Here is a 57,671-nt window from a genome sequence, read left to right as displayed (position 1 = left end):
ATCTAGATATTATAAATTCAGTATATAAAAATGAAGCCTTGATAAACATTCTTGAAACTGATATAACTAAATATCTAGTAAAGCTCTCTAACTCTGATATTGGAGATGAACAAAGATCAGTTTTGGCCTCCTATTTCCATGTAGTAAATGACATAGAACGTATAGGTGATCATGCTGAAAACATTGCTGATTGGGCTATGGAAAAGAATGCAAAAAATATTAATTTTTCAAGTGCTGCTATAGACGAACTTAATTTAATGTCCAAGTTATGTATAAGCTCATTAGACTATAGTATAGATTGTTTTTCTCACTATACTATAGAAAAAGCTATGTCTGTTAGATCTATAGAAAGTGAAATAGACTCCTTAGAAAAGAGCTTAAAGTCTTCTCATATTAGAAGATTAAATACTGGCGTATGCAGTGCTACAGTGGGTGCTATGTTCTTAGATATTATTAGTAATCTTGAAAGAGTTGGCGATCATGCTGTTAACATCGCTGAAATACTTTCTGAACTATAATATCTCCCTAAAATAAATTTATAAACATTTTTAAAGCTACAATTCAAATATTCGAATTGTAGCTTTATCCCTTTTTTTCACAAAATAGCAAGAAAATCTCCACGAAAGTCATGTAAATTTTCTTGCTAGATTTTCTCTTAAATATTGAATAATATAACTAAACTATTATAGTATTTGAACATCCATTAGCTTTAACTATAGCCTCTAATTCTTTCATATAATCATTAGTAGGTACTGTAGTTTCAAGTAATTCTTTTCTTACGCCCATAGGTCTATATTTGATCAGCTTATATTGGATATTAGGATTAATTTCAGCTAATAGCTTACTTCCCATATCTACAGTATACTTATTATCAAAAACTCCCGGTACTACTACAGTTCTAATTTCATATATCTTATCAAGCTTCCCAAGTTCTTTTATATTTTCTATCACTGTATCATTCATCATCCCTGTAAGCATTTTATTCTCTTCTGGCTTAAATGCTTTTAAATCTATCATAGTTTTATCTGTTACTTCTAATAGCTCTTTATCTTTATATATTGGTATAGAACCATTAGTATCTATAAAAGTTGTTAATCCGAGCTTTTTTACTTCTGTGAATAGCTCCTTTAAGAAATCTCTTTGAAGTGTACACTCTCCTCCTGAAACTGTTATTCCTGAAATAAAATACTTAACTTTTTCAATTTTTTCAAGTAGCTCTAAAGCAGTTATTTCTGTTATTTTAGGACTGCTATTCTTCTTACAGATAGCAACACAGCAATCACAGTTAACACATTTATCAATATTATATTCAACTTTGCCATTCACCATAGTTAAAGCTCCATATTCACAAACTGATACGCACTCTCCACAATTAACACACCTATTTATAGTTTCCGGGTTATGACAATAAAGACAATTATAATTACATCCTTGAAGAAATATAGCCATTCTATTGCCTTCCCCATCCACATTACTAAAAGGTATTATTTTATTAACATAGCCTATAGTTTCTTGTTTCTTACTCATACTTCCCCCTCCAATTCTCTCATAGCATTTTAATTAGGCATCTGAAAATAAATAATAAGTCAAAGATGGGAAGTATATTTTGAGTTAGACAAGGAAACAGGTTCNNGATAGTAGCACTATCTAAGGGTTCTGTTGACGCAGTATAACTCAAAATAGACGAACATTCTGACTTATTTATTTTTTGAAGATGCCTTATCTGATAACATAGCAGCCGTTCCAATACTATAAGCTTTTGCTAAAATTGTATTAGAACGGCCTCTATTATAAATTCTATTTATCCGATGACTACCAGCTCTAAACTCCATCTTCTTCAAAGTGGGAGTAAAGAGCAGCTACGTCCCTGGATAACGATTTCTAAGCTTCGAAGAAGCTAAGAACTCTGTTAATCCGATGACTACCAGCTCTAAACTCCATCTTCTTCAAAGTGGGAGTAAAGAACAGCTACGTCCCTGGATAACGATTTCTAAGCTTCAGAGGGAGTTAAAACTCCCTCTAAATCAAAGAACTCTATTTATCAGAATCTCTTAATTTTCTCTCAAGAATCTTAGAGTTTTTAACAGCTCCATATCCAAGAGCTACTGTATCTTGAAGTACTTGCTCTCCTCTATCTAAAGCTTCTATGTCAGAACGCTTAACAAGATATCCTGTAATTCTTATAACATCACAATCATCACAGTATAGTGAGAAATATCTCATATTTAATGCAAATGCACCTTTGATTATATCTAAAATTGACTTAAGATTCTTCTTAGCCATCTCATCAAACTTAAATATATCACCAATTCCAGATGGGAAGTATTTATGGAATACTGCACTTTGAATTAGGTGATCTGGTAATGCTGGTTCTTCTCCTATTGGAATTCTGCAACCTGGACTTGTTCCAAAGTCACTTTCGATTCCAACTTGAGCATGAAGTAAATAATGATTATCTGTAGATTCGCAATATTTATTTTCATGAGCATTAACCATATCATACATTTTATTTATAATAGTCTCACCTAGTTTATTAGCTCTTTCGCTATATCCAAATCTATCCTTTTGCTCTGTAGCTCCTAAAATAGTATTTACGCATTCAGCAAGACCAACTAGTCCAAACATTGCTGTAAATCTATCACTTGATATTAAACCTTCTCGTACAAGGAAGCTTGATTCAAAGAAGTTACTTTCTTCTACTATAAATTTAACTCTCTTATCCATATAATCAAGCGTTGCCTCTACAGCATCTGGTAATACAGTATTTAAGAAGTGCTCTTCATTATATGCTAGAGCCGCAAGTTTTGAAAGTACCATTCTAACTAACGTATAACTTCCTCCACCAATGTGAAGTCCATTATAACAACTAGCTATTCCATATCTTTCTCCTAGCTCACTACTAAACATTTCATGGTTGGCAAAGCTTGGTTTAGCACATGTAAGAGCTGTCTTTATTGCTTCAACTGCAAATTCATCACTAGTTTCTTTTGAATATTTTAAAGTTATATTAGGAGTAGCATTTTGAAGGTCTCTTTCTACTTCTAAAATTATTCTTCCGGCTTTAGTATCCTTTGGTCCAATATTAGCATGACAGAATGAATCAGTTATAGTTCTGTCTATATGCTTTAAGAAAAATTTAATTGCTTTATATGCTTCTTTCTCATCTTCTATATACGGATCTAAAAGAGTATCAATATTTCCTATATATACTGGGAAAGATGTAATTGATGGTACATGCTTATACAGAATAAGTAAATTATTTACTGCATCCCATATATCATTTGCAGGAGTTAGGTTTAAAAACTCGCTTCCATTTTTCATAAATGCTTCATAGTCAGGTACAATGTATCTAGGTCTATATGGGGCATCACCTTCTTTAAGGTCACATATAACACCTGCATTTTCATACATTTTTGTTCTGTCAGATTTATTTAATACATCTAAACTATTCTCTGACTCCCTAGCTAAATTTAAAACTTTCATTTCATAAGTTAAAGTCTTGTCTTTAATAATATTCATTATACTATCTTTCATTTTATCACTCCTATGACATATTGAAATTAAGTAAATATTATTATGTTATTCCTGCTTAACTACATCATATTAACTAAATACAATATAATTAAGCCGTACTTTATTACAATAATGCAATGTTTATAATAAATTTATCTTAATTATAGTATATATCAATTTAAGAGTTTTTTCTACTACCTAATGAAGAATAATTATTAATTATGTAAACCTTTTGAATAATATTTTAACTTCATGAAAATTCTACCCTTATATATCCTTTTTAAAATAAATTTAAACTTAAATTTAAAAAGTAAATTACACAAATAAGAATTTCTGCTTATACTAATAATGTAGATATCTTTTTAAGTTGAGGTGAAACCTAAAATGAAAATCGGAATTATTTCTGATACTCACATGAATAAGCATTACTCAAAGTTAAAACATATATTGGATGAGAAATTAAAAGATGTAGATTTAATAATTCATGCAGGAGATTATACCTCCCCTGAAGTAATTTCTCTAATTAAAGAAAAATCAGAATTTGTAGGTGTTTATGGAAATAATGATAAATCTAATTTAAGAAGTTTAGTTCCTGAAAAGCATATATTAACTTTGGAAGGTTATAAAATTGGTATTTGCCATGGGGATGGAAATAAAAAAGAAACTATAGATAATGTAATTGAGACTTTTAAAAAAGATAAACTTGATATAATAATATACGGTCACAGCCATAAACCTTGTATTTTTACTAAAGGAAAGACTATGTATTTAAATCCTGGTTCTTCTACAAATAAGCGAAAAGAACCTTGGTTTTCTTATATTATTTTAGAACTTAATAAAGGTTTACCTATATCAGCCTCAGTAAACTTTTTTAAATAGATATAATATTTATTATTCATTTTAAATAAAGAAGCCTTCGCAAAATAAGCTAATCTAAATAAATATTAAAGTATATCTTCAATATTTATTTAGATTAGTAATACATTTTGCGAAAGCTCCTTCAAACTTTCCATAATATTCATTTTATATAATAGGCTTAATCAATTTAAACATATCCATAAATTCCTCTTACGGATACTTCCCCTGAGAATACCCTACTAACAGTACCATCTTTATATCTTACTATTAATTCTCCTTCATCATCGATATCTAGCACAGTACATATAACTTCATTACTTCCACTTAATACCCTTACTTCTTTATTTATAAGTAATGAGCCTTCTCTACAAATTTCTATAACTTTACTTATATCTCCTGTGTTTTTAAAATCTTCGTAGAAATCTTCTAAGTTATTTAATATATTGGCTATAAGTTCTTTTCTATCTACTTTATTTCCTAATTCAATTTTAAGAGATGTAGCTTTTTCTTTTATTTCTTCTGGAAAAGACTCCATATTAACATTAATACCAATTCCCATAATCACATAATTTACTCTTTCTATTTCTGCATTCATTTCAGTTAATATACCACATATCTTTTTACCATTAATAACAATGTCATTAGGCCATTTTATCCCTGTAGAAATACCCATATCCTTCAATGCTGTATAAACTGCTGCTGCACCAATCAGAGTAGTTCTAGGCGCTACTATAGGCTGTATGCTAGGTGTTAGCACTACAGACATCCATATTCCTGTTCCCTTAGGCGAAACCCAGCTTCTCCCAAGCCTCCCCTTCCCAGTAGTTTGTTCCTCTGCCACTATTACCATTCCTTCAATGGGATTATTACTACACTCTCTTCTACACTGAATGTTAGTAGAATCTACTTCATCATAATGAATAAAGTTTCTTCCCATATACTTAGTTGTAAGAAGAGGTGAAACTTCTTCACCAGTTATAATATCTGGAGTACTCACTAGCTTATATCCTCTATTAGAAATTGATTCTATAACATATCCAGCTTCCTTTAAGCTTTTAATATGCTTCCAAATTCCAGCTCTAGTAATTCCTAATTCTTCACTAATTCTTTCTCCGGAAATATATTCATCTTTACTGCTTCTAAGTATATTCAATATTTTCTTCTTCATTAAATACTTACCTTCCTAAGCTCTTTATTATTTCTCAGGCAAATTATATATCTCTGCCATTCTCTTTCTCTTATCAATATAATTTTGGCACCTTTCTAAGAAAATTTCAATATTCTTCTCTTCTTTTCTTACTTCTTCTTCACTCTTTGGTCCCCTACCTAACCTATCACATATTCCAAGAAGTCCTATATCTTCAATACAACCACTTTTGGCAACTCTATTAAAATCTGCAAATTCATTATTTTTTACAATGAACAGAATCTGCATATGCAATCTTACTAAGTTTAGTACATAATTATAAAACTCTTTATCCTCATTCAATTCTAAATGTGTTAAAAATTCCTCTGCCATTTTAGCTCCGACCTTATCATGGTCATAGGACGTAATCCAACCTCTTCTTATCTTTGTAGTAGTTAATTTACCTATGTCATGTAAAAATGCAGCCCACATAAACCCTTTTGGATTTCTACTTTTATCTCTCCTTTTAGCTGCTTCATCTATAACCATCATGGTATGTATCCAAACATTTCCTTCAGGATGATGTTTTGGATTTTGATCTACTTCCTTTAATTTCAAAATCATATTATATGGATATATATCTGGATAAGCTTTATTTTCTACTAAATTATTGAAATATATTGATGGTTTCTCATCCTCTAAAAGATGCTTTGTGAATTCTTCAAAATAATTCATTGAAATTTCTCCTTCCTTTGAAAACATATATGATTAATATTATTTACATATATAATACTAATTATATATAGTACAGAATCTTTTCTTCTGATTAGGTTTATAATCTATTTTACATAAGATATTATAATTTTATATTAATTTAAAATCTATTTAAATTAAAGACTTTAGATAAAATACCCTATAGTATAGACATTTATCTCGTCTATCTATAGGGTATTAATTACTTAAGGATACATTAATTTAATATTAAATTATTAAATAGATACCTTATCTTAATTTCCATTTCCAGCAGGCTTATCACTTGCATTCCCTGCTGGTGGAGTTGCCTCTTCTTTTGGTTTCTCAGTAGGCTTTTCAGCTACTTTTTAGTACCCCTTTTTATTATTTGGGGTTGTGACACATATTTATCATTATTCATGAGCTCTGTTGAAACTACATTTCCATTTTCATAGGTAGTTCTATATGCCTTAGCTTTATATCCTGGCGATCCTGGTTGAGTAACTTTTTCTGTTCCTACAGGTAGGGTTGGATCATCTTCATATTTTACAGTTACAGGAATTGTCTCATAGATTTCTGAACTAAAGCTATAAGTCTTTCCGCCCTTAGCTACAGAGTTTGAATATATATTAAATGTTACATTTCCACCACTAGTATATCCTTCTATATATATAGGATATTGATAAGGGTTTGTAAACACATAATCTATCCAACCATAAGCAATAGTTGCATCAAGTCCCGCAGGTACATACGGTACTGTCATATTATGATTTAATCTTTGATCTGGAAGTATTCCTGAGTCTAATACAGCATTATGAAGAGTTGAAGATACTTGGCAAATACCTCCACCATATCCAACTACAACTTTATCTCCTTCATAGACTCCACCTGGTTGATACCCTTTATCTGGAGTAGTGTCACCAACAATAGTATTAAAACTAAAGCTCTCTCCTGGCATTAATACTATACCATTTACAGTTTTAGCTCCTAATGATATATTAGTACTTTTGTTCCAGTTTGAAGTTCCAAAGGTAGTAGTTTTAGTGCCAATTACTGTATCAATAGTTGATAGCTTTTCCTTAGTTCTTGTAGGTACATCATCTTTTATAGTTGCAACTACTTCTATGTTTCCCTCTTTACTTTCTGTTACTTTAGCATTAATATCATCAATTAATGCTTGTACATCTAATCTCTTACCAATTACTTCTTCAGTAACATTAAAATCTAAGCCTGATTTTGTTATAGTAGCCTCCTGTTTATCAACATTAATTTCACTTTCCATAGTATTAGCAACAGTATTTATAATTTCATTATTATATGTAAATGTTATTGGAAAGTCTTTTGCTTCAGGACTTGTTATGGCTTTCAATTTGTCTATATATCCAAGATCCCTATTATACTTAAAGGCTTCGTTTACGGTTTCCGCTATATTAAACTCTACATGCAAGTCGGTATAGTTAATAGCGTATTCCTTATCTCCAGCTTTAATTTTAATGTTTCTGCTACCAATCTCATCATTATATTTACTATTTAGTTCTTGTATTACTTGGTCCTTTGTTTTACCACCTATATCTATGCCCTCAATAGATGCACCAGGCATAATTAAATTTTCATATTTAGATACAGTAGTATATATATATGTTGTTGTACCTATAAATACTAAAAGAACTATAGTTATTACGGAAGAAATTGCTATGATCTTAGATTTTTTGTTAGATTTTTTCACATCTGGGTTTGGTGAAAGCTCTGTGTTATTCTCACCATTCTCTAGATTCATATCCATAGTAACATTCCTTTCATTTTACAATTAAAATATTGAATTAACATATAAAGTATACCATATATTAATCATATTTTCATTACGATTTTATTACAGAATTGTTCTCTATTATAAATTTTTAACAAAGTGTTTTTACGTATGCAATCTATTTATTATATTTCTATCCATTTTCTCTTTTACAGACCTCTCACTAACCCTTAACTTTCCATTTTCCTTAGTAAGAGTTACATTCCTAACCTCCTTGTCCTTAACCTTTGCATTAATATCATTATTAATAAGTTCTTCTGTTTTCTCATTTAATAGATTTGCAACTTCACTTCTAGTTTTTCCTACAATCTCAATGTCTTCTATAAAAACTTGAGGATAAATTTTATCTTCATGACTACTAACAGTACGTTTCATATACCCGTAGTAAAATAAAAGATACACTACGATAAAATCAACTATTAATGCAATAATAATTAAAATAATATTTTCATTATTTCTTCTTCTCTCTCTTCTTTCCATATAAAATTCTCCTCTCATCATATTTAAATTAGCTTGTGTAGTATTTCATGAAATATTCTAGATAAAATAGAAAATCAGCTCATTGCATAATTACAATGAGCTGATTTTTTATTTATATTTTAAAAGTTATAGCCAATTGATAATTTAAAATCCCCATATAGATTTTAAATAAATTAATAAAATTATAAATTTAATATTTTGTAATCCTTAAAGGGCTATTTTTTATCACACGTAAGAGTTAGGGGACTCTTTTTATATGATAAAATTTGAATAATCATTTAGCCTAATTAAAGAAATATAAAATATTTTCTTTTCTCGCTTTGCTCGTAGGGACACTCCTTCTCACATGCGTGGTATAGAAGGAAACTCCTTTTCACTTTGTTCAAATGAGTAAGTTCCCACTACTAAACCATAGATTTAGATGGTCACTTAAGTTCCACTAACCAAATCATAGATTCTCTTTCTCGCTTTGCTCGTAAGGACACTCCTTCTCACATGCGTTCGAATGAGTAAGTTCGAGTAACAAAATCAAAGATTTTGACTCTCACTTATCTTTCTATTACTATTGCAATTCCTTGTCCGCCACCTATGCATAGTGTAGCAAGACCTTTTTTATCATCTCTTTTAATCATTTCATAGATAAGAGTAGTTAATATTCTAGCTCCTGATGCTCCAACTGGGTGTCCAATAGCTATTGCTCCACCATTAACATTTACTTTGTTCATGTCAAATTTTAAATCTTTAGCTACTGCTAATGATTGTGCAGCAAAAGCTTCGTTTGCTTCTATTAAGTCTAAATCTTCAACTGTTAATCCAGCTTTAGATAAAGCTTTTCTTGTAGATTCAAATGGTCCATATCCCATTATTTGTGGATCAAGACCTGCTGATGCATAAGATTTTATAGTTGCAAGGTATTTAACTCCTAATTGCTCTGCTTTTTCTTTAGACATAACTATAAACATAGCTGCTCCATCATTTATTCCTGAAGCGTTACCAGCAGTAACTGTTCCACCTTTTTTGAAAGCTGGCTTAAGTTTTCCTAACTTTTCTATTGTTGAACCAAATTTAGGGAATTCATCTGTATCAAATACAATTGGATCTCCTTTTCTTTGTGGTATTTCTACTGGTACTATTTCATCTTTAAATCTTCCTTCTTTTACAGCTTTTTCAGCTTTTAATTGGCTACTTAAAGCAAATTCGTCTTGCATTTCTCTTGTAAGACCCCATTTTTCAGCTATGTTTTCTGCTGTAACTCCCATGTGATAATCATTGAATGCATCCCAAAGACCATCTTTAATCATAGTATCAACCATAGTTCCATCGCCCATTCTTTGTCCCCATCTAGATGTTGGTAATACATATGGTGCATTACTCATAGATTCTGTTCCACCACAAAGGATTATGTCTGCATCTCCTGATTTTATTGCTTGTGCTGCTAATGTTACAGCTTTTATACCTGAACCACAAACTTTATTAATACTAATTGCTGTAGATTCTTCTTTTAATCCAGCTTTTAAAGCTACTTGTCTTCCAACATTTTGTCCAAGTCCTGCACTTAGAACATTTCCTATGATAGCTTCATCTATAATAGCTGGATCTATTCCTGCTCTTTTTATTGCTTCTTTTGCAGCTACAGCACCAATTTCTGCTGCTGATAATTTTGATAATGAACCTCCAAATGATCCTACTGCTGTTCTAGCAGCACTTACAATAACAACTTCTTTCATCTTTAAACTCCATCCTTTTCTTTATAAATAGTTTATTGTATCATTGGACTATTTTCTTAACTTATTATATTGAAAATATAAAGTAAGCTAAGTTTTAGTCGCTAGATTATATTTTTCTAACTTAAAATAAGCTGAACCATTAAAATTAAGTTAGAAGTTATCTTATCCCTTGTTTTATATTTTAACATAGGGTTGCTTAAGCTATGGTTATTACTCTTATTTATAAAGCAATTTCCATGCCAACTTCTACAACCCCCTAAATATCTAATTTCTTATAAATATTAAGAAATAAAACTGTAAACTCCAGTTTACAGTTTTTCCTTAAACAAATCTTTGTTAATATTATAACTTTAATGTTAAATAAATCACCTAAAGTAAAATCAATAATTAGCACATTTTTATTTCTACCCATTAATACATTTTATCTAATTAAAGGCTTAAATATCCAAAATATTACATCTATGTAAACTAAGTTTACATGTGTACTTTAGTTTACACCATCCTAAATTTCTACACCAAACCTTTTCATTTTCTTATATAACCCTTGGCGACTAATCCCTAAAACTTTAGAAGTTTCATTTTTATTACCATTAAACTTCTCTAAAGTTTCTATAATTACTTGCTTTTCTATTTCATCTACAATATCTTTAAGTTGTTTATTTTCATAGTCTATCTTTTTTTTATTGCAATCTAATATTTTTGCTGGTAAGTGCTCAGGTAAAATTTTAAGCTCAGTATTAAGTAGATTTATTGCTCTTTCAATAACATTTTCTAGCTCCCTAACATTTCCTGGCCAATTGTAGCATTTAAGACAATCTAGAGCCGCATCTGTTATTCCTTCACTATATATTCCATACTTATTGCATAGTTTAACTCTTAAGGACTCTGCCAGTGGTCCTACATCTTCTATTCTCTCTTTTAGTGCCGGAAGTTTAACATGCATAACATTTAATCTATAGTATAAGTCCTGCCTAAATTTTCCTTCCTGAGTTAGTTGTAATAAATTTTTATTTGTAGATGCTATAATTCTTACATCTATTTTCCTTATATCGTTACTACCTACTCTAACAATTTCTCTATCTTGAAGAACTCTTAGTAGCTTTACCTGCATAAAAAGTGGCATATCCCCTATTTCATCTAAAAGAATAGTCCCTCCATCTGCAAGCTCAAATTTACCTTTCATACCAGTTTTTTTAGCGCCAGTAAATGCTCCTTCTTCATATCCAAACATTTCTGATTCAAATAACTCTGTTGGTATGGCTCCACAGTTTATTTTTACAAAAGGCTTCATTGCTCTTTTACTGCCATTATGTATAGACTGTGCTACCAATTCTTTTCCTGTACCACTCTCACCAGTAATTAATACAGACGAATCACCTCTCGCAATTCTCTCAGCAAACTTTATAGCATGTAAGAAACTTGGACTATTTCCTATAATTTTATCAAAGGTATATGTTGCTTTATTTCCCACAGTAAGCTCATTCTTATAAAATTGAATTTCTTTTTCTAGATTAGATATCTTACTACTTAAAATCCTAAAATTATCTATATCTTTAAACATAACTCTACCGATAGCACCTATAATTTTTCCATTGATTATTATAGGCACTCTCATGGATATCATTTTATGTTCCTTAACCTCTTGTATATCTCCAACCTCTTTAAATCCATTTTTAGCTATTAAATGTAATTTTGTATTAGGTATAACCTCAGTTACATGTTTTCCCTCTGGTTCTTTACACCCCAAAAACTCCTTATATCCATCTGTCATCATTGTGATAATCCCATCTTCATCAACCACTACAATGTATTCATTTAAACTATTTAATGCAAAATTGAGTATTTCCTCATCAATCTTCATATACTTCCCTCCTAAACAAAATACATCACTTTAAGTTTCCAATTACTAAATATAATTATACCATCTACATATATATTTTTAGTGGTTTAGTCTATTTTAATTAAAGCTATTCTTCAATTAATTTCATGATCAAATTTAATGTAAACTTATATTAAAACCATTGGTTATCTAAACCAAAAATCTTTTTTAAATGTTCTACTGCAAAGTTACTTGTAATTCCAACAAATATACCAGTTCCTATACCCGCTACGCTCATCACAGGTAAATATAACATAACACTCATAGTTTCTACTATTAATGAAGCTGCAAATAGTTGTCCTATATTATGAAATACTGCACCTACACAGCTTACCCCTATAATACTTACCTTATCTTTTCCTAACGATTTTGTAATCACCATAAATATATAACTTAAAACACCACCAGATAAACTATATAATAAACGAGATACACTGCCTCCAAACATTACAGAAAGTAAAATTCTTAAAAATAACACTAAAAAAGCTTCCTTATAGCTTAAGGTATACAGTGCTATTACCGTAATAATATTGGCAAGCCCCAACTTTGTGCCCGGAGTTATAAATGGTACTGGTATCATTCCTTCAAATATATGTAGAACTAATGACATAGCTATCAATAAGGATATATATATCATTTTTCTAATACTTCTACTAACTTCCTTATTATTCATTATCTTCACCTCAACGAGAAATCACATCTTCCTCTTCACTATTCTTTTGTTCTCCTACAATCTCAATAACTAATCTGTTAGGCAGGCATACTATTCTTTCTCCTACTTCTCCTATAAATCCTTCCCTTATACATATTTCATCTTTACAATTAGCCTCTACAATTCCTATTTTACCATCATGAATAACAACCTTATTAATCCCATAGGATGATTCAATCATAAATTCTTCATCTAGTCCATCTGTTAACTCAACCCTCTTTTGTTCTTTACCATCTACAGAAATAACAGCATAATTATCTCCATTATAACCACTCTGATAATTTTTTAGCATTATATATGGTATAAATGATATTGCTAGTAATATTATAATTATTACTATATCCATCTTTTTAATCAATTTCATCTCTATTCTGCTCCCATATCTTTTAATAATCCTTCAAATACATTAATTTTAACCTTTTATTTTTACTATACCAATATGTTAACCTAAATTACTTGTGGATTAAAGGGTTTCAAAAAAATAATTCAAATATTTATTAGTATAAAGGAATGTACTATTTTCATTGTAACTTTATACAAAATTCTGCTACACTCATACTAAAGTTTATAAATAAATTTTTAACAAACCATATAGAAATATATTTACTATTTTTTTATTATAGTTTATAATTAAATTATAAAAATCACCTATGGTTTTTGTAAAAACAAGAATTTTTTTAGGGGGACATATATAATGAATAAAAAAGTTATAGCTTTATTATCTTCAGTAATTTTAACTGCTGGAATGTTAGTTGGTTGTGGATCAAAAGGAATGAAAGATGGTACTTATAAATCTGAGTTCGATTCTTTTGATAATCATGGTTGGAAAGGACAAGTTGAAATTACAGTAGCTAATGGCAAAATCACTGATACTAAATTTGACTATGTAAATGAAGCTGGAGACCTAAAAAGCAAAGATGCTAATTACCAAGCGACCATGACAAACGCATCTGGAATTGGTCCTGTTGAATTCTCAACTCAATATGCAAAAGCTCTTGTAGAAAAACAAGATTCTGAAGCAGTTGATACAATAACTGGAGCAACTACTTCTGGAGATGACTTCAAAACTTTATCTAAAGCAGCTATTCAATATGCAAATAGTGGCAAAACTGAAACTGCAGTAGTTAAAGCAGCTAAATAATATCCCCACAAATATGATATGAATTATAAGACTTTAGGATATCCTAAAGTCTTATATTTATTTAATCCTTTTTATCTGATAGCTACTAATTTAACGAACTCTGTTTATTTTTTATTTAAAAGTTCCTTGTGATGAATTATAATGTTATTATATAATTAATTCTATAATTTAACTTAATAATCTATAAATTTTTATTTAATTAAGTATTAAAGTTTCATATTACTATACATATATAAGGAGGCCTCTATGAAATTCTTAAAAAAACTTTCCTGTCTTTTAATATTATTTTTAATGACTATTATAGTTGCAGGATGTGCGAATCAAAAATTACCTAATAATCCAACTAGTAAAACAGAACTTGTTATTGGTACTGTTTGTACTATAACTCTTTATGATAAAAATGATGTAGCTATAATAGATGAAGCCTTTGCTCGTTTAAGAGAATTAGAAAACATATTAAGTATAAATAAATCTAATACAGAATTAGATAAAGTAAATGAAATGGCTGGTATAGAGCCTGTAGAAGTTAGCGATGACACCTTTAATGTGGTAAAAAAGGGACTTGAATATTCTAAGTTATCTGGTGGTGCCCTTGATATTACCATCGGACCACTAGTAAAATTATGGGGAATAGGTACAGATAGTGCTAGACTTCCATCAGAAGATGAAATTAATGAAAAAAAAGCTTTAGTTGAATATAATAAAGTTGAAATAGATGAAACTAAAAAAAGTATATTTCTAAAGGATCCTGATATGATTATAGACTTGGGTGCTATAGCAAAAGGATATGCAGCTGATGAAGTAGTTAAAATTCTAAAGGATGCTGGAGTATCTAGTGCAGTTATAGATTTAGGCGGAAATATATACGTAATTGGTGATAAAATAGATGGTTCTCCTTGGAAAGTTGGAGTTCAAAACCCTGAAAAATCTGACAGTAATACCATTGGATTTGTAAGTGTTAGTAATAAATCTATTGTAACCTCTGGGATATATGAAAGATATTTTGAGCATGAAGGTAAAGACTATCACCACATTCTAAATCCCGAAACAGGATATCCTTATGATAATAATATTTTAGGTGTATCTATATTATCTCATACTTCTATTGACGGAGATTCTCTTTCAACTACTTTATTTGCCCTTGGTGTAGATGAAGGATTAAAGCTTATTAATTCCTTAGATGGCGTAGATGCAATTTTTATAACTAAAGACCATGAGTTATATCTAACCGATGGTTTTAAGGAAGTATTTACTCTTACAAATAATAATTATAAAATAAAGAAATAATAAAGAAGCTGTGGATCTTACCACAGCTTCTTTATTATTTGGATTAACTAATTTTTTTATTTTGCAACTTTATAAAATGTTGAGTTTATTTTAAAATAATGCTTTTGTTTTAAATTAATTTGTAGCATTTACTCTTATTATATATTACATTATTATCAAGTTGTTTAGTATATTTTAATATCTCTGCATCTACAAATTTCATAAGAACTTCTAACTCTTCATTTTTCTTTATAAATCCTTCATGAACCTTTGTCATATCCATCTCAGCTTGTTCCACTACACTTTTGTCTAATGCAATATCTTCTAGGGTACCTTCAAATATATCCTTTACTTCTTTCTTTAATTTATCAGAAAGACCTTTTAAGTGCTCTATTATATTGTTACTCAATACAGTAGCTATATTATCTTTATTTTCTATAACTTGATTTTTAATTTTAATTCTAGTATTCTCTGCCTTTTCTTCTGGTTTCATAAACATTACCTTAATTCCATCAGCTACTGTATTTAAGAATTTTTCACTTGGAATTACTGTAACTTCATAATTAATACTATTTAAGAACTCATCATGTAATACTAAAAATTCCTTCAATAACTCTTCAAGTGGTATTATATCTAAAGTTTTAACCTTACTTCTAAAATCTCCATAAGCAGATATTACAGTATCTCTATTTTCATTTATCTTTTCTATAGTATCTTGATGATATCCATAAAGCTTTGAATACTTAGTTATATAAACTTTAAATTGCTCCAGCATTAGATCATAGATGTTTTTATTACACCAATTTACGATCGCCTTACTAAATATCTTTTCAGCCTTTTCCTTTAACGCTGATGTTTCCTCTAAATCATCTATTGCACCTAAATTCTTTTCTATAAGATCAGGAATAATTATTGATATCTTTTCTTCAGCATATTTCCCTAAGAACTCCATATCACCATCTATTTTATTAATAAACTCCTTATAGTTTGACTTAACTTCACCGTCTAAATTTATATACTCTGCCACACATTCTTTAAGAGTGTGCCTTCTTTCCTTATAAACTCCATTTTTAAACTTTATGTCTTCTCGAAGTCTATCTAAGGTTTCATTTATATTATTCTTGAAATCATTAAATTTCATATTTATTATGTCTTTAGGAGTTTGTCCTATAAATGCTTCTAATAATTTTTTAGAATTTGAAAAATCTTTTAAGTTTACTGTTTTAATCTCTTTTCTATAATCTAGCATATTCTCTAATAAAGCTTTATTATAAATTATTGTTTCATCTTTATAATCTCTGCTCTCTGTATTTATAAAAATAACTAATCTAGTATTATTACTCACCTCTAATATATGTTTAATATAAGTTACATCAATATCTCTTAAATCTTTATGACCATCTATTACAATGATGTTCTTATCTGCAATTTTACCATGAATAGCTTTATCATAAGTAATAATGCATTTATTATAATCTCCTAACAAGTTACTTTTTGTAATCACTTTACAGCTATAATTATCTTTAATATATGATTTTAAATCTATTTCTTCACTATCTATAAATACAATATCCTTATCTTGCAGAAAAATCTTCTCTCCAATAATATTATTAAAAATTTCTTCTACGTGCCTATCTTGTATTGCATTAATACCTATTATTGTTTTCTTGCTAGTAGTTCTAATAAAATCACCAATGTCAAACTTAGATTCTATTCCATAGCTTGTACATATATCTTTTACATTATTATATAAGAACACCCAAGGATATTCTCCTAAATTATAAATTTCCTTTTTAGTTTCTTCTATAGATATTTCCTCACATTTTTTTATATAATTGTGTAATTCTTTATTTGTATTAAACATTTCAATTATAGATGACAATTTAGTTGCAGCTTCCATTGCTTTTTCATAATCGTCATTTTGAACTGTAGCATTCATTAAATAGAATGTAAAGTCAAATTCATACTCTCTTAAAAATACTTCTTTATATTTTCTTATTCTTATATCTTCATAAATTTCATTCAATACACCTATGGCTTCAGCACAATTTATAAAATCTCCATGCATATAATCAATGGTGTTAAAACAGTTTCTTAGGTAGTTTAAAACTTTAGTAAGTTGTTCTTTCTCTTGTCTAATTCCTTTATATAAACTTAAAATTAAAGTGCTCCACTCTCCAATTTTAAGGTCTTCCATCAACATATTACAGAATTTTATCACCTTATCTGTACACTCTAAATCTAAGTATTCCGCATCTGTACATATGGCATTCATTGCATTTATCCAATGAGTAATACTACTCTTGCAATATTCTTCTGTTGAAATACCTATAGCACTAGAGTAAGCTTTCTCTCTAGTTAAATACTCTACAGCATCTATATTAATTCCCTTATAAGAAGATAATAGTTTTATTACATTTCTAGCTGCCTCATTAGCTTTATCTCTAAGATTTAATTCCTTACTTGCTCTGTATACGCAATAGTTTTTTTGTATGTATAGTAATTCTTCTTCTCCAATTATGCTCTCATATAAATATAGTGCTTCTTCAACTTCAACCATATCTCCAAGATTTTTTCTCGCCCACATTAATAGTTCAAAAAATACTACTCCCCTTTTACATTGAATTTCGTCGGTCTGAAACCTATTTCCGCCTTTCAGAAATTCCTCCATAACTTCTATCACCTTAGAAAAGTATTCTTTTGATAACTGTAATTCTTCTTTTTCAAAATATATTTCACCTAGGGAATAATATGACAATATAAGATTTCTAAAATCTTCATACACCATATTTCCAATCACTTTATAGTCTAACTTTTCTATCATCTTTCTAAAGAATTCAATAACGTTTACTTCATTTATATCTATGTTAAATATATTTTTAAGACACCAGTTATAATAATGCTTTATTGTTAAACATGGCTCACATGTGATATCACTGTTTGTAATATCTAGATAAAAATTTAATTTATCTAAGTTTTTTTCACATTGTTGAAGAAATTTCATTTGTTTCTTTAAAGACATCTCGTTTACTCCCCTTACTCTATTTACTCATATCTTTTGATTTGTCCATGAATTTAACCATATCTTCTATCACTACACTCTTATATTCTATTCATTTTTATTAATAGCTATAGGATTAGGAATACTAACAACTAATATTTTACATATTCTATTAGTATAATTAGCATAGTTATGATTAACTGAAGATTTAAAATGTGCTGAATCTCCTGGATAAAGATATTGCTTTTCATCATTTATAAATAATGTAATAACTCCTTCTAGCACATAGATAAACTCCTCACCTTCATGACGATAAGTACTTAAATTCTCGTCAGTATCACTAGGCAATATTTCAATTAATCTAGGCAATAGAGCTTTCTCTTCAGGATTATTTGATAATATATAATTTATATGCATAGCATTATCTATTTTATATATATCTCTTTCGTAGCTTTTTTGTATGAACCTTTCCCTTCTCTTACTAGTTGATAGTAAAAAATAGGATAATTCAACGTCTAAAGCTTCTGCTATATTTAGTAAAGAATCTGTAGCTATACTGGTAAGGCCTCTTTCTAATTGAGATAAGAATCCAGTAGATAAAGATGTTTTTTCGCTTAGTTCTTTTAATGTCATCTTTTTGTTGGTTCTAAGTTCTTTAATTTTACTTCCTATGATTTTATTCAACAATTTCACCTCTTTGTTAAATTCAGATTTTTATATTAATATTATTACTCAATACCCAAGTATTGTCTAGTTAACTTTTAAATTTGGTAAATAAATTTTATAGTTATAAATAAATATCTAAAAAATTTTTATTAGAATAAAGGATATATTAAAATATCTTTTAATATATCCTTTATTCAACTTTTTATATCTGTTATAACTTTTATTTATTATACTATTCTTACTTACTACTAATTACATTCCTTTTACTATTATCGTAACTATATACTTTATTCTTTTTAATTAGTTATCCTTTTTAACATTTTTTTCATATCTAGCGAAAAGTGCTAAAGCAACTATTGAGAAGAATATTGGTCCTGCTATACTCCATATAGTTTTAGCTACATCTCCACCTATGGCTGGTTCAATGATAGAGAAAAGATTAGCAAATCCAACTACAGCTGTTACTACAATCGTTAAGAATATAGTTACACCTTTGCTCTTGAAAACCACGAAAGGCTTTTCAATTTCGTCTCTTTTTTTGAAGGATATAAATGCTCCAGCTAAGAACATGTATGGAATTGTCATAGCTACATTAGTCATAGCTACAAGAATATTAAAGAATTCTGACATGGCATTTCCACCAAAGGCTACTAACAATATTATGGTTATTACTACAACTGCTTGAATAACCATTGCATTTATAGGCATACCTTTTTTCATTTTTGCAATTGAATCTGGGAATAATCCCTTAGGTGCTCCTGATATTAACTGTTTAAGTGGAGCATAAGTCATAGTAAAAAATGCACCCATAAGTGCAAGCAGCATAGATAATCCTACGAATCTCGCTACCCAATTCCCCATTTGTGTTGCCACAGCTTCAGTTGCTCCAAAAGCTGCTCCTAATTGATATCCTAAGTTATTCATTATAAGATATCCTACATTTCCCATATGAACTATATCCCCATATTTACCATTTGCTCCAAGTATAGCATCCCAATTTGTGAATATTCCAGTACAGAATAATCCTACTGCATATCCAACAGCTATAATTATAGCCGATACAGTAAGCCCTTTAGGGAAGTTTTTCTCTGGTTCATCAGTTTGGTCAACTAATCCTCCAACTACTTCTATACCCCCAAAGGCAAATATAGCAAACACAAGGAATGACATTATTGATATTGGAGTTTGATAAGCTGGGTTAGGTGATGAGAAAAAAGATGATGCATCAACTATTGGTTGAGCTAATTTTCCCCCGTTTCCTATTAATATAGCTATAGCACCCACTATCAACACAATGTTAAGTGCTGCTACTGCTGTACCACCTATAGAAGTAATCTTTTTAATTTTTTCTATACCTTTAGTTGATATAAAGGTAACAAATACAATCCAAAGAGCACCAAGTACTCCAAGAGTTTGAGGACCGCTTAATCCAAATATAGACCACGTACTAGTTGTGTCTGTTCCCATAATTGCATTAGATAGTGGTACCCATATTCCTGAAGATATATTTACCATCCATATTACTGCTGAAGCATACCACATGAACGTTCCTACAAAGGCATATTTAGCATTGACAGATTTCTCCATCCAAGAGTAAATTCCTCCTTTTTCATCCTTGAATGCTGACCCATATTCTGCCATCATAAATGCAAAGGGAATAAAGAACAGTATTCCAGCTCCGATAAAGAATGATATAGAACCATATCCCATTAAATAGAAGGATCTAGGCATGTTATTAAAACCATATACAGATGTAAAAATCATTAATATTAGTGCGGTAATAGATAACTTTTCTGCACTACTTTTGTTTGATGACATTATTTTTCCTCCCTTGTAATGCTATTAATTTAAAAATTAATTTTATCTAGTACTTATTTAAATAAGTACTCTTAATTTATTCTTTGCTATAAGAAAATAAATATGTAATAAAAATGGAGCTTTCGCAAAATATATCACTAATCTTATATAGAATGCTGAGCTTGCACTTTTATATTATTGTTAGCGAATGCCATTTGGATAAGTTCGAATAACTAAATCTTGGATTTAGTTATTCGAACTTAGTTCTTCTGATTAATTAGAAGAACCTCCTTAGATTTGCTTAGTATTTATGAATGATAAAATCGTAAAGCAACACAAATTGTTTGGGTGTATACAAATTGTTGTGTTGTAGATTTTTCCTTGAATAAATACTTTAGTAAATCAATATTCCGAAACGGCTGAGCGTTAATAATATCTGGGAATGCTCAACATTTCTTTTAGATTAGTTTATTTTGCCAAAGCCCCATATTTTAGATTGCCCTAGTTGCATTCTTTAACCATGAAATCTCATCTTCTGATAAGTAAGGACTTAATCTCTCAAATACCTTTTTATGATAGTCATTTACCCAACATTTTTCATCCTCGTTAAGTAGTGATACTTCAATAGCATCTAATTCATAAGGACATAAGGTTAAATCCTTAAAGCACATAAACTTACCAAAGTCATTTTCTTCTCTTACTTGAACAGCTATTAAATTTTCAATTCTTACACCATGATTACCAGCCTTATAAACTCCTGGTTCATTAGATACTATCATGCCTTCTTCTAAAGCTACTGGATTTAACTCTCTTCTTATTCCTTGTGGGCCTTCATGTACATTAAGTAAATATCCAACACCATGTCCTGTTCCATGCTTAAAGTCTAATCCTTTGCTCCAAAGAGCTCTTCTTGCTAAAATATCAAGGCTACATCCTGGAGTTCCTTCTAAAAATACTGCTGTAGAAAGATTTAAATGACCTTTTAATACTAAAGTATAATCCTCTTTCTCCTCCTCTGTAAGTTCTCCAAGAGCTATAGTTCTTGTAATATCAGTAGTTCCATCTAAGTACTGAGCTCCAGAATCTACTAAGAATAATCCTTTTGATTGTAGCTTTGAATTAGATTCTTCAGATGCTTTATAGTGAATTATTGCTCCATGAGGTCCATATCCTGCAATAGTATCAAAGCTTACATCTATAAAATCTTTACCTTCTGCTCTGAATTTTTCTAGTTTTTCAGCTGCTGATATTTCTGTTATCTCTTGATTATTTACATTTTCTTTTATCCATTTAATGAACTTTACCATAGCTATTCCATCTTTAATATGAGCATTTTCTATATTTCTAAGTTCTACAGGATTTTTTCTAGCCTTTAGATCTGTAGTTATATTTCTCTTTTCTATTATATTAACTTCTTTATTGATGGCTTCCTTAAGCCATACATTAGTCTTACTTGGGTCAAATGTAATAGTGCCTTTAACTAACTTAAGATCTGATACAATGTCATTATAATCTTTTATAGTTATAGACTTACTACTTAGCATATTCATAATTTTATCATTTAATTTTTCTTTATCTATGTATAGATTATATTGACCATCACTAATTAAGAAATAACTTAAAAATACTGGATTACATTCTACATCTCCACCTCTTAGATTTAACAGCCATGCTATGTCATCTAAGGATGCTAATAGTAAATTATTTGCATGAATCTTATTCATTCCTTCTTTTACTAAAGCTAGCTTTTCTTCTACAGTTTTTCCAGCATAAGAATCTTCATGAATAAACACTTTTTTATTCGGCATAGCTGGTCTATCTCTCCAAAGCTTATTGAAAATGTCTTCTTCCGGGTTTATCTTAATTCCATTTTCTCTAAATGCTCTCTCTAAATCATGAAATTCAGAAACAGTGAACACCTTTCCATTAAAACTTACAGTACCGCCTGATTGAACATTATCACAAATCCATTGCGTATACGTTTTAACTCCAGGTTCCCCCATACGCTCTAAAATATATTCTGTACCCTGTATCTGCTGTTCCCCCTGAAGAAAATATCTTCCATCTACCCATAGATGTGCTTCTTTATCGGTTATAACAACTGTTCCAGCTGATCCAGTAAATCCTGAAATCCATTGTCTTACTCTAAAATAATCACTTACATATTCACTTCCATGATTATCTGAGCTCGGAATAATAAATGCATCTATGCTTCTTTCTTTCATTAAACTTCTTAAACTTGAAACTCTTGATTTAATATCCACTTTAATCTCTCCTTATAAAACAAATTTTATCAGTATTTATTATGAACTCTATTTCTTAGTATAATACGCAATTCCCACTGTTTTAGGTCCTACGTGGCATCCTATTACAGGTCCAATACATTGTATTCCCACGGTTAATCCTAAAGCTTCTTTAATTTTATTGGCTAAAGCCTTTCCTTCTTCTTCACAATTTATATGATGGACTATTAGTTCTCCAAGTCCTTCATTTTTTATATCTTCTTGTAGTTTTTCTATCATTTTGCAAATTGCCTTTTGTTTAGTTCTAACTTTATCAAAAACTGAAGTCTTTCCATTTTCTACAGTAAGTATCGGTCTAATTTGAAGAAGTGCTCCAAATAAAGCAGCTGCTCCACCTATACGGCCGCCTTTTTTTAAATACTCTAAGGTATCTGGTACAAATAAAAATCTACTTTTACCTTTTATAGCCTCTATGCCATCTATAACTTCATCCATAGACTTACCTTCTTCAATTAGCTTTGCTGCCTCAAGAACTGCATATCCCATCTGCATACAGTTAGATTCTGAATCTATAACTTCCATTCTACAATTAGGATATTTATCCATTATCATTGTTTTTATTAGCTGATTACACGTAGAATATGTACCACTCATTTCTGATGAGATAAAAATTCCTAATGCATCATCTCCGTTTCCTATAACCTGATCAAAACTATTAAATAAATCATCTATACTAGGTTGAGATGAAGTAGGTATACTATCTAAATTTTCCAGAGCTTCATAAAACTCATTATTTTGAATTTCCACTTCTTTGTTAGCTACATTATTTATAACTACACCTAAAGAAACTAAAGTAATATCATGTTTTTCTATAAGCTCTTTTGGTATATAACTAGTACTGTCTGTTATTATCTTTATACTCATAAACCATGCCTCCAAATAGCAATAATTCTATATTTATTATCTAATATAATCATAATTAATATTTATATGTTCACAATATGTTCACAATATATTCACATATTGTGAACTAAATTTGTATCTCAAATTTAAAACTTAAGATACAAATTATAGTATAACAATACAAAATATTATATAACTACATAAACAATATTATGATTATATCAATACTAGATTTAAAAATATATAGCTAAATAATATTTTTCTTAAAAAATAGTACTACTAATTAATATAAATAAAGCAAGCTCTACAATTTCATTATTAGCACCTAAAGTATCTCCAGAATGCCCTCCTATTTTACTATTGCAAAAGGAATTAAATAATAGAGTAACTATAAGTCCACCAAGTAAAAGTATCAGTATATATTTCACATTAAATAATAAGCTTCCAATAAGTAAGGTCAGCGTCATAGCTCCTGTAAAATATATTCCATTGGTATTTCCAATGTATAAGTTACCAGTGCCGTCCTTTTTGGCTGTTTTTCCTATTAAAGCTATAAACACAGTAAATAACCTACTGATCATAGGTACTACTATTATCATATATTCCATAGATTTCATACCTATATAGTATATTCCTAAAGCTTTTACTGCTATATCTATAATCATAGCTAACACTCCAAAGGAACCTACTCTACTATCCTTCATTATCTCGATTATTCGCTCTCTACTTCTAAATGAAAAGAAACCATCACAGGTATCTCCTAATCCATCCATATGAAGTCCACCTGTAATTATTATTCCTACTATAACCGTAATTATGGCAACCACAGGTAATGGTAGCCATAAAGATGTAATATAAAAAACAAAATATTCAATGGCTCCAAGGATAGCTCCCACTACTGGGAAATATAAAGTAGCCTTTCTAAAGTTCTCTTTTTCACAAGCTAATGATATATTTACTGGTATTCTAGTTATAAATTGAAACAGCAAGAGAAAGTTATTAAAGAAAATCTTTTCTTCTCCTATAGCACCAAATATCATAATAGCTAGTATAGCTAAAATTATTAAACCTCTAATCATAACAATACACCTAACCTATCCCTTTATTCTCAAGCCTTGTCCACAACACACCAAATACACTTCATCACAGATATTTGCTATATGTTGGTTTATAAAGCCTTGAATATCTCTAAAAACTCTAGATAGTTTATTTTCTGGTACTAACCCCCATCCAATTTCGTTAGTAATTAACACCACATCTTTATCTAGCTCTTTACATTTTTCTAGAAACAATGTAAATTGATTTTTTATACTACTGCATATTTCATCTACTTTTCTATCATCTATATTGTCATAATCTGTTGTAATGTCAAACATTAGATTAGTAGTCATTATAGTAACACAGTCAAGAAAAATATATTTTTCATCAAAATTATCTATTTTTTTATGTAATTCACTATAGCTTTCCAAAGTTCTCCACTTTTTATTTCTACTTTCTTTATGCTTTTCTATTCTATGCTTCATTTCATCATCTGTAACTATAGCTGTTGCTATATACAATACATCATCTGTATCTTTAAGTAGATTTTCTCCATATTTACTCTTTCCACTTCTGCATCCACCTGTAACTAAAGTTAATTTACTCATTTTTTTCTCCCTTTCTTTCCAATCTATAAATTAATATATTTCTTAACTACTATACCTATTAAAATTCCATAGGAATTATACTATCAATATAAAAATACCCATATTCTAATTTAATTATGGACAAATCAGCATTTCTAGAATTAAATCTCCAGTAATTATCTAAACTACCTTCTAATATATAAGTATATATAGTTCTTATAATTCCACCATGGGTACATATTAGTACATTTTCAACAGATTCTTTCTTTAAATCATCCATAAAATCCTTCACTCTATTATAAACTTGGACAAAGCTTTCTCCATTTTCTGGGCAATAATTCTTCCAGTTTTTCGTCCATCCATCATATTCTGACTTAAATGACCTTTGCAGCTGATTATAGTTTCTTCCTTCAAATATTCCAAAGTTTCTTTCATTTAATCTAGAATCTACTACGAAATCTTCCCCTTGATATATTTTTTTAAGTGTTTCCTTTGCTCTTTTCTTTTCACTACAAAAGACTTTATCGAAGTTTATATGCTGCAATTTTTCCCCTAATAATTCGGCTTGCTCCATCCCCTTTAATGTAAGTTGACAATCTATATCTCCATAGTAAGTCTTTTTTATATTCTCTTCTGTCTCACCATGTCTAACTATATATAGCTTCATATATTACACTTCCTTTTTAATAAGTTCTACAAATAATAAACTCTATACATTCTTTTTATATTACTATTTGTTTCTTATATCTACATAGTCTTTTTTATCTATACCAGCTTCATCAAAGGAATCCATCTTACTTATAGTGAAAACTGCACTTTCTATTATTCCAAAAGCGATTGGACATCCACTACCTTCACCTAGTCTCATACCTAAATTAAACATTGGTTCAAGTCCTAAAGCTTTCATCGCATATTGCGCTCCTGGTTCTGCTGAAAGATGAGAGGCAAACATATAATCAGAAGCCTTTGAGTTTAATTCCTTCGCGCAAATAGCTGCAGCTGATGATATAAGCCCATCTATTACCACTGGTACTTTATATATAGCTCCACCCAAAAACACTCCACAAAGTCCAGCTATATCAAAGCCACCAATCTTACTTAACACATCTATTACATCATTTTTGTTAGGCTTATTGATTTCAAGAGATTTTTTTACCATAGCCTTTTTGTGAGATAGTCCATCATCAGTTAGTCCTGATCCTTTACCGACTATTAAATCACTATCGATACCTGAAAATAAACTTATTATGGCAGCTGAAGTAGCCGTATTTCCTACTCCCATTTCACCTGTCCCTATTAAATCATAGCCCTGCTTCTTTAAATCCTTCACAACTTCAATGCCTGTCTTTATGGCTTTAATAGCTTCCTCTCTAGTCATTGCTGGACCTTTGCTCATATTACTTGTCCCATATCTTATCTTTCTATTGATTATTCTAGGATCATTAAAGTCCTTATCTACTCCTATATCTACTATTGTAGTATCACTATTATAGTACTTACTTAATATACATACACCAGTAGTGCCCTTCGCAAAGTTTTCTGTAACCGTAGCTGTTACTTCTCTTGGACATGATGAAACTCCCGATTCTTGAATTCCATTATCAGCACACATTATAACTATATTTTTCTTATTTATTTCTTTTACGTGTTCACCTTTAATCCCACTAAGTTTCACAACAATATCCTCTAAAACTCCTAGACTTCCTATAGGCTTGCTTAAATGATCAATATAATTTTTAGAATCATTCATAGCTTTCTTATCTAAATTTTCAATACGACTTAATAACTCTTTTAATTCTTCCACTCTCATCACTCCATATAAAATTATTCTTTAAAAAGCTTTATTAATAATCAAAACACCCTTATCCTCTAAGATAAGGGTGTTAATACACATAACTAAATTTATTAAACTAAAAAATAGTTTGATATACTCTTCCCTCCGAAGATCTCAACTAACAAAGCCTTAGGCAGGTCTCCTGACTCACGGCTTATCCTCCTCATTTCCTTCCCAGTAAAATACCAGTGGTATCATGATTTGTATCCGTACACAGTAGCGGGGGCTGTAGTGGATTTTAACCACTTTCCCTATTAAACTTAAAGTACCCTAAACTATTATTCAACTAAGTTAAATTATATACTACTAACATAACTTATTCAATATTTATTTAGATTAGCTCATTTTGCGAAAGCCCATTTATTTTTGATTAAATCCTTTATTACAAATCCTAATCCTTTATCTTCTCTAACAATTCTAATATTTCTATATACATCCATACCAATGTGACTAAAATAGAAAAGGCTCCGTACCATTCCATATATTTAGGTGCCCCATATCTTGATACATTATATACAAAGTCATAATCTAGTAAAAGGCTTGAAGCTGCTACAAATACAACAATTAATGATGTTAGAATGCCTAAAGGGCCATTAGAATGAATAAATGGAATTCCTATACCAAATAAAGACAAAACAAAGGTTAAAATATAGGATAATCCAATTCCTATTATTGATATAGTTATGATTCTTCTAAATCTTCCGCTTACTCCATCAATACTTTTATAAATCATCATAACTGCTAATGCTGTTGCTATGGTAAGCATAATTGCAGATAAAACTATTCCCGGATACCACCTCTCCGCAAAATAAGAAATACTTCCTAGCGCTAGTCCTTCAAAAATAGCATATATAAAAGAAGTTATTCTAGATATTTGTGGTGAAAGGCAAGTTAATATAGCTACTATGAGAGCTCCTATAATTCCTATAATTATTAGTTTATTAGCTGTATATCCTTTACCTGTGACAAGCAAATTCCATGTATACCCAGCGGATATAGCTAATACTAATAACAATAATATGGTCTTTATAGAGGTTCCAGCTACAGTCATAACTTGTGAAGCTCTACTACTCTTAGTCCGCTTAAACCCTTTTTCTAAAAAAATATTTCCATCTCCCATAAAAATCCCTCTTTCTTTTATTAATATTATAAATTCTTTCCTCAATGTCACATTATATACCATATAATGTAAAAATTTAAACATTAATATTAACCAAATATACATAACATTTTTAATTCTTTCATTCCTCTTGAAAAACTTTTAAAATAGCGGATAATTATAGTTGATAAGTAATATCATTTGAATGACATTTAATAAAAAACTATGTATAATAAGTCCTATTTTAAATAACTTTACCTGTTGTGATAGTTATGATTATACTATGGATAACCCCTGTTTTATTAAGAGCTTGAAAGGTAAAGCTCATGAAATATACATAGATAATCAACATTTTAAAATGTCAAAATTATAAAATTTTAAGTAGTTAAATAGTTCTCTTTATAACTTTTTAAAATGTTAAAATGCTCCTTATATAGTTAAATATATATTTATTTAGGAGCCTTTATATATCTATAATTAGGTGAATGGATATTGTTATGAGAACTTTATATTTCAAATAATGCAATATGCTAGCCTATAAAAAATTATCTTAAGATTGGAGACATACTATGAGTAATAGAATTAAAGGAATATTATTGATTATTTTATCTGCCTTTGGCTTTGCAATGATGTCTGCCTTTGTAAAATTATCTGGGGATTTACCATCTATGCAAAAGTCCTTTTTTAGAAACATAGTTTCTTTTATTATAGCTTTTGGAATGATTCTGTATCATAAGGAAAGCTTCTTTGGTAAAAAAGAAAATCAGAAACTACTTCTTATGAGATCTGCTTTAGGTACATTAGGTGTAGTATTAAACTTTTATGCTATTGACCATCTAATTCTTTCTGACGCCAATATGCTTAATAAGCTAAGTCCATTCTTTGTAATACTTTTCTGTGCAATTTTTTTAAAAGAAAAATTACAACTAAGGCATATTGCTATCATTGCTGTTGGTTTTCTAGGATCACTTCTTATTATAAGACCAGCCTTTAATGTAGATGTAATTCCTTATATTATTGGACTTTTATCTGCAATATTTGCGGGAGCTGCCTATACCTGTGTTCGTGCTATTGGAAGCCGTGAAAAGCACTATACTGTAGTATTCTATTTTTCTTGCTTTTCAGTGATTACCATCCTCCCATTTATGATAGCATCCTATACACCTATGACTTGGCTTCAATTTATCTACTTAATGCTAGCTGGTATGTTTGCAACTATAGGACAATTTGGAATCACTCTTGCCTATAAGTATGCACCTGCAAAAGAAATATCAATCTTTGATTATTCTAACATAATATTTTCAGCTATAATTAGTATGGTGATATTTGATCAATTACCTGATGCACTAAGTATTTTAGGTTATATAGTTATTTTCTCAGCTTCTCTTTATATGTTTATGTATAATAAGAAATTAGATAAAATTAAATAATCTTTTGTAGAAAAGACCTCAAACTGACTTCAAAGCTAGTTAAAGGTCTTTCTTATTTATACTTTATATACTCTCATCATAATATTTCATACTATTTTTTACACTGTGATTTATTATCTGTTCATCATTTTCTTATCCTATCTAATATTTTTATTATTTCTATTTATATATTCATCTTCCTTATTTAAATTTACTTTACTGTTCTAAAATCCTCTGTTTTATATTTAATTTAATAATTTAACGGAAATCTTTAGTAAATCTTAAGATTTATTTAAGATAATTCTTATATTTATCATATAATATATAACTATAATAAAAAATAATTATTGAAATCCTACAATACTTCTTAAGGAATACTTTAAAGTTTAAAGGTTCTTTAAATTTGGAATTAGTTTATTACCGTACTTAAAAATTGTCTTTGCTAAGTACAACTTATTCTCCTAATAAAAGCAATAAGTGATTCATTATAGATTGTAGGATTAGTTGGGGGGTTTAAAATATGAAAATATTAATTCTTACAGGAAAGTTTGGTATGGGACATTATTCAGTATCTAAATCTTTATGTGAACAAATACAATCTAAATATCCTAATGTAGAAGTTGTTATAAAGGATGTTTTTGACTATGCATTACCAAATTACTCTAATGCAATATATAAAGCTTTCAATGTAATGGTAAATAAGGGTAGTGTATTTTATAATCAAGTTTATAAAATCACTGAAAACAGAAAGCATAACATGAGACCTGCATTTTTAAGTTATTTTCTTCCAAGACTTGGTGAACTTATTAAAGATACAGAACCTAATATTATTATTTCTACTCTACCATTCTGCTCTCAGTTAATTTCAAGATATAAGATGAAGTATGATCCTTCTCTACCTCTTATAACTTGTATAACTGATATTAGTAGTCATTCAGAGTGGATTAATGATAATACTAATTTCTATTTAGTCGGAAGTAATTCTCTTAAAAAAGATTTAATTCTAAAAGGTGTCCCTGAGAGAAAGATATTCATTAATGGAATACCTGTGAAGGAAGAATTTAAAAAATCCATCACTAGTAATCCTTCTAATGAAAAACATCTTCTCATAATGGGTGGAGGTTTAGGCTTATTACCTAAATCAAAGGATTTTTACAGACAGCTTAATGCCTTAATAAATGTTAAAATTACAGTTATTACAGGAAATAATACTGAGATTTATAATATGCTTCATGGTAAATATGAAAACATTGATGTGCTTGGATATACTGATGAGGTTTATAAATATATGCAACAGGCAGATTTAATACTTTCTAAACCAGGTGGAATAACTTTATTTGAAAGTATCTTCTCTGAAACACCTTTAATTGCATTTAAGCCTTTTCTTCAACAAGAAATCAATAATACTAACTTTATATTAAATAATCGTATTGGGAAGGTTCTTGATACAAGCCCAGATAAGTGTTTTGATAAAATAAAGAAAATTATTTATGATGATGCTACTTTAAATAACCTTTGCAATAATATAAAAAATTTGAAAAAACAATTTGATTGTACAGTAATTGAAAAAGTATTACTTACTTTAGAACCTAATATGGACGGAGTGTGTGCTTAATGTACTTTATTATTTTAACAACTATCATTGCAATTATTTTTTTAATTCATTCAGTTATACCAACTATATATAATAAATATATAAATTCAAATATTGTTAAGCATACTAATAAAGATAATGAAATCATGCTAACCTTTGATGATGGTCCTGACGAAAGATATACCAACAAGCTTCTTGATGTACTTAAAGAAAATGATGTTAAGGCTACCTTCTTCGTAGTTGCAGAAAATGCTAAGAAGAATCCTCATATAATACATCGTATTCATGATGAAGGTCACACCATAGCACTACATTCTTTAAGTCATCGAAATGCTTTATTTTATAGCTATAGATATACTAAAAACGACTTTGAAAAAAGCATAGAGATAATGAAAAATTTTAATTATCATATTAACTACTATAGACCTCCTTGGGGTCATAGTAATATCTTTACAAACTTTTTTGTAAAAAAATATAACTTAAAGATGATTTTATGGGATGTTATGGCTGAGGATTGGAGTAAGCATGCAACAGTAACCTCTATCTCTTCAAAGCTCTTACTTCGTACTGATGAGAATTCTATAATATGCCTCCATGATGCAGGTGAAAATTCTGGTGGTGCTTTAGATGCTCCCCTTAAAACTATTGAGGCATTAAGTATGGTCTTAGGTAAGTTGAAGCAAGACGGTTTTAAATTTATAACACCAGAAAGGTTAGGGTAATAATTATGGAGAAATCTATAAAAGAAAAAAAGTTTAATAAGTATTATGGAAGTTTAATTTTTATGATTTTGCTTATTGCTATTACCTTCTATTTACTTTTTAAAGATGTTCCAATATCATCACTAATTTCAGTAATAAAAACCGTTAATCCTATTTACTTATGTATAGCATTTTCTATGATGCTTCTATTTATAATTTTTGAATCTTATATTATTTATATTATACTTAAAAGCTTAAAGAAAAAAGTTTCTTTTAAAAAATGTATTGGTTATTCCTTTATTGGTTTTTACTTTAGCGCCATAACACCTTCAGCATCTGGTGGTCAACCCGCTCAAGTCTACTATATGAATAAGGATGATATAAATATCTCTTATTCATCTTTAACTTTATTAATAATTGCTATAGTATACCAAACAGTAATGCTTTTATATGGATTACTTATGTATCTTTTTAAATACACCTTTATTACAAATAACGTAAGTAACATTAAATGGCTATTAATCTATGGAGTAGTGATAAATTTATTTATAATAGGTTTTATATTTGCAGTTATATTTTCTAAAAATTTAGTTGGTAAGTTTATTAAATTTATTGTTGTACTCTTATCAAAATTTAAGATTATAAAAAATGTAGAACATACTCTATCTAAAATTAATGTTCAGCTTGATGAATATACTCATGGTGCTAAATATATTAAAAATAATCCTTTACTGCTTGTTAAGGTTTTAGGATTTACAGTTTTACAACTTACATCTATGTATTTAGTTCCTTATTTCATATATAAATCTTTTGGATTAAATACTTATGGTATTGTGGATGTACTTTCAATTCAATCCTTATTAACTATAGCAGTCTCTTCTCTGCCATTACCTGGAGCCGTAGGTGCCACTGAGAGTAGCTTTATGATATTATTTAAGATATTCTTCTCAAAAGAATTACTACTTTCTGCAATGCTATTAAGTCGTGGAATTAGCTTTTATGCCTTCCTATTAATAAGTGGTATAGTAACTATCATTATTCACATCAAAGCTAATTATAAACAAAAAGCTCAATATAATGTCTAGTAGTTATTTTGTTAATCTATAAGTTTTTTAAAGTTTCTACATTAAATTTACTTACAATTATAGATTCCGCTAAAGAATGTTAATGAATTTTATTTATTGGAACTTATATCTATATTAAAAATAATAGGTTATATCTAAATATAGTTTAGATATAACCTACTATTATGTTTGAATTAACTTATTATTCTTGAGATGCCCAATCTGCTGGATATGTTACATATATAAATCTAGCATAGTTTGGAACTGAGAATTTAATTTTACTTCCCTTTGGTATTAAAATTAATTCTCCAGCGTCTGCTGATACAAGTCTTCCATCTATTACTATGTCTAAATGTCCTTCTATAACATAGTCAATCTCATCATAGTTTAAAGTCCAATCAAAGGTTGTTTCTTTCATTTCCATTACTCCGCAACCTAATCTTCTACTTTCTTCAAGAGTGAATAAATCCTTTGTATATACTACATCGCTACTATTTCCAGTATCAAGTCTATTTGACTCATCAACTCTAACTGTTGGAAGTTTAACAGAAATAATACCACTAGCATCTTTGTTTCTTATAAAGTCTACAGAGTCGTTAGAAGCCCCTGCAAGCTTTTCTTCTATTATTTGTCTAACTATTTTCTCTAATAAGCTTTTATCGATATTTTCCACGATTATCTAGCCTCCTCTTTTTTAGCTACACTGTTTGCTATAAACATAGCTACAAATACAGCTGTAATTCCTGCAACTAATTTACCAACTATCATTGGTAATATCATTTCTGAATTAAATCCAGCTGTGAATCCTAAGTGATCTCCGAATACGAAGGCTGCAGATACTGCAAAAGCAACGTTAATTATTTTACCTCTGGTATCCATATCCTTCATCATACCAAACATTGGAATACTGTTAGCAAGAGTTGCCACCATACCAGCTGCAGCTATATCATTCATTTTTAAAACTTTACCTAATCCCATTAAAGGTTTTTTGAATACTTTAGTAATTACATATACTAGAGGGAATGCTCCAGCAAGAACTATAGCTATACTTCCAACAGTTTGAATTCCTTCAGAAATTGGTGCCATTCCTGGAATTACAACAATACCTGTTAATGCTTCAATTACAGCTGCTGCTAATCCTAGAGTTATAACTATTACTACAAACTTTCCGAAAACTGTAAATCCTTTAATGATTGCATTTTCAAACTTCCAAAGTCCTAATGCTATAAGTGCTGCAATTATAACTATTGGAATTAAGTTTTTAAGAACCATCATTACTGGGAATCCAGCAACAAGACCACCAACAAAAGCTCCTATCGGAATTGTAATAACCCCTGCTAATACTCCCATAGCTAAGAATTTATGATCTTCTTTTTCTATTATTCCAAGGGCAACTGGAATTGTGAATACTATAGTAACCCCCATCATAGAACCAACTATTAATCCTCCGAACATTCCTGCTTGAGGATCTACTGCAAGAGCTTGAGAAAGTGAAGCTCCTCCCATGTCGTTTGCAAGTAGTGTACCACCAAACATACCTGGGTCTGCTCCTAAAAAGTTAAATACAGGTACTATTACTGGTTGTAATATATCTGCAAGTACTGGTGCAAGACAGATAACTCCTATCATTGCAACTGCAAGAGAACCCATTGCCATGAAACCTTCTTCAAACTTTTCTCCAAGTCCAAACTTATTTCCTAAACACTTATCTATAGCTCCAAGAACCATAAATACAACCATGATATATACGATTATATCGTTAATTTTCATCGTCTTCTCTCCTTATTAAGTTAATTCTTTATTTATACTCTTAATTGTGTAAACTAAAGTTTAAATTTTTATGTTAAATACTTAATGATAAGTTCATCTGGTGAAGGTATTACTGATATATTAACAATACGCTTTCTATCTACAGATTCCTCTGCTATTTTCATGCCATGTTCTACATCACTAAGTCCACCAGAAATAATATAAACAAGTTTACCACTTATTCCAGATGCTACTTGTAATTTTACTAAATTAAGATTTGCTCCTTTAAGAGCAACATCTAATGCTTTAAGCCCACTACTTACACTATTGGTTTCCATCACTCCTATGGCACCATTAGCCTTTGTTACGAATCTACTCTTTAAAGCTTGTATAATGTTATTATGGACACTATTTATGATACAGCTATCTATTATATCCCCTTGACCAGAGGTAATCCCATGGTCAAGGGTTGTTTTTATAGCACCTTCATCTCCTGTTAGTATTACTAGGAACCTTCCAGGACATATTGTTTTAAGATATAGTATATCTACATCGGCTTTTTTCACCATTTCATCTGCAACCTTAATGCCTTTAGCTATGCTTCTAAAATCAATTGCTCCAATGCTTTTATTCATTTTCTACCTCTATTGAATCAATTATTCCTACAATTGTCGCATCTACGGGTACATCTCTTCCTCCTAAGGAAACTCTAGCTGAGCCTCCTCTAGTTATAAGCACATTATCACCAGTACCTGCACCAACACTATCCGCTGCTACAAAAAAGCCTGATTCTTCTACATCTATATCCTTAAGTAATCTTACTATTAAAAACTTCTGCCCATTTAGCTTTTCATCTTTTCTAGTTGCCCATAACCTACCAACAACTCTACCTATAACCATAGTATCCTCCGTTAAACTCTCTTAACTTTCAGATTATGAATTCTTATAAAGTCGTTAGCTAATGGAGTGATTATACTTTTTTTATCTATTACCACTGATTTCATTCCATTCATAAATGGCTTCCTAAGATCCGCTTCACTAATAAGTCTCTTATTTCTAATTTCGAAGCTCATCTCTTCTTCTGGTGTAGAACTTAAGTTTTCTAAAGTACTAACTTCTTCAACTCTTTTATGCTCTTCTTTTCTTGTGTTTTTTTCTTCAACTTTTTCAAGAAACTCAATTACGTCAATTCCATATACTTCAAGATCTTTTTCAAAACTTAAATATTTATTATATAGTGCCCTCGGTGCAGTACTTTTATACTTTCTATACTCAAGACCACTTTCAAGAACATAAACCTTTTTACCTGCCAATAACATATTAATGATAAAGTTTTCTTCCTCATTAATACCAGTTAAGGTAGCTATATTTGCCATAGACTTTATAGAAAGCTTAGAAACTATAGCTATATCAGCTTCTAAAGTTTCATTACTATAAGAAATCAGTCTATATTCTTCATCTAAATTAGCTTTAGTAATTGGATCTAATTCTATATCCCCAATTATTACAGCTGTCTTATGCTTTACATTGTTTTTATTAGCTTCTTCTAATTTTCTATATACTTCTTTTACTATTAAGTCCACAAGTTTATCATAGTTCATCTATATACCTCCTTTTCGAGGCCTACTTAACTATTATTCAAAGGGTTAATTGAACTTCTTCAATTTATTTTAAATTTAATTGTAAATAGCTTAATTAAATAATCTAAAATTATTTAACTATCCTACAAAGTGTTCCCTTTGTAAATCCACAAGCATTAGCCTCATCATAGTCTATATGCATATATGTTCTAAAGTCTGGGCTTACTCTTATGACAACATCATCAAATATTAGAGGTCTATTGCCATAAACCTTTGCTTGTATGATCTCTTTATCTTTTACACCAAACTTTTCTGCATCTTCAGGAGTCATATGTATATGCCTTTTAGCAACAATTACTCCTTTATCTACAGTAATACTAGCTCTCTCCGTAGAAATTGTTATTCCTGGAGTATTTTCTATTTTACCACTTTCTTTTACAGGAGCCTTAATCCCAATGGCTGTTGCATCAGTTAATGAAACTTCCACTTGAGTAGCTTTTCTAGCAGGTCCAAGAACAATAACATTCTTTAATGAACCCTTTGGTCCTGTTATAGTAACTCTTTCTTTACATGCATATTGACCTGGTTGTGATAAGTCTTTAGTCTTAGTTAACTGATAATCACGTCCAAATAATATGTTTATATGTTCTTCACATAGGTGAACGTGTTTTCCTGAGGCTTCCACTTCTATAAAAGCTTCTTTTTTTACCCTCTTTATTACTTCATCTATGATATCTTCTACTAAAAGATTATTCATATTTCATCCTCCTGATCTAACTGTATTCCCCAGTCCTATACTTAAATATCATTATCCAGAACAAGGATGATAGTCTATTTAATGCCTTTATTATATCTGCCCTTTGAACATCACCATATTCCCCTTTAAATGCGGTATAAGCTAAAAGTTCAGTTTCTCTTATAGTTGTTCTACAAGAATTCAAAGCCACAACAGCCTCGCCCATAGAAAACTCTACTGGTTCATGACCAATACCATAGTATTTCTTTGGATAATGAGATCTTTCTCTTAGTTCCTCTGGAGTCATGCCAAGAAGTTTAAATTCTCCTACTGTTTCATTCATAACTTCACATCTCAGTATCCATCTTACAAACTTTAAAACTTCTCCAAGATCTTCTGTTAACTTTGAATCTCCCAATTTATGAGTAATAATTTGAGTTTCTAATATCTTAGACTCAAGAGAATCTAACTTTCCTCTTAGTGCTATTATCTTGTGATCCTTAAACACTAATAAGTTTCCATATAAATGTGTCATATGCTCAGGTTTTTCCATTAACTCAGCACCAAATACAGTTACATATTTGTTTTTTTCTTCTTTGGTTTGTGACTTTCCAGGTACTTCTTTTGACTGAGGCTTTCCAGATACTTTCTCTTTCGCCTGTTTTACTTCATGTACTACTTCCTCTAAAGAATCTACATACTCTAAATTAATATTATTTTCTAATAAGAAAGATTTTGCAGATGGGGTCACTATCTGTCCCTTTAACACTCTAAATTCAGTATATTCTTTGAAGTCTCTCCCCTTTAACTGTCTTCTAACTTCACTTTCAGTTAATACTGACATATTTTCACATCCCTCATTAGATGTAAGAGACATACTGCTATTTTAGCAGTACATCTCTACACAAATCTAAACTAAACTGTTTCGTGTGTTTTTGGTAAAACCGCATCTACTTCGAAGTGTGGTCTTGGGATTACGTGAACTGATACTAATTCTCCAACTCTTTCAGCAGCTGCTGCACCAGCATCTGTAGCAGCTTTAACAGCTCCAACGTCTCCTCTTACAAGTACAGTTACAAGACCGCCACCAACTTGCTCTTTTCCTACTAATTGTACGTTAGCAGCTTTAACCATTGCGTCTGCAGCTTCTATTGCTGCTACTAATCCTTTAGTTTCGATCATTCCTAATGCGTTTGCGTTTGCCATTATAAATTCCTCCTTAAATTTAAGCTATATACTTTAAAATTTGTTTTGTTATCTTAATTCACTTATTATTTTCTTAACAAGTAAGTTAACAAGCTCTTCTGTGTCTGAAGATGAAAGTGAGCTATTACTGCAAGTAGCCTCATTGCTGCTTCCACCTCTGAAATGTTCAATTTCTCTAACTCCATAAGCTACCTTTTTGATGTTTACAAGGTGAAGTGGTCCTACGTTATCAGATGTTGCACTTCCTCCTATAGCTCCACAACCTAAAGTTAATGCAGGAACTATGTTTAGAGAAGCACCTATTCCTCCTAAAGTACTTGGAGTATTTACTGGTATTCTTGATACCGGCATGCTAAGAGCAAATCTTTTCACTAATTCCTTATCTTCACAGTGCATTGAGAATGTGTGTCCTGCACCTTCATTAAGAAGTATCTCTCTACATTTAGTTTCTATAGCATCTACATTCTTTTCAACATAGAATCCTAGAATTGGAGCTAATTTTTCTCTTGAATATGGTACATTGTGTCCTACTTCTGTTTCTTCTGCAATAAGTACTCTTGCTGAAGCAGGTACGTTAGTTAAACTTGCAAGTTTTGCAATAGTTTCTACACTTTTACCAACAATTTGTGGATTCATACTTCCGTTAGCTCTCATTATAAATTTACCAAGTTGTTTTGCTTCTTCTGGACTTAAGAAATATGCTCCTTGGTTTTTCAACTCAGCTACTACTTTATCTTTAATAGCTTCTTCTATAATTATTGATTGCTCAGAAGCACAAATTGTTCCATTATCAAATGTTTTAGAATCCATTATTCTCTTAACTGCAACTTTAATATCAGCGCTCTTATCTATAAATGCTGGACCGTTTCCTGGACCAACTCCAAGAGCTGGTGTACCTGAAGAGTAAGCCGCTCTAACCATTGCTGAACCACCAGTTGCAAGTATCATAGCTGTATCTTTATTTTTCATTAACTCGTCTGTAGCTTGAAGTGTTGGAATTGTAATACATCCAATAGCTCCTTCTGGGCATCCAGCTTTAACAGCTGCTTCATTCATAATCTTAACTGTTTCTAATATAGAGTTCTTAGCATTTGGGTGTGGTGAAAATACTATTGCATTTCCACACTTTAATGATATAAGAGCTTTATACATAGTTGTTGATGTTGGGTTAGTTGAAGGAATTAATCCTGCAATTACTCCCATTGGTATTGCAACATCCATAACTTTCTTCTCTTCATCTTCTGCTACTATTCCAACAGTTTTAAGATCTTTAATATAATCATAGATATAAGTAGAACCAAATATATTTTTGATTACTTTATCTTGCCATATTCCAAATCCAGTTTCTTCTACTGCCATCTTTGCTAACTTTTCTGCATTTGCTGCAGCAGCCTCAGCCATAGCCTTAATTATTTTATCAATCTCTTCTTGAGACTTTTGAGCTAATTTTGCTTGAGCAGCCTTAGCTGTTCTAATTAAATTTCTGACTTCTTGTATAGATGCCAAATCTTTATCTGTAAGTTCCATTATTTTTCACCCGCTTTGTTATATTCTAGTATGGCCTTTATAAGTACATCCTTTTTGGCAAATTTAATTTGTTTATTTGTCATGTTCGGAATTTTTAAGGTTCTAACTAGTCTTCTTAACTCTTCTACCTTCATAGAATTGTAATCTATTTGCTCTTCAGAGTCATTTTTCATATGTTCTTCTATTTTATTATTTTCTAGTTCTTCTTCTACTTTTACTACCTTAATATCTTCTTTAGGTTCAGCCTTCTCATTTTTAACTGGTTCTTCAACTTTCACTTTAGAAGCTTCTGATTTTTTCTCATCCTTTGAAACTTGCTTTTCATTAGATGACTTTATAGAAACCTCTTGTGAATTTTTTTTACCTTCGAAGAATAAATCTTGAACTTGTAAATCTACCCTTGGTATTACATGAGCAGCTCTAAAAGTACCTAAAGTTTCTACTGAAGACACGGCTGCATCAACTGCAGCCTTTACAGCTCCTACATCTCCAGTTATTTTAATAGTAGTTATTCCACCTTTTACTTTCTCTAGTCCAATCAAGGTAACATTTGCAGCCTTTAGAGCAGAATCTGCAGCTTCTACCGCTGCAACGTATCCTCTTACTTCTACTAGACCTAATGCTTTACTCATATACTAAGTCTTCGCCTAAAAGTTTATTGGTTGTTGAGCAACTGATTTAACAGCTTCTGCAAAAGCGTCACATGCTGCCTTACATGCTGATTGAGTACCAGTAAGTAATCCGCCACCATAGTTTGTTTCAGTTGGAGGTCCGAAGAACTCTTTCATTTCAACATCTGCTGCTTTAAGAGCTGCATCTAATCCATAAATAGCTTCAAGTGGTGGAGCTACAAGATAAGCTATTGCTTCTCCTTCTTTAACTCCTGCTACCTTTGAAAGATAAGTTCCAGTTCTTGAAACACAGTGTGCATAGTAAGCTATAGAGTTATCTTCGTTAGCACTTACAAAGTGTGATCCATTTTCCATGAAGTCGATAGCAGCATTTAAACCACTTCTTACTTCTGCAGGACTTGGTCCAGCTATTATTCCAATAACTTCACCTGCAAGTTTTGTAGATGCATTAGCCGCACCTGCATACATTGATCTTGCATATACTACATCAACTTCAGCAGCTTTAGTAGCTTCATCAAGAGCAGTGTAAGTTACATCATCACTATCAGCAGTGATAATACCTAAACTTTTATGATGAGGTTGTAATTCTAATTTTTTTATTAATTCTGGGCTTACATTTGAAATTATTTTAACGCTTAATACTGTTGGACGTAATGCTTCATTAATCACAATAAATTCCCCCTAAGTTATATTTTAAGATTTATTCCAGATGCTTTTTTATCAAGCATTGTCTTGATAAGTTCAGCTATATGTGCTCCAGCTTCAACTGCTGTAGTACCACCCTTATGGATGTTTGATATAACTGTTCTGTTAGCTTCTGGCATGTTAGCTGTTGGTCTGTAAGCTATATAAGCACTCATTGATTCAGCTGTAACAAGACCTGGTCTTTCACCTACTAGCATACATACAACTTCTGCTCCTGTTGCATCACCAATAGCATCCATAGCTCCAACTCTGCAATGTTTAATGAATAATATATCTCCAAGTTCAATTCCATACATTTTTAATCCTTGTTTAATTGCAGGAACTGCATCTTTTAGATTAGCTTCAATAGCTGCTGAAGAAAGTCCATCTCCAACTACTAATAATACCTTTTGACCTGATAATTTATCTTTTATAAACTTAGTAGTTTCTTCATCAAATTTTCTTCCAAGGTCAGGACGAGTTATATATTGGTCTTTATCAACACACATTGTGTTTACTGGTATTAAGTTATTTTCTTTTATGAAGTCTTCAGATACATAAGAGAATACTGAGTCTTGTGCAGCAGCATGGTCAGCTCTAACTCTTAATTGAGTTATAGTTTTGTATCTTGTACCTGCTCTTCCAATACCTATTCTAGCAGGAGTTTTTTCCTTCATTTTTAGGTATCCTTCTCTATCATGAGGGTTTTCAACTAAAAGTTGTTTTTTAAGATCGATTTCTGTGATATCTGGAATGCATCCATTCTCGTCTATTACAGTTTTTTCACTAACCTTTTTTGCCACTTCATTTACTATGTCAGTAGCACCCTCTTTTCCTACCATTTCACCTAATAATTTTTCAACCATTGATTTTAATTCTTGTTCGTTCATCAGTAGTTCCCCCTTATCCTAAGAATATTGAAGCATCGCCAGCTCTTTTAGTTAACTTACCGTTTTCTATGATTCCCATTTTTTCCATCCACTCTTCGAAAGGTTTAATAGGCTTCACTCCTAATAATTCTCTTAAAGTAGCTGTTTCCTGATGTCCAGTTGTTTGATAGTTAAGCATTACGTCATCACCATGAGGAATTCCCATGAAGTATGTACATCCTGCTGTAGCAAGTAATACTGCTAGGTTTTCTATATCATTCTGATCAGCTTTCATATGGTTTGTGTAACAAGCGTCACATCCCATTGGAAGTCCTGAAAGTTTACCCATGAAGTGGTCTTCAAGACCTGCTCTTATAACTTGTTTTGCATCATATAGGTACTCAGGTCCTATAAATCCAACAACTGTATTTACTAAGAATGGTTGGAATCTCTTAGCGAATCCATAACATCTAGCTTCCATTGTTACTTGGTCAGCACCATGGTGTGCATCTGAAGAAAGCTCTGAACCTTGACCTGTTTCAAAATACATTACGTTTGGACCTGTAGCAGTTCCCTCTTTAAGTGCAAGTTGTCTTGCTTCTTCTATTGTTGCTGCATTAAATCCAAATGCTTCGTTTCCTTTTTCAGAACCAGCGATTGATTGGAATATAAGGTCAGCTGGTGCACCTCTTCTGATTGCTTCCATTTGTGTAGTTACGTGTGCAAGTACACAAGTTTGAGTTGGTATTTGCCATTTTTGTTTAAATTCATCAAATCTCTTTAATACTTTAGTTACACTCTCTACAGAGTCATCAACTGGGTTTAATCCAAGTACTGCGTCTCCAATACCATAGCTTAATCCTTCCATTAAAGATGCAAGTATTCCATCTGGATCATCTGTTGGGTGGTTTGGTTGTAATCTAACAGATAATGTTCCTGGTTCTCCTATAGTTGTATTACAATGAGCTGTAACTTTTATTTTTTTAGCCGCATATACTAAGTCCATATTAGACATTATTTTTGCAACAGCAGCTACGATTTCTGATGTTATCCCTCTTGAAACTCTTCTTATATCTGCTCCTGTAGTATTATCATCTAGTAACCACTCTCTAAATTCAGCTACAGTTAAATTTTTAACTTCTGCATATATTTTTTCATTTACGTCATCTTGTATTATTCTTGTAACCTCATCTATTTCATAAGGTACTGCTGGACTATTTCTTAAATCAGACAGTGTAAGATTAGAAAGTACAACCTTTGCTGCAACCCTTTCCTCTGATGACTGTGCAGCTACTCCTGCTAATTTATCTCCTGATTTTTCTTCGTTTGCTTTTGCCATAACTTCCATTACTGAATTAAACTGGTATACTTTTCCGAATAATTTAGTTTTTAAAATCATGATAATCCTCCTCTCGGTTAATTAAATACTAATGTTTTTATAACTACAGGTAATACTTTACCTTCCGCTACGGGTTTTCCTATATCTATATAATCTCCATTTTCCACCTTGATACCGTCTATACAAACTATATCCTTATCAAAATTTAAAAGGGAGTAAATAGCCTGACCTAATACCTTTGCCATATCATTTTCAACAATTATAATAAGTGGAAGCTTTCTATCAATAAGTTCTTTCATTCCACCTACTAGCCCCTTTGCTATATCTTGTATTTCTATAAAAGAAGGGTTCTTCTTTCCATGTAGGGCTATGGCAATACTCTGAAGTTCATTTTCATACTTAAACCAATTAATTTTTTCTGATATAGCTTTTTCTAAAACTTCAGCACTTCTATTTTCATCTTCTAAACTAAGTTTTAAGATTGGTAAATTCTTTATAGGGAAGTTGTCATGGGTATATGTAATGGTACTACCACTAATATCCATAGTATGAGATCCAGCTCCAACTACTGTTGCCCTTATAGTTTCTATAGATTTTACCAACTTTAACTTTTTACATAACTCTGAATTTTTAATAGCTTCTCCTAGAAGTATTCCTATATCACCATACTTAAAGTAATCTTCTATAGGTGCTTCATTATATACATAATCAGCTACTCCTCCTGAGAAAGATATGCATTTAATCTCCTCTTTTAAAGCTATGGATTTATTGGTAATTATCATTTCGAAGGTACTAGTCTGAGATTTAATCCCCACACTCTCTTCTAAAAGTTTTACCATCTCATTAACAATAGGTGTTAACATTTCTTTAGTTGCTTTATATCCAACCTTGATATCAAAGTTATGTTCATTTATAATGTTTTGTATTTTAGGAGCAATATATACTATATTATTTGTGTCTTTATCAAGTTTTATAAGTCTTCCACCTATATCAAGACATCCAGTTTCTTTTAAATCTCCTCTAGTAAATACAGCTAAGTTTGTAGTCCCTCCACCTATATCTAAGTTCACTACACTTGTGGAATGTTCACTGGAGTAAATGTGGGCTCCTGCACCCTTAGCAGCTATAATACTCTCAAGATCTGGCCCTGCTGTTGCTACTACAAAGTCTCCTGCAAATCCACTTAGAGTATGAAGCACTTCATTTGCATTCTCTTTTCTAGCAGTTTCACCTGTGATAATTACAGCTCCCGTCTGTATCTCATCTTTATTGATACCTGATTTCCTATATTCTAAAGACACTATATCTTTGACTTTCTCAGCATCAATTTCTGTCATAGACTTAAGTGGTGTAAAGTAAACATCACTTCTGTAAACTACCTCTTTATCAACTATTGATATTCTAGGTACTGAAAAACTTGAAGCAGTGTTTTCTATGATTAACTTAGAAAATACAAGTTGAGTTGTACTAGTTCCAATATCAATTCCAACACTTAAAAGCTCTTCTCTCATTGAATCACCTCCAACTGCAAATATAAAAAGGCTCAAAGTTATCAAATTAATTCTCATATAAAATGAAAAGCTAATTTCTTATAACTTTAAGCCCCTTTGCTTAAATCAAACTACTTCAATGTAGTTCTATATCTATTGAATTTTTATAGGAAACCTAAATTTAATTTTAGTTCCCTCATTACTAGAAGATATATCTATACTTCCTTTTAATTTATCCGATATATAATTTTTAACTATAGACATTCCTAAGCTTGAAGATTTATTTATGGAAGTATCGAAGCCAACACCATTGTCAGCTACTGATATTTCCCTAAAGTCTTCACATTCAGCCACAGTAATTTTTATAGTACCACATTCTCTATCATTAAAAGCATGATCATAACAATTTTGTATCAGTTCATTAATTATAAGAGATATTGCAGTAATTCTATCTGTATCAATATAAAAATCGTCACCCGATACTTCTATATTAATTTCCTTTTGAATGTTTAAAAAACATCTTTTAGCATTATCTACAATAGCATTTATAACCTTCATCACCTTTACCTCATCACCTATATCCTTTGATAAAAGTTCATGAGTTGCTGCAATAGCAAGAATTCTATTTACGCTTTCCTGAAGACTTACTTTCGCCTCTATGCTCTCACATCTTCTACTTTGAATACGTAGAAGTGAAGCTACAGTTTGTAAATTATTCTTTACTCTATGATGAATTTCTTTTATTGCGACTGATTTAGAGATTATTTCAGCTTCTTTATTTTTTATGTCTGTTATGTCCTGAACTATTTCAATAACCCTCAAATCCTCTTCTTTAATTAGTATCCTTTTTATTCCATAATAAAAATTTTCAACTTTTACTTCCTTTGTTATTACTTTATTGTCTTCTGTAATCTCTAATATTTTATTAATAGTAATAAAGAGTGTATTATCTAAAGACAAGTCATCGTAATGCATACCTTCCAGTTCATTATATCCTTTACCTATGTATATCATGTCAGCTTTTCTATTTTTAATTCTTAGTATGCCATCCTTATCATAAACTAAAATAGCAGAGTCTAAATTATCATTAATTAGTTTATTTGAGTTTATTAAGTTCATAAGCTGATGTGTTTTTTGTCTTTTGCTTTTGGAGCCATCATTGGGAATAGTGAAATCTTCTTGTATTTCATTGCTAATGTCATTCTCAACGATAATTACTCCTATGATTTTTTCTTTATTCAAAATAGGGTATATTTTTTGCCTTACAAATCTATTTTCCTGAGTTAAAGCCCTAACTCCTTTAAATACTTCTCCAGTTTTTAAAGTTCTTATTACTCCAGGCTCATTGATTCTTAGAGCTTTTTTTCCTACTACAGAATCAATATAAATAGATTCTTTTTTTCTTCCTTCAGCTACCACTATAGCTTCATCTGAATTTTTTGATGGTACATCTATAAATGCATCACATTCCTCTAAATCGGCTACTATCTCTATGGAACTAGAAATTTCTATGATTTTATCAACATCCTCATCAGTGAGGTTAGTATACTTTTTGCATAACTCTCTTATCTTATTCATAAGCCACTATTAAAGTTTTTGCAATATCAGTCATAGAACATCTTCTATCCATACTTAATTTTCTAATATATCTGTAAGCCTCTTCTTCATCGGAATTTAATTCTTTCATAAGTATACCCTTTGCTTTTTCAATTAATTTTCTTTCGTTCAACTTTGATGTAACTTTCTCTAGGTCATGTTCAAGTTTCTTAAATTCATCCACCTTAGATAAACACATTTCTACTGTTGGAATAAATGATTTTTCATCTAAAGGCTTTACTAGATATCCATATGCACCCACACTTTTAGCCTTTTCTATAAAGTCATTATCATTAAAGGCTGTTAATAATAGTATTCCACCAGCAAGATGTTCAAGTCTTATTCTCTTACTAGCTCTAATTCCATCAAGAATCGGCATCTGTATATCCATGATGACTAAATCGGGTTTATACTCTTTACAGAGTTCCACAGCACTAAACCCATCTGAAGCTTCAGCTACTACATTGTAACCTTCTGCTTCTAGAATATCTCTGATATCCATTCTAATAATAGGCTCATCGTCGACTATTATGATATTTTTACTCATATTTAATTATTCTCCTCTGTATTATGAACTTAAATATTTAATTAATTCCTCTATTCCAGTTCCATCTAAAGTATTTACTTCAAAGATTCTAGAGACCCCAGCTTGCTTTAAAATATCTCTAGCATGTTCAATTTTGTCTTCACTATTGGCAATGTCTATCTTTGTCACTATACCAATACAATCCTTCGCAAACATACTACAAAAACCTGGTGCTATGTAATCTTCTTCAGCGGTACAATCACATACTAGTGCAATTATGTCCGCATCCACTGAGGTTACTATTAAAGCTTTATAATAAGATCTATTTTCTAAGTATTCCCCTGGAGTATCTATAGACTCATCGTAAATCTCTACTGATTGAGTCTTCTTGTATTTTAAATCTAAATCGTGAATCTTTTGGCATAAAGTGGTTTTTCCACTTCCCGTCTTACCAATAAATATTGTCTTTTTCATATTTCCTCCTACGTTCTTGTAATTTTGGTAGAAGTAAATTTCAATAATTCTTCAAGTACAGATGTAACTTCCTTCAGTGCTGATTCCACAGAACTAACATCTCCTGTTATAACAAGTGAGCCACTAAATCTATCTACAAATCCAAGATTAACTCCAGCAGCTTTTGTAGCTATATCTGCAGCTATTATTGAGCCTTCACTTGGAGTTATGGTTAATATTCCAATAGCATCCCTCTTATCTACTACAAGACCTAGTTTTTTATAAAGATCTTCAGTAGGATTTGCTATTATATGCGCAAGAGTTACTTGTTTACCAGGAACAAATTCCTGTATAATCCTTTGCTTTTCTTCACTCATATACTCACCTTACCTTTGTATTCAGAAGTAATACTCGAAAATACTATTTTAATACAAAATAATAATATTAGTATTACCTGTGTTTTGACAACTATTCTTAAATAATCATATAATTTTATAAAAAATAATAAAAGCCCCTTGAAAACATAAATATTTTCAAGAAGCCCCTTTGCTTAAAACCATTACACTACTTTGTGTATATTAACATTATATAATTAGAAATTTCTACTGTCAATACATTTTATTGCTTATTCTTTAATTTTTCCTATGATTTCAACAACATCAAGAGGAGTTGGATTTTTAGGATTTGTTGCTGTACATGCATCAAGTAACGCTAGGTTTGCAATTTCCTCTTTTAATTGCTCTAATTCCTCCATAGACACACCACAAGCTTTTAAATTTGTAGGCATCTTCATTTCCTTTTGTAACTTTTTAATTTCATTTACAAGACTTCTAACTCCAGCTCTTGCATTACTGCAAGGCAATCCTAGTAATTTTGCTACATTCGCATACTTAACAGCAGCTCTAGAGAAATCATTGCTTTCATACCCTACTATATCAGCATTAAACTCTACAATATAAGGAAGTAATATAGAGTTTGTTCTTCCATGAGGTACATGGAACTTTCCACCTAAAACATGAGCTATACCGTGATTTAATCCAAGAGAAGCTGAATTGAAAGCAATACCTGCAAGACATGAGGCATTATGCATTTTTTCTCTAGCTTCTAAATCACCACCATCTTTATATGCTCTTAAAAGATATTTAAAAGATAACATAAGTGCTTTTTCAGCTAATGCATCTGAAAAATCAGAAGCATCTGTAGATACATAAGCTTCAAGAGCATGTGTAATTACATCCATACCTGTATCCGCAGTAATTACTCCAGGTACACTTTTTACTAGTTCAGGATCTAATATAGCCACATCTGGTAATAAATCATCTGAAACTAAAGGATACTTTGTTCCCTTAGACTTATCTGTTATTACTGAGAAGGAAGTTACCTCAGAACCTGTACCACTTGTAGTTGGAATAGCTATAAACTCCATATCTGTAACAGATGTAATTTTTTTTGCAAAGTCCATTATAGCTTTTGCAGCATCAATTGAAGAACCTCCGCCTAGTGCAACTAATACTTCTGGTTTAGCTTTTTGAACTTCTTCTATTCCTTGAACTATTAGCTCTATTGGTGGATCTGGAACTATATCGCTAAATATAGTTACATCAGCATTTTTTAGTTTTTCTGTAACCTTATTAATCATTCCTGACTTTACCATGAAAGGATCTGTAACTATGAAAGTCTTTTTATTCCCTACTTCCTCCAACCTGTCTAAAGCGCCTTGCCCAAAATAAATCTGAGTTTTAATTTTAAAATTGTTCATCATAAACTCCTTTCAAGTCCATATTATTTATGTATAGTCTTTAAATTTAGTTAACTATTTATACGGTAAGTTTATTAAAATAAAAAATCTTTATTAAGTCCATCCTAAAGGCAAATAGAAAAAGCTCCATAGGATTATTCCTATGGAGCTTCGCTGCTCTTTAAGTACTTCATTGTACATATTTTTAATATACTATTTTAAAAAATAAAAGTCAATGAATATTCATTTAATTAAAATACAAAATTTTCTCTTATACTAATTTTCCATTCATATTTACCATATGTATCATTCTTTAGTTTATATTTCCATAACATTTTTATTTGTATTAATAAAATTTAATAATTACGATTTTCTAAAGCTTTTTCTGATAAAATTCCTCTAAATTTGCCATTAAATATACCTTATTTTTATAACTTTATACGTTTACATTTAGTTGTTTTTAAAATATAATATTTATATAAATATGTTAATTTCTTTCTGTTAGGAGGATAAAATGAAAACTTATCATTATAATACTTCTGTAAAAAATAACATTATACATTTATATCCGAAAGAATCTAAAAGTAATATATGGTACATAGCTTCTATAGCGTTTCTTATGTTTTTTATGTTATTTCATTTATTCTTTTCAAACCTATTAAACATAGATGGAAAGTTTCCTTTAGTATGGATTATATTATTGTCTCTTACTTTAGTTATAACCATTACTAATTTTAATGAGCTTCGCTCTTCTAATTATATTATTATCAGCTACATTATAAGTATTCCTATGAGTTTAAATTATTTCTTGTTTAAGTTATCTATATATATACCTAGCCATATAATTTTTATATTGTCTCTAAGCTTAGCTATAATTTATGGAGTTACAAAAGAATTTCATACTAAAAAATATATAAGGATTATTTTAGTGCTTTTATCTGTATGTATTTTCTTTTCAATTAATTATTACTTATATTCTCAAAGAATTATAAAAGATTCTACCCTTGAAATTATAGCAAAGAAAGCTATCGGTATGAATATGTATTCATTGAAGCCTTTAGATAAGGCCAACTTATCAAATGTAAATACTCTAAAAATAAAAAATGTGTCTAACTTAGAAGGCTTAGAAAATGTTACAAATTTAAATGAATTAGATATAACTGATAATGGATTAATTTTAGACTATTCTCCTATTGCTAAGTTAGGTAATCTAAAAACTCTTAGCATATATAATAGTGATTTAAATATATTAGGTGAGGTAGATTTTATAGAAAGTGTAGAGAATTTTCAGCTTATTTATCCAAAAACTAACTCTATGAAAGGCCTTCCCCTATTTCCAAATGTAATAAACTTAACTATTAATTTTAGCAGCGACTTTGCCCTATCAACCTTAAAGAATTTTCCTAAGGTTGAGGAATTTTCTCTCTGCTTAGAAGGCCCCTTAACTGTAGATGGCCTAGAAGTTATAAATAACTTAAAGACATTGAATCTCTCCTACGCTTATATCTCTGATTACTCTAAACTTTTTGATATACCAACTCTAGAAACTATTCACTTAAAAAACTGCTATATATCTGATATAGATGATTTCATAAAGAAAGCTGAAGCTAAAGATATTAAGGTTATTATGTAAATTTACATAATGACCTTAATACCTTTATTATAACTTTTATTAATATATTTAATAATAAGTGTATACTTCCTTTTTTGTTAAAACCGTCATTATAATCTTTATAACAAATACCCAAGAACTACTAACATAAATCATTTTAAATTGGTCATCATAATTATTGAGAAATTGAATAGAATTATTAATGTATAATTAATAAATTTTGTATACAAATAATAAAGGTTTTTAATATTCAGTAAATTGATTGAATATTTTCCATATTCATGATACAATAGTAATTAAAATATACGAGATACAATTGAGAGGGAGTGAATTTTTTATGATGATAAAACTTACTGTAAGGAGCATTATGAATTTAGGCCTATGGGGCAGACTTTGTGAATATAAAGGGTGGGATAAACTTATAGTTAGAGAAGGTTTAATCTCTCTTGATAGTGAAGTTGAATTTGATGATGAGTTCCTAAAGAGAGACGTTGTACCAATAGAAGAATTAAAAGTATTCTTATTTAACGTAGATACTGAAGATGCTAAATATTGTGGTACATTATTGGCAAGAGACTTAGATGACGCAAAAATTAGAGTTGGAATGATTCACAATGTGACTAAAATTACAACTATACAAGAAATCTCTAAGGAACAGTTATTTAATATGAAAAATAAACATATGGTTCTTGCAAGAATACCTCTTTAATCTGTAAGTGTTCAACCAATAAATTAATCCCCATTTAACTGAGATATCTCAGTTAAATGGGGATTAATTTATTATAATCTAAACCTCTTTAAACTGTACGTTATGTGCATAGTGAAATACTACATCTCTTTGTACCTCTACTATTGATGTATTAATATTTTTTCCGTCAACACTTAAAGTTACATAACTATGGTCTCCATATCTTTTTAGAAATTTATCCATATCTGAGCGCTTAATACTGATTGGCAATATTTCTCCATTGCTTCTAGTTATTATTCCCATGGTTCTTTCTTCATTTCTAAATTTTCTTCCCTTAATTTTTAGATCTCTTAAACTAGCGTCTATTATCATAGTAACCTCTCCCTATTTACTTAAGTATAATTTCTATATATTATATTTAAATAAATTGAGGAATATTACTTCGATTTAAATATTACATATTAATTTGAAGCTCTATAGGGCAATGGTCTGAACCTAATACTTCTGTATGTATCTTAGCTGAAACTAAACTGTCCTTTAATCTTTCAGAAGTACAAAAATAATCAATTCTCCACCCTGCATTTTTCTCTCTAGCTTTGAATCTATAGGACCACCAAGAATATGTTCCCTCTAAATCTGGATAAAAATTTCTAAAGGTATCTATAAAACCAGAGTCTAATAATTCAGTGAATTTATTTCTCTCTTCATCAGTAAATCCTGCATTTCTTCTATTATTTTTAGGATTTTTAAGATCTATCTCCTTATGAGCTACATTTAAATCTCCACAAACTATCACTGGTTTATTCTTATCTAAATTCTTAAGATACTTTCTAAATTCATCTTCCCAAACCATTCTATAATCAAGTCTCTCTAGCTCTGATTTAGAATTTGGCGTATAAACTGTTACAAGATAAAAGTTTTCGAACTCTAAGGTAATTACTCTGCCTTCATTATCATGTTCCTCTATTCCAATACCATAAGATACATTCATAGGTTCTACCTTTGTAAATATAGCAGTTCCCGAATATCCTTTTTTTTCAGCATAATTCCAATATTGATGATATCCATCTAAGTTAAGGTCTATCTGACCTTCTTGGACTTTACTTTCTTGAATGCAAAACATATCTGCATCTACTTCTTTAAAAAAATCTAGAAATCCTTTTTGAACACAAGCTCTAATGCCATTAACATTCCAAGAAATTAATTTCATATATTCTACCTCTTTTCTAAAATACTTTAATTATTTCTAATAACTTAAAATATATTTTATTCTTAACTCCTTTATTGTAGCATATACTATATATTTATTTGTACTCTCTATTGGATTATTTGCATATTTCAACTGAATCTATTAAACTCTATTTACAGATTTAATAAAAAATATATTCTCTGTTAAATAAAAAATCCCATATAAATCAGTCAATAAAACTACTTTTATACAGGATTTTAAATTATTATACCTTATATTTTATTATCATTTTATGGAGTATAATGTTTACTTATTGTTGTAACTATATTATTTTTTGTATCTATCTTAAATAACCTATCTCTTAGTTCTTCTGGGTTATATTTATACACATTATATCGATCTTTACCAAGATCTATACGATTTTTAAAAGTATCATAATCAACACTTTGTAAATCAATAGTATTATTATTCGGATTTAATTCAAAGGCTAACAAATTCATTGTCACACTATTAGATACCTCGTAAACTTCTATTTGCGCTACTGAATTTCTAATGTAATAACCATCATATACTCCATAAGTTCCATCTTCTCGTTTTATAACTTTATTACTATTATCTTTCTTAGCTTCTGTTACTGCTTCTTCTCCAGTATAAAATTCTACTTCATCAAAGGATATATAAATGGTATTATTCTCTTTATATATATCTGTTACAAGTCCAATCCTACTGTCATATACATCTTCTTTCGCATTTTCTTTTGTATTTTCTTTTGTATTTTCTTTTGTATTTTCTTTTACATTCTCTTTTACATTTAAAGTAACATGAACATTTCTTCCATATTCCTTTGTTATCCCATTATATGAGTACTGTCCAGGTTTATTAGATATACCGAGGTTTTCCTTTCCCCAAAGTACATAATCCTTAACTTTATTATTATCCACAGTTATATCCACTTCTTCTGGTAAAACAAATGAACCATCATCTTCATATATTTCATAAGATAGCTCTACACTTTCCATTTTATCTCTTATACTAGTAAGCACTTTCTCCATATTCTCTATATCAACCTTATTTTCAATTGCTAATTTAATAATATAGTAAGCATCATCATATCTATTTTTATTTAAATATTGATCCTTTATATCCATATAAATCTGCTTGTCATTCTTACCTTTTGCTATTGCAGCTTCATAAGATTTTCTAGCTTCTGTGTAATTTTTTTCTTCTAAAAATTTATTTCCTTCTTTTATATACTTTTCTATCTCATTTTCTTCAACTTGAATATCTTTAGCTACATTATCAGATAATACAATTTCTTTATCTTTATTTTTGCATCCCCCTATCATCATTGTACCAGTGACCATGGTAACAGCAGCAAAATACAATATAAATTTATTAAATTTCATTTTAAAACGCCTCTCGCTTAATAACTTTAGTATAATTATATGATTAAGTTTTTAACAACTATAGCAAACTTATTTCCAAGTTATTAACAATACTATTTATTATTTAATGGTGTACTTACTTCTTACTTCTTACTTCTTACTTCTTACTTCTTATTGTGACATATACTATATATTTATTTGTACTCTCTATTAGGTTATTTGTATATTTCAACTGAATCTATTAAACTCTATTTACAGATTTAATAAAAAACATATTCTCTGTCAAATAAAAAATCCCATATAAATCAGTCAATACAACTTCTTTTATACAGGATTTTTTAACTTATTGTACCTTATATTTTATTATCATTTTATGGAGTATATTGCTTGCTCATTTTTGTAACTATACCATTTTTCATATCAACATTAAATTGTAAGTTACTAACATATCCACCTTTCCAATTATCTATCTTCTTTTTAAAAGTACTATAATCAACACTCTGCAACTCGATTGTATGATTATTAGATGGGTCTACCTCATAGGATAATAAATTGAAGGAAGCATCCTTAGATACTTCATAAACCTTAATCTCACCGATGTGATATCTAATATAATAAGGATCTGGCAATGTGTACGTTCCATCTTCTTTTTGCATAGCCTTATTGTCTTTTACAGCCTCTGCTACTGCTTCTTCCCATCCAAAATAAAATTCTGCTTCATCAAAGGATATATAAACAGTGCCATTATCTGTATAAATATCTTTTACAATTCCAAACTTACTATCATATATGTCTTCTTTTGCATTTTCTTTTATATCTTCTTTTGTATTTTCTTTTGTATTTTCTTTTACATTTTCTTTTACATTTAAAGTAACATAAACATTTCTTCCATATTCCTTTGTTATCCCATTATATGAGTACTGTCCAGGTTTATTAGATATACCGAGGTTTTCTTTTCCCCAAAGTACATAATCCTTAACTTTATTATTATCCACAGTTATATCCACTTCTTCTGGTAAAACAAATGAACCATCATCTTCATATATTTCATAAGATAGCTCTACACTTTCCATTTTATCTCTTATACTAGTAAGCACTTTCTCCATATTCTCTATATCAACCTTATTTTCAATTGCTAATTTAATAATATAGTAAGCATCATCATATCTATTTTTATTTAAATATTGATCCTTTATATCCATATAAATCTGCTTGTCATTCTTACCTTTTGCTATTGCAGCTTCATAAGATTTTCTAGCTTCTGTGTAATTTTTTTCTTCTAAAAATTTATTTCCTTCTTTTATATACTTTTCTATCTCATTTTCTTCAACTTGAATATCTTTAGCTACATTATTAGATAATACAATTTCTTTATCTTTATTTTTGCATCCCCCTATCAGAATTGTACCAGTAACTATAATAATAGCTGCAAAACACAATATAAATTTATTAAATTTCATTTTAAAACGCCTCCCGCTTAATAACTTTAATATAATTATATGATTAAATTTTTAACAACTATAGCAAAGTTATTTCCAAGTTATTAACAATACTATTTGTTATTGATTAAATAGTAAAAGATGCTTTATGAGTCTTTATATGTGTTCATAACAAGTTGCTGAAAATAGCTTAAATAAAGACTCTTCCACATATCTCATTATTTCTTGTCACGCCTTCTTACGGCGTTGTTTTGGAAAGTCGGGCACCATTTAGGCACCACAGATATAATGACCTTATATCTGAAACATTTCGTTTCCCTTCCGTTCCAATTTTCGATGAGTAGAAATTTCGTAGCAAGCATAGGAAGAGAGTACCCTTTCCGAAAATTCACTTGTTGGGAGGTATCCCAAATCATATTACTTCTCCTCAGATGGGTTACTATTCCAAATCTATAAAATTATGTAGGAATGTAGCAAGAAATATAGTATAATTTTTCTGATAACAATGAAAGCTGATATAAAGCGAATTTATATTTTCTGTATTGGAGGAGATATCATGATAACACATAATAATCTGGAAGAATATAGCGACCCGATTAATTATGATCTTGAATTTGGTGGTGAAACTGATAAATATAATTTCTATCTTGAACTTGCTAAATTGAACACAGGAGAGGTTTTAGAACTTGCATGTGGCACAGGGCTAACCATGATACACATAGCGAAATATGGAATAAAGATTTCGGGCATTGACATTGCACCAGATATGCTTCAATATGCACGAATTAAAGCAGAGGGGTTACCTGTAACTTTTATTGAAGGCGATGCTAGGACCTTTGAATTAAAAAACCGTTTTTCTATGATATATTTAACAGGAAATGCATTCCAAGCATTTTTGAGTGATGCAGATCAAAATTTACTACTTAAAACGATTTACAAGCATTTAAAACCAAATGGGGTATTTGCATTCGAAACACGTAATCCGATGGGAACTGATTTATCAAACGAAGATGAAACAAATTGGGGGCAGTTTATTGATAAGGACGGAATACTAGTTCAGGTATCTGGAACACAATTTTATGATGCAGAAAATCACATAATGCATTGGGTGACTTTTCGTGACTGGGGATTTAAGAGAACTACTTCTCGAATTGCTTGTCGTTTTACTGATAATGATACCCTTAGATCATTATTAAATAGCAATGGTTTTAATATTGAAAATCAATATTCAGATTGGAATAAAACTCCCTTCTCGCCTTTAGCTCCTAACATTATTAGTGTTTGTAGAAAATCAGAATAGCCTTTTTGTCAAAAATATACTCGAAAATGAAATGGCAATTAAGCGAGCGAAAGCATAAAAACCGCTTTCGCTCACTCTACACGGTGAACAGCCACGAAGTAGAAGGCAAAAAATCCTTGCTGTATGTGGCTTTCAAGGTGCAGAACCCAGCAGGATAATTGTCTTATATTCCTACCATCAAAATGCTGTTTCATTGCGTGACAAGACAGATAGCGGATAGAGTTATTGCGTTACCCATATTTTCTCTTGTCTCTTTACAGCCTTTTATATCTCTCCGTCAAATTTGAGCAGCATTTGGGCACCACTCGCAGTTTTCAGAGATAAAAAAGAAATCGTCAACAAGCAAAAGATATAATACTTATGCGGGTTTGCGGTGCGTTTTGTATCGAAATCCGTTTTTTTGTATGGTGCTTGTAACTCTATTTTTTATTTAATGGTATATTTACTTTTACAGTGACCACATGATCATTTATAACTTCCATATGTCCTCCATGATCTTTTATGATTTCATTACATAAATATAGGCCTAGACCCCTACTTTCAGATTCTGAAAATTTGTTAGATTTTATAAATGGTTCAAAAATATGGTCATATATTTCCTTAGGAATAACTCCTGACATGCTTTTAACTTCTAAAACATATTCATTACCTTCCACTTTTCCAATTATATAAATCACTTCTTGTGACTTTGAATACTTTATACCATTATCTATTAAGTTTATAATAAGCTCTCTAATCCTATTACTCTGTGCTGGT

The 57,671-nt window shown here is 30.2% G+C and carries 56 protein-coding genes and 1 riboswitch (2 of these 57 cut by a window edge); of the genes, 11 read left to right on the top strand and 45 right to left on the bottom strand.

Translation table 11 applies throughout. From position 1 onward, the window contains the following. Positions 1-518: the final stretch of a Na/Pi cotransporter family protein gene (locus B3W71_RS12850; protein WP_414632032.1), read on the top strand. It extends 1,108 nt beyond the left edge of the window; only the last 518 of its 1,626 coding nucleotides appear in the window; the start codon falls outside the window, past its left edge; its stop codon occupies positions 516-518. 157 nt (positions 519-675) lie between these two features. Here the strand turns inward: B3W71_RS12850 and B3W71_RS12845 are convergent, their stop codons facing one another. The 3 genes from B3W71_RS12845 to B3W71_RS12835 form a co-directional block, all read right to left on the bottom strand. Then, positions 676-1,527: a YjjW family glycine radical enzyme activase gene (locus tag B3W71_RS12845; protein WP_346889330.1), complete on the bottom strand. Its 852-nt coding sequence runs from the start codon at positions 1,525-1,527 to the stop codon at positions 676-678. Between the two features lie 170 nt (positions 1,528-1,697). Next, on the bottom strand, positions 1,698-1,832 hold the full coding sequence (locus B3W71_RS12840; RefSeq protein ID WP_346889329.1) for a hypothetical protein: 135 nt from the start codon (positions 1,830-1,832) through the stop codon (positions 1,698-1,700). A 202-nt stretch (positions 1,833-2,034) separates the two neighbouring features. Beyond that, positions 2,035-3,534 (bottom strand): YjjI family glycine radical enzyme, encoded by a 1,500-nt coding sequence (locus B3W71_RS12835; RefSeq protein ID WP_346889328.1) that lies wholly within the window; start codon positions 3,532-3,534, stop codon positions 2,035-2,037. Between the two features lie 363 nt (positions 3,535-3,897). Here B3W71_RS12835 and B3W71_RS12830 point away from each other — a divergent pair, with 363 nt between their 5' ends. After that, on the top strand, positions 3,898-4,392 hold the full coding sequence (locus B3W71_RS12830; protein WP_346889327.1) for a metallophosphoesterase family protein: 495 nt from the start codon (positions 3,898-3,900) through the stop codon (positions 4,390-4,392). 166 nt (positions 4,393-4,558) lie between these two features. Here the strand turns inward: B3W71_RS12830 and B3W71_RS12825 are convergent, their stop codons facing one another. The 8 genes from B3W71_RS12825 to B3W71_RS12790 form a co-directional block, all read right to left on the bottom strand. Continuing rightward, entirely contained in the window at positions 4,559-5,539 is a 981-nt protein-coding gene (locus B3W71_RS12825) for a biotin--[acetyl-CoA-carboxylase] ligase (protein WP_346889326.1), read from the bottom strand. A 27-nt stretch (positions 5,540-5,566) separates the two neighbouring features. Continuing rightward, positions 5,567-6,232 carry an HDIG domain-containing metalloprotein gene (locus B3W71_RS12820; RefSeq protein ID WP_346889325.1) on the bottom strand — a complete coding sequence of 222 codons (666 nt, stop codon included), beginning with the start codon at positions 6,230-6,232 and terminating at the stop codon, positions 5,567-5,569. A gap of 358 nt (positions 6,233-6,590) precedes the next feature. After that, on the bottom strand, positions 6,591-8,012 hold the full coding sequence (locus B3W71_RS12815) for a VanW family protein (protein ID WP_346889324.1): 1,422 nt from the start codon (positions 8,010-8,012) through the stop codon (positions 6,591-6,593). A gap of 129 nt (positions 8,013-8,141) precedes the next feature. Then, positions 8,142-8,516, bottom strand: a complete 375-nt coding sequence (locus B3W71_RS12810) for a hypothetical protein (RefSeq protein WP_346889323.1) — start codon at positions 8,514-8,516, stop codon at positions 8,142-8,144. A gap of 548 nt (positions 8,517-9,064) precedes the next feature. Beyond that, positions 9,065-10,243, bottom strand: a complete 1,179-nt coding sequence (locus B3W71_RS12805; protein WP_346889322.1) for an acetyl-CoA C-acetyltransferase — start codon at positions 10,241-10,243, stop codon at positions 9,065-9,067. 502 nt (positions 10,244-10,745) lie between these two features. Next, positions 10,746-12,104, bottom strand: a complete 1,359-nt coding sequence (locus B3W71_RS12800; protein WP_346889321.1) for a sigma-54 interaction domain-containing protein — start codon at positions 12,102-12,104, stop codon at positions 10,746-10,748. Between the two features lie 151 nt (positions 12,105-12,255). Next, positions 12,256-12,795 carry a Gx transporter family protein gene (locus tag B3W71_RS12795; protein ID WP_346889320.1) on the bottom strand — a complete coding sequence of 180 codons (540 nt, stop codon included), beginning with the start codon at positions 12,793-12,795 and terminating at the stop codon, positions 12,256-12,258. 10 nt (positions 12,796-12,805) lie between these two features. Beyond that, positions 12,806-13,198 carry a NusG domain II-containing protein gene (locus tag B3W71_RS12790; protein ID WP_346889319.1) on the bottom strand — a complete coding sequence of 131 codons (393 nt, stop codon included), beginning with the start codon at positions 13,196-13,198 and terminating at the stop codon, positions 12,806-12,808. Positions 13,199-13,528: 330 nt separating this feature from the next. Here B3W71_RS12790 and B3W71_RS12785 point away from each other — a divergent pair, with 330 nt between their 5' ends. Both B3W71_RS12785 and B3W71_RS12780 read left to right on the top strand, forming a co-directional pair. Beyond that, the gene (locus B3W71_RS12785) at positions 13,529-13,975 is read left to right on the top strand and encodes an FMN-binding protein (RefSeq protein ID WP_346889318.1); all 447 of its coding nucleotides are present in this window, start codon (positions 13,529-13,531) and stop codon (positions 13,973-13,975) included. 246 nt (positions 13,976-14,221) lie between these two features. Next, a complete protein-coding gene (locus tag B3W71_RS12780) occupies positions 14,222-15,262 on the top strand; it encodes an FAD:protein FMN transferase (RefSeq protein WP_346889317.1) in 1,041 nt (346 codons plus the stop codon). A 109-nt stretch (positions 15,263-15,371) separates the two neighbouring features. Here the strand turns inward: B3W71_RS12780 and B3W71_RS12775 are convergent, their stop codons facing one another. The 10 genes from B3W71_RS12775 to B3W71_RS12730 form a co-directional block, all read right to left on the bottom strand. Beyond that, positions 15,372-18,263: a hypothetical protein gene (locus B3W71_RS12775; RefSeq protein WP_346889316.1), complete on the bottom strand. Its 2,892-nt coding sequence runs from the start codon at positions 18,261-18,263 to the stop codon at positions 15,372-15,374. Positions 18,264-18,350: 87 nt separating this feature from the next. After that, entirely contained in the window at positions 18,351-18,926 is a 576-nt protein-coding gene (locus B3W71_RS12770) for an XRE family transcriptional regulator (RefSeq protein WP_346889315.1), read from the bottom strand. A 282-nt stretch (positions 18,927-19,208) separates the two neighbouring features. Then, complete coding sequence (gene yjeM, locus B3W71_RS12765) at positions 19,209-20,726, bottom strand: glutamate/gamma-aminobutyrate family transporter YjeM (RefSeq protein ID WP_346889314.1); 1,518 nt, start codon at positions 20,724-20,726, stop codon at positions 19,209-19,211. A gap of 470 nt (positions 20,727-21,196) precedes the next feature. Then, on the bottom strand, positions 21,197-22,969 hold the full coding sequence (locus tag B3W71_RS12760) for an aminopeptidase P family protein (RefSeq protein WP_346889313.1): 1,773 nt from the start codon (positions 22,967-22,969) through the stop codon (positions 21,197-21,199). 48 nt (positions 22,970-23,017) lie between these two features. Further along, on the bottom strand, positions 23,018-23,872 hold the full coding sequence (locus tag B3W71_RS12755; protein WP_346889312.1) for a DegV family protein: 855 nt from the start codon (positions 23,870-23,872) through the stop codon (positions 23,018-23,020). Between the two features lie 242 nt (positions 23,873-24,114). Beyond that, positions 24,115-24,930: an adenosylcobinamide-GDP ribazoletransferase gene (gene cobS / locus B3W71_RS12750; RefSeq protein WP_346889311.1), complete on the bottom strand. Its 816-nt coding sequence runs from the start codon at positions 24,928-24,930 to the stop codon at positions 24,115-24,117. 15 nt (positions 24,931-24,945) lie between these two features. Next, on the bottom strand, positions 24,946-25,497 hold the full coding sequence (cobU, locus tag B3W71_RS12745) for a bifunctional adenosylcobinamide kinase/adenosylcobinamide-phosphate guanylyltransferase (protein WP_346889310.1): 552 nt from the start codon (positions 25,495-25,497) through the stop codon (positions 24,946-24,948). A 58-nt stretch (positions 25,498-25,555) separates the two neighbouring features. Further along, on the bottom strand, positions 25,556-26,143 hold the full coding sequence (gene cobC, locus B3W71_RS12740; RefSeq protein WP_346889309.1) for an alpha-ribazole phosphatase: 588 nt from the start codon (positions 26,141-26,143) through the stop codon (positions 25,556-25,558). A 63-nt stretch (positions 26,144-26,206) separates the two neighbouring features. After that, positions 26,207-27,280: a nicotinate-nucleotide--dimethylbenzimidazole phosphoribosyltransferase gene (gene cobT / locus B3W71_RS12735; protein WP_414632027.1), complete on the bottom strand. Its 1,074-nt coding sequence runs from the start codon at positions 27,278-27,280 to the stop codon at positions 26,207-26,209. A 145-nt stretch (positions 27,281-27,425) separates the two neighbouring features. Further along, positions 27,426-27,598, bottom strand: a riboswitch (cobalamin riboswitch). Between the two features lie 103 nt (positions 27,599-27,701). Beyond that, positions 27,702-28,430 carry a Bax inhibitor-1/YccA family protein gene (locus B3W71_RS12730; protein WP_346889307.1) on the bottom strand — a complete coding sequence of 243 codons (729 nt, stop codon included), beginning with the start codon at positions 28,428-28,430 and terminating at the stop codon, positions 27,702-27,704. Between the two features lie 548 nt (positions 28,431-28,978). Between B3W71_RS12730 and B3W71_RS12725 the strand changes: the two genes are divergently transcribed. From B3W71_RS12725 to B3W71_RS12710, 4 genes are all read left to right on the top strand, one after another. Next, entirely contained in the window at positions 28,979-29,839 is an 861-nt protein-coding gene (locus B3W71_RS12725) for a DMT family transporter (RefSeq protein WP_346889306.1), read from the top strand. Between the two features lie 499 nt (positions 29,840-30,338). Continuing rightward, a complete protein-coding gene (locus B3W71_RS12720; protein WP_346889305.1) occupies positions 30,339-31,433 on the top strand; it encodes an MGDG synthase family glycosyltransferase in 1,095 nt (364 codons plus the stop codon). Continuing rightward, positions 31,433-32,134, top strand: a complete 702-nt coding sequence (locus B3W71_RS12715) for a polysaccharide deacetylase family protein (RefSeq protein ID WP_346889304.1) — start codon at positions 31,433-31,435, stop codon at positions 32,132-32,134. Before B3W71_RS12720 ends, B3W71_RS12715 begins: the two co-directional genes overlap by 1 nt. Before the next feature lie 5 nt (positions 32,135-32,139). After that, complete coding sequence (locus B3W71_RS12710; protein ID WP_346889303.1) at positions 32,140-33,198, top strand: lysylphosphatidylglycerol synthase transmembrane domain-containing protein; 1,059 nt, start codon at positions 32,140-32,142, stop codon at positions 33,196-33,198. A gap of 181 nt (positions 33,199-33,379) precedes the next feature. Here the strand turns inward: B3W71_RS12710 and B3W71_RS12705 are convergent, their stop codons facing one another. The 19 genes from B3W71_RS12705 to B3W71_RS12615 all read right to left on the bottom strand — a co-directional run bounded on the left by B3W71_RS12705 (position 33,380) and on the right by B3W71_RS12615 (position 49,323). Continuing rightward, positions 33,380-33,850, bottom strand: coding sequence for a cupin domain-containing protein (locus B3W71_RS12705; protein ID WP_346889302.1), 471 nt, complete (start codon positions 33,848-33,850; stop codon positions 33,380-33,382). Between the two features lie 2 nt (positions 33,851-33,852). Then, positions 33,853-34,947 carry an ethanolamine utilization protein EutH gene (gene eutH / locus B3W71_RS12700; protein ID WP_346889301.1) on the bottom strand — a complete coding sequence of 365 codons (1,095 nt, stop codon included), beginning with the start codon at positions 34,945-34,947 and terminating at the stop codon, positions 33,853-33,855. Between the two features lie 68 nt (positions 34,948-35,015). After that, a complete protein-coding gene (locus B3W71_RS12695; RefSeq protein WP_346889300.1) occupies positions 35,016-35,561 on the bottom strand; it encodes a BMC domain-containing protein in 546 nt (181 codons plus the stop codon). Next, positions 35,554-35,826 carry a EutN/CcmL family microcompartment protein gene (locus tag B3W71_RS12690; RefSeq protein WP_346889299.1) on the bottom strand — a complete coding sequence of 91 codons (273 nt, stop codon included), beginning with the start codon at positions 35,824-35,826 and terminating at the stop codon, positions 35,554-35,556. The genes B3W71_RS12695 and B3W71_RS12690 overlap by 8 nt, the downstream gene beginning before the upstream one ends. A gap of 11 nt (positions 35,827-35,837) precedes the next feature. Next, complete coding sequence (locus tag B3W71_RS12685) at positions 35,838-36,527, bottom strand: TIGR02536 family ethanolamine utilization protein (protein ID WP_346889298.1); 690 nt, start codon at positions 36,525-36,527, stop codon at positions 35,838-35,840. A 109-nt stretch (positions 36,528-36,636) separates the two neighbouring features. Continuing rightward, positions 36,637-37,263, bottom strand: coding sequence for an ethanolamine utilization phosphate acetyltransferase EutD (gene eutD, locus B3W71_RS12680; protein WP_346889297.1), 627 nt, complete (start codon positions 37,261-37,263; stop codon positions 36,637-36,639). A gap of 16 nt (positions 37,264-37,279) precedes the next feature. Beyond that, the gene (locus tag B3W71_RS12675; RefSeq protein ID WP_346889296.1) at positions 37,280-38,086 is read right to left on the bottom strand and encodes a cobalamin adenosyltransferase; all 807 of its coding nucleotides are present in this window, start codon (positions 38,084-38,086) and stop codon (positions 37,280-37,282) included. A gap of 71 nt (positions 38,087-38,157) precedes the next feature. After that, the gene (gene eutM, locus B3W71_RS12670; protein ID WP_147519202.1) at positions 38,158-38,448 is read right to left on the bottom strand and encodes an ethanolamine utilization microcompartment protein EutM; all 291 of its coding nucleotides are present in this window, start codon (positions 38,446-38,448) and stop codon (positions 38,158-38,160) included. Positions 38,449-38,496: 48 nt separating this feature from the next. Continuing rightward, positions 38,497-39,975, bottom strand: coding sequence for an acetaldehyde dehydrogenase (acetylating) (locus tag B3W71_RS12665; protein ID WP_346889295.1), 1,479 nt, complete (start codon positions 39,973-39,975; stop codon positions 38,497-38,499). Next, positions 39,975-40,607 carry a BMC domain-containing protein gene (locus B3W71_RS12660; RefSeq protein ID WP_346889294.1) on the bottom strand — a complete coding sequence of 211 codons (633 nt, stop codon included), beginning with the start codon at positions 40,605-40,607 and terminating at the stop codon, positions 39,975-39,977. Before B3W71_RS12660 ends, B3W71_RS12665 begins: the two co-directional genes overlap by 1 nt. Positions 40,608-40,622: 15 nt before the next feature. After that, positions 40,623-41,276: an ethanolamine utilization microcompartment protein EutL gene (eutL, locus tag B3W71_RS12655; protein ID WP_346889293.1), complete on the bottom strand. Its 654-nt coding sequence runs from the start codon at positions 41,274-41,276 to the stop codon at positions 40,623-40,625. Positions 41,277-41,293: 17 nt separating this feature from the next. Then, the gene (gene eutC / locus B3W71_RS12650; protein ID WP_346889292.1) at positions 41,294-42,181 is read right to left on the bottom strand and encodes an ethanolamine ammonia-lyase subunit EutC; all 888 of its coding nucleotides are present in this window, start codon (positions 42,179-42,181) and stop codon (positions 41,294-41,296) included. Between the two features lie 13 nt (positions 42,182-42,194). Then, the gene (locus B3W71_RS12645) at positions 42,195-43,559 is read right to left on the bottom strand and encodes an ethanolamine ammonia-lyase subunit EutB (protein ID WP_346889291.1); all 1,365 of its coding nucleotides are present in this window, start codon (positions 43,557-43,559) and stop codon (positions 42,195-42,197) included. 17 nt (positions 43,560-43,576) lie between these two features. After that, positions 43,577-45,010 carry an ethanolamine ammonia-lyase reactivating factor EutA gene (gene eutA, locus B3W71_RS12640; RefSeq protein WP_346889290.1) on the bottom strand — a complete coding sequence of 478 codons (1,434 nt, stop codon included), beginning with the start codon at positions 45,008-45,010 and terminating at the stop codon, positions 43,577-43,579. A gap of 132 nt (positions 45,011-45,142) precedes the next feature. Beyond that, positions 45,143-46,567 carry a sensor histidine kinase gene (locus B3W71_RS12635; RefSeq protein ID WP_346889289.1) on the bottom strand — a complete coding sequence of 475 codons (1,425 nt, stop codon included), beginning with the start codon at positions 46,565-46,567 and terminating at the stop codon, positions 45,143-45,145. Beyond that, complete coding sequence (locus tag B3W71_RS12630; RefSeq protein WP_346889288.1) at positions 46,560-47,132, bottom strand: ANTAR domain-containing response regulator; 573 nt, start codon at positions 47,130-47,132, stop codon at positions 46,560-46,562. Before B3W71_RS12630 ends, B3W71_RS12635 begins: the two co-directional genes overlap by 8 nt. A gap of 21 nt (positions 47,133-47,153) precedes the next feature. After that, positions 47,154-47,585 (bottom strand): EutP/PduV family microcompartment system protein, encoded by a 432-nt coding sequence (locus B3W71_RS12625; protein WP_346889287.1) that lies wholly within the window; start codon positions 47,583-47,585, stop codon positions 47,154-47,156. 8 nt (positions 47,586-47,593) lie between these two features. Continuing rightward, complete coding sequence (locus B3W71_RS12620) at positions 47,594-47,941, bottom strand: BMC domain-containing protein (protein WP_346889286.1); 348 nt, start codon at positions 47,939-47,941, stop codon at positions 47,594-47,596. 248 nt (positions 47,942-48,189) lie between these two features. Further along, on the bottom strand, positions 48,190-49,323 hold the full coding sequence (locus tag B3W71_RS12615; RefSeq protein ID WP_346889285.1) for a 1-propanol dehydrogenase PduQ: 1,134 nt from the start codon (positions 49,321-49,323) through the stop codon (positions 48,190-48,192). Between the two features lie 493 nt (positions 49,324-49,816). On the opposite strand from B3W71_RS12615, the gene B3W71_RS12610 reads away from it, so the two are divergent. Further along, positions 49,817-50,935, top strand: coding sequence for a hypothetical protein (locus tag B3W71_RS12610; RefSeq protein ID WP_346889284.1), 1,119 nt, complete (start codon positions 49,817-49,819; stop codon positions 50,933-50,935). Between the two features lie 316 nt (positions 50,936-51,251). Beyond that, entirely contained in the window at positions 51,252-51,623 is a 372-nt protein-coding gene (locus B3W71_RS12605) for a hypothetical protein (RefSeq protein ID WP_346889283.1), read from the top strand. A 78-nt stretch (positions 51,624-51,701) separates the two neighbouring features. Here the strand turns inward: B3W71_RS12605 and B3W71_RS12600 are convergent, their stop codons facing one another. The 4 genes from B3W71_RS12600 to B3W71_RS12585 all read right to left on the bottom strand — a co-directional run bounded on the left by B3W71_RS12600 (position 51,702) and on the right by B3W71_RS12585 (position 55,636). Beyond that, the gene (locus B3W71_RS12600; RefSeq protein ID WP_346889282.1) at positions 51,702-51,974 is read right to left on the bottom strand and encodes a hypothetical protein; all 273 of its coding nucleotides are present in this window, start codon (positions 51,972-51,974) and stop codon (positions 51,702-51,704) included. Between the two features lie 82 nt (positions 51,975-52,056). Then, positions 52,057-52,812, bottom strand: a complete 756-nt coding sequence (locus B3W71_RS12595; protein ID WP_346889281.1) for an exodeoxyribonuclease III — start codon at positions 52,810-52,812, stop codon at positions 52,057-52,059. Between the two features lie 269 nt (positions 52,813-53,081). Next, positions 53,082-54,197 carry a hypothetical protein gene (locus B3W71_RS12590; protein ID WP_346889280.1) on the bottom strand — a complete coding sequence of 372 codons (1,116 nt, stop codon included), beginning with the start codon at positions 54,195-54,197 and terminating at the stop codon, positions 53,082-53,084. A gap of 350 nt (positions 54,198-54,547) precedes the next feature. Beyond that, positions 54,548-55,636, bottom strand: a complete 1,089-nt coding sequence (locus tag B3W71_RS12585; protein ID WP_346889279.1) for a hypothetical protein — start codon at positions 55,634-55,636, stop codon at positions 54,548-54,550. Between the two features lie 535 nt (positions 55,637-56,171). On the opposite strand from B3W71_RS12585, the gene B3W71_RS12580 reads away from it, so the two are divergent. Further along, positions 56,172-56,915: a class I SAM-dependent methyltransferase gene (locus B3W71_RS12580; RefSeq protein WP_346889278.1), complete on the top strand. Its 744-nt coding sequence runs from the start codon at positions 56,172-56,174 to the stop codon at positions 56,913-56,915. A 419-nt stretch (positions 56,916-57,334) separates the two neighbouring features. Here the strand turns inward: B3W71_RS12580 and B3W71_RS12575 are convergent, their stop codons facing one another. Then, positions 57,335-57,671 carry the 3' end of a HAMP domain-containing sensor histidine kinase gene (locus B3W71_RS12575; protein WP_346889277.1) on the bottom strand. It continues 1,097 nt past the right edge of the window, so the window shows 337 of its 1,434 coding nt (coding positions 1,098-1,434); the start codon falls outside the window, past its right edge; the stop codon is at positions 57,335-57,337.

The organism is Clostridium sp. UBA1056 (assembly GCA_002316385.1).
Taxonomy (GTDB): domain Bacteria; phylum Bacillota; class Clostridia; order Clostridiales; family Clostridiaceae; genus Clostridium_J.
This window is presented reverse-complemented; position numbering and strand designations above follow the sequence as displayed.

Excerpts from the sequence above, each read along its gene's own strand:
- B3W71_RS12845 (WP_346889330.1), bottom strand. The coding sequence starts at position 1,527 with ATGAGTAAGAAACAAGAAACTATAGGCTATGTTAATAAAATAATACCT.
- B3W71_RS12840 (WP_346889329.1), bottom strand. The coding sequence starts at position 1,832 with ATGGAGTTTAGAGCTGGTAGTCATCGGATAAATAGAATTTATAATAGA.
- B3W71_RS12835 (WP_346889328.1), bottom strand. The coding sequence starts at position 3,534 with ATGAAAGATAGTATAATGAATATTATTAAAGACAAGACTTTAACTTAT.
- B3W71_RS12830 (WP_346889327.1), top strand. The coding sequence starts at position 3,898 with ATGAAAATCGGAATTATTTCTGATACTCACATGAATAAGCATTACTCA.
- B3W71_RS12825 (WP_346889326.1), bottom strand. The coding sequence starts at position 5,539 with ATGAAGAAGAAAATATTGAATATACTTAGAAGCAGTAAAGATGAATAT.
- B3W71_RS12820 (WP_346889325.1), bottom strand. The coding sequence starts at position 6,232 with ATGAATTATTTTGAAGAATTCACAAAGCATCTTTTAGAGGATGAGAAA.
- B3W71_RS12815 (WP_346889324.1), bottom strand. The coding sequence starts at position 8,012 with ATGGATATGAATCTAGAGAATGGTGAGAATAACACAGAGCTTTCACCA.
- B3W71_RS12810 (WP_346889323.1), bottom strand. The coding sequence starts at position 8,516 with ATGGAAAGAAGAGAGAGAAGAAGAAATAATGAAAATATTATTTTAATT.
- B3W71_RS12805 (WP_346889322.1), bottom strand. The coding sequence starts at position 10,243 with ATGAAAGAAGTTGTTATTGTAAGTGCTGCTAGAACAGCAGTAGGATCA.
- B3W71_RS12800 (WP_346889321.1), bottom strand. The coding sequence starts at position 12,104 with ATGAAGATTGATGAGGAAATACTCAATTTTGCATTAAATAGTTTAAAT.
- B3W71_RS12795 (WP_346889320.1), bottom strand. The coding sequence starts at position 12,795 with ATGAATAATAAGGAAGTTAGTAGAAGTATTAGAAAAATGATATATATA.
- B3W71_RS12790 (WP_346889319.1), bottom strand. The coding sequence starts at position 13,198 with ATGAAATTGATTAAAAAGATGGATATAGTAATAATTATAATATTACTA.
- B3W71_RS12785 (WP_346889318.1), top strand. The coding sequence starts at position 13,529 with ATGAATAAAAAAGTTATAGCTTTATTATCTTCAGTAATTTTAACTGCT.
- B3W71_RS12780 (WP_346889317.1), top strand. The coding sequence starts at position 14,222 with ATGAAATTCTTAAAAAAACTTTCCTGTCTTTTAATATTATTTTTAATG.
- B3W71_RS12775 (WP_346889316.1), bottom strand. The coding sequence starts at position 18,263 with ATGTCTTTAAAGAAACAAATGAAATTTCTTCAACAATGTGAAAAAAAC.
- yjeM (WP_346889314.1), bottom strand. The coding sequence starts at position 20,726 with ATGTCATCAAACAAAAGTAGTGCAGAAAAGTTATCTATTACCGCACTA.
- B3W71_RS12755 (WP_346889312.1), bottom strand. The coding sequence starts at position 23,872 with ATGAGTATAAAGATAATAACAGACAGTACTAGTTATATACCAAAAGAG.
- cobS (WP_346889311.1), bottom strand. The coding sequence starts at position 24,930 with ATGATTAGAGGTTTAATAATTTTAGCTATACTAGCTATTATGATATTT.
- cobU (WP_346889310.1), bottom strand. The coding sequence starts at position 25,497 with ATGAGTAAATTAACTTTAGTTACAGGTGGATGCAGAAGTGGAAAGAGT.
- cobC (WP_346889309.1), bottom strand. The coding sequence starts at position 26,143 with ATGAAGCTATATATAGTTAGACATGGTGAGACAGAAGAGAATATAAAA.
- B3W71_RS12730 (WP_346889307.1), bottom strand. The coding sequence starts at position 28,430 with ATGGGAGATGGAAATATTTTTTTAGAAAAAGGGTTTAAGCGGACTAAG.
- B3W71_RS12725 (WP_346889306.1), top strand. The coding sequence starts at position 28,979 with ATGAGTAATAGAATTAAAGGAATATTATTGATTATTTTATCTGCCTTT.
- B3W71_RS12720 (WP_346889305.1), top strand. The coding sequence starts at position 30,339 with ATGAAAATATTAATTCTTACAGGAAAGTTTGGTATGGGACATTATTCA.
- B3W71_RS12715 (WP_346889304.1), top strand. The coding sequence starts at position 31,433 with ATGTACTTTATTATTTTAACAACTATCATTGCAATTATTTTTTTAATT.
- B3W71_RS12710 (WP_346889303.1), top strand. The coding sequence starts at position 32,140 with ATGGAGAAATCTATAAAAGAAAAAAAGTTTAATAAGTATTATGGAAGT.
- eutH (WP_346889301.1), bottom strand. The coding sequence starts at position 34,947 with ATGAAAATTAACGATATAATCGTATATATCATGGTTGTATTTATGGTT.
- B3W71_RS12695 (WP_346889300.1), bottom strand. The coding sequence starts at position 35,561 with ATGAATAAAAGCATTGGAGCAATTGATTTTAGAAGCATAGCTAAAGGC.
- B3W71_RS12690 (WP_346889299.1), bottom strand. The coding sequence starts at position 35,826 with ATGGTTATAGGTAGAGTTGTTGGTAGGTTATGGGCAACTAGAAAAGAT.
- B3W71_RS12685 (WP_346889298.1), bottom strand. The coding sequence starts at position 36,527 with ATGAACTATGATAAACTTGTGGACTTAATAGTAAAAGAAGTATATAGA.
- eutD (WP_346889297.1), bottom strand. The coding sequence starts at position 37,263 with ATGAATAATCTTTTAGTAGAAGATATCATAGATGAAGTAATAAAGAGG.
- B3W71_RS12675 (WP_346889296.1), bottom strand. The coding sequence starts at position 38,086 with ATGTCAGTATTAACTGAAAGTGAAGTTAGAAGACAGTTAAAGGGGAGA.
- eutM (WP_147519202.1), bottom strand. The coding sequence starts at position 38,448 with ATGGCAAACGCAAACGCATTAGGAATGATCGAAACTAAAGGATTAGTA.
- B3W71_RS12665 (WP_346889295.1), bottom strand. The coding sequence starts at position 39,975 with ATGGAACTTACAGATAAAGATTTGGCATCTATACAAGAAGTCAGAAAT.
- B3W71_RS12660 (WP_346889294.1), bottom strand. The coding sequence starts at position 40,607 with ATGAGTAAAGCATTAGGTCTAGTAGAAGTAAGAGGATACGTTGCAGCG.
- eutC (WP_346889292.1), bottom strand. The coding sequence starts at position 42,181 with ATGAACGAACAAGAATTAAAATCAATGGTTGAAAAATTATTAGGTGAA.
- B3W71_RS12645 (WP_346889291.1), bottom strand. The coding sequence starts at position 43,559 with ATGATTTTAAAAACTAAATTATTCGGAAAAGTATACCAGTTTAATTCA.
- eutA (WP_346889290.1), bottom strand. The coding sequence starts at position 45,010 with ATGAGAGAAGAGCTTTTAAGTGTTGGAATTGATATTGGAACTAGTACA.
- B3W71_RS12635 (WP_346889289.1), bottom strand. The coding sequence starts at position 46,567 with ATGAATAAGATAAGAGAGTTATGCAAAAAGTATACTAACCTCACTGAT.
- B3W71_RS12630 (WP_346889288.1), bottom strand. The coding sequence starts at position 47,132 with ATGAGTAAAAATATCATAATAGTCGACGATGAGCCTATTATTAGAATG.
- B3W71_RS12625 (WP_346889287.1), bottom strand. The coding sequence starts at position 47,585 with ATGAAAAAGACAATATTTATTGGTAAGACGGGAAGTGGAAAAACCACT.
- B3W71_RS12620 (WP_346889286.1), bottom strand. The coding sequence starts at position 47,941 with ATGAGTGAAGAAAAGCAAAGGATTATACAGGAATTTGTTCCTGGTAAA.
- B3W71_RS12615 (WP_346889285.1), bottom strand. The coding sequence starts at position 49,323 with ATGAACAATTTTAAAATTAAAACTCAGATTTATTTTGGGCAAGGCGCT.
- B3W71_RS12610 (WP_346889284.1), top strand. The coding sequence starts at position 49,817 with ATGAAAACTTATCATTATAATACTTCTGTAAAAAATAACATTATACAT.
- B3W71_RS12605 (WP_346889283.1), top strand. The coding sequence starts at position 51,252 with ATGATGATAAAACTTACTGTAAGGAGCATTATGAATTTAGGCCTATGG.
- B3W71_RS12600 (WP_346889282.1), bottom strand. The coding sequence starts at position 51,974 with ATGATAATAGACGCTAGTTTAAGAGATCTAAAAATTAAGGGAAGAAAA.
- B3W71_RS12595 (WP_346889281.1), bottom strand. The coding sequence starts at position 52,812 with ATGAAATTAATTTCTTGGAATGTTAATGGCATTAGAGCTTGTGTTCAA.
- B3W71_RS12590 (WP_346889280.1), bottom strand. The coding sequence starts at position 54,197 with ATGAAATTTAATAAATTTATATTGTATTTTGCTGCTGTTACCATGGTC.
- B3W71_RS12585 (WP_346889279.1), bottom strand. The coding sequence starts at position 55,636 with ATGAAATTTAATAAATTTATATTGTGTTTTGCAGCTATTATTATAGTT.
- B3W71_RS12580 (WP_346889278.1), top strand. The coding sequence starts at position 56,172 with ATGATAACACATAATAATCTGGAAGAATATAGCGACCCGATTAATTAT.